The organism is Cronobacter sp. 153480017-3, from assembly GCF_053627815.1.
Map to the genome: position 1 here is coordinate 169,120 of NZ_JBSEYN010000007.1, position 56,821 is coordinate 225,940.

Annotated in this window: 51 protein-coding genes, 1 other RNA gene and 2 CRISPR repeat arrays (1 of these 54 cut by a window edge); of the genes, 37 read left to right on the top strand and 15 right to left on the bottom strand. The window is 57.8% G+C overall.

Annotated features, from left to right (window positions below; genetic code table 11):
* A protein-coding gene (locus tag ACUW6V_RS16330) for an Hsp70 family protein (protein WP_105605204.1) crosses the window boundary here: on the top strand, positions 1–775 show its end. Its footprint begins 926 nt before the window's first position; only the last 775 of its 1,701 coding nucleotides appear in the window; its start codon lies beyond the left edge, outside the window; its stop codon occupies positions 773–775.
* A complete protein-coding gene (locus ACUW6V_RS16335; RefSeq protein WP_012125492.1) occupies positions 775–2,115 on the top strand; it encodes a J domain-containing protein in 1,341 nt (446 codons plus the stop codon). The genes ACUW6V_RS16330 and ACUW6V_RS16335 overlap by 1 nt, the downstream gene beginning before the upstream one ends.
* Here the strand turns inward: ACUW6V_RS16335 and ampG are convergent.
* The gene (gene ampG, locus ACUW6V_RS16340) at positions 2,104–3,588 is read right to left on the bottom strand and encodes a muropeptide MFS transporter AmpG (protein WP_454038623.1); all 1,485 of its coding nucleotides are present in this window, start codon (positions 3,586–3,588) and stop codon (positions 2,104–2,106) included. The genes ACUW6V_RS16335 and ampG overlap by 12 nt on opposite strands.
* 54 nt (positions 3,589–3,642) lie before the next feature.
* A complete protein-coding gene (locus tag ACUW6V_RS16345) occupies positions 3,643–4,221 on the bottom strand; it encodes a lipoprotein (protein WP_004387734.1) in 579 nt (192 codons plus the stop codon).
* 298 nt (positions 4,222–4,519) lie between these two features.
* On the opposite strand from ACUW6V_RS16345, the gene bolA reads away from it, so the two are divergent.
* From bolA to ACUW6V_RS16395, 10 genes are all read left to right on the top strand, one after another.
* Positions 4,520–4,837 carry a transcriptional regulator BolA gene (gene bolA, locus ACUW6V_RS16350; protein WP_004387733.1) on the top strand — a complete coding sequence of 106 codons (318 nt, stop codon included), beginning with the start codon at positions 4,520–4,522 and terminating at the stop codon, positions 4,835–4,837.
* A gap of 350 nt (positions 4,838–5,187) precedes the next feature.
* Positions 5,188–6,486: a trigger factor gene (tig, locus tag ACUW6V_RS16355; protein ID WP_004387731.1), complete on the top strand. Its 1,299-nt coding sequence runs from the start codon at positions 5,188–5,190 to the stop codon at positions 6,484–6,486.
* A gap of 300 nt (positions 6,487–6,786) precedes the next feature.
* Positions 6,787–7,410 (top strand): ATP-dependent Clp endopeptidase proteolytic subunit ClpP, encoded by a 624-nt coding sequence (gene clpP, locus ACUW6V_RS16360; protein WP_004387730.1) that lies wholly within the window; start codon positions 6,787–6,789, stop codon positions 7,408–7,410.
* Between the two features lie 123 nt (positions 7,411–7,533).
* Positions 7,534–8,808, top strand: coding sequence for an ATP-dependent protease ATP-binding subunit ClpX (clpX, locus tag ACUW6V_RS16365; protein WP_004387729.1), 1,275 nt, complete (start codon positions 7,534–7,536; stop codon positions 8,806–8,808).
* 186 nt (positions 8,809–8,994) lie between these two features.
* The gene (gene lon / locus ACUW6V_RS16370; RefSeq protein ID WP_004387728.1) at positions 8,995–11,349 is read left to right on the top strand and encodes an endopeptidase La; all 2,355 of its coding nucleotides are present in this window, start codon (positions 8,995–8,997) and stop codon (positions 11,347–11,349) included.
* A gap of 209 nt (positions 11,350–11,558) precedes the next feature.
* A complete protein-coding gene (hupB, locus tag ACUW6V_RS16375; RefSeq protein ID WP_004387727.1) occupies positions 11,559–11,831 on the top strand; it encodes a nucleoid-associated protein HU-beta in 273 nt (90 codons plus the stop codon).
* A 215-nt stretch (positions 11,832–12,046) separates the two neighbouring features.
* Positions 12,047–13,924, top strand: coding sequence for a peptidylprolyl isomerase (gene ppiD, locus ACUW6V_RS16380; protein WP_105623054.1), 1,878 nt, complete (start codon positions 12,047–12,049; stop codon positions 13,922–13,924).
* 146 nt (positions 13,925–14,070) lie between these two features.
* Positions 14,071–14,439, top strand: coding sequence for a helix-hairpin-helix domain-containing protein (locus ACUW6V_RS16385; protein ID WP_105623053.1), 369 nt, complete (start codon positions 14,071–14,073; stop codon positions 14,437–14,439).
* A gap of 123 nt (positions 14,440–14,562) precedes the next feature.
* Positions 14,563–14,961, top strand: a complete 399-nt coding sequence (locus ACUW6V_RS16390; protein WP_105578901.1) for a YbgC/FadM family acyl-CoA thioesterase — start codon at positions 14,563–14,565, stop codon at positions 14,959–14,961.
* A 213-nt stretch (positions 14,962–15,174) separates the two neighbouring features.
* Positions 15,175–16,240: direct repeats of the CRISPR family, unit length 29 nt; unit sequence CTGTTCCCCGCGCGAGCGGGGATAAACCG.
* A gap of 173 nt (positions 16,241–16,413) precedes the next feature.
* A complete protein-coding gene (locus ACUW6V_RS16395) occupies positions 16,414–17,250 on the top strand; it encodes an MBL fold metallo-hydrolase (protein WP_454038624.1) in 837 nt (278 codons plus the stop codon).
* Here ACUW6V_RS16395 and queC read toward each other — a convergent pair.
* Both queC and ACUW6V_RS16405 read right to left on the bottom strand, forming a co-directional pair.
* The gene (queC, locus tag ACUW6V_RS16400; protein ID WP_012125485.1) at positions 17,243–17,938 is read right to left on the bottom strand and encodes a 7-cyano-7-deazaguanine synthase QueC; all 696 of its coding nucleotides are present in this window, start codon (positions 17,936–17,938) and stop codon (positions 17,243–17,245) included. The genes ACUW6V_RS16395 and queC overlap by 8 nt on opposite strands.
* Positions 17,939–17,967: 29 nt before the next feature.
* On the bottom strand, positions 17,968–19,698 hold the full coding sequence (locus ACUW6V_RS16405; protein ID WP_105623051.1) for an SgrR family transcriptional regulator: 1,731 nt from the start codon (positions 19,696–19,698) through the stop codon (positions 17,968–17,970).
* A 91-nt stretch (positions 19,699–19,789) separates the two neighbouring features.
* Between ACUW6V_RS16405 and cof the strand changes: the two genes are divergently transcribed.
* The gene (cof, locus tag ACUW6V_RS16410; protein ID WP_104673903.1) at positions 19,790–20,608 is read left to right on the top strand and encodes an HMP-PP phosphatase; all 819 of its coding nucleotides are present in this window, start codon (positions 19,790–19,792) and stop codon (positions 20,606–20,608) included.
* Positions 20,609–20,647: 39 nt separating this feature from the next.
* Here the strand turns inward: cof and ACUW6V_RS16415 are convergent, their stop codons facing one another.
* The 3 genes from ACUW6V_RS16415 to ACUW6V_RS16425 all read right to left on the bottom strand — a co-directional run bounded on the left by ACUW6V_RS16415 (position 20,648) and on the right by ACUW6V_RS16425 (position 25,207).
* On the bottom strand, positions 20,648–23,317 hold the full coding sequence (locus tag ACUW6V_RS16415) for a hypothetical protein (protein ID WP_454038625.1): 2,670 nt from the start codon (positions 23,315–23,317) through the stop codon (positions 20,648–20,650).
* A gap of 11 nt (positions 23,318–23,328) precedes the next feature.
* The gene (locus ACUW6V_RS16420; protein ID WP_007865247.1) at positions 23,329–23,766 is read right to left on the bottom strand and encodes a hypothetical protein; all 438 of its coding nucleotides are present in this window, start codon (positions 23,764–23,766) and stop codon (positions 23,329–23,331) included.
* Between the two features lie 394 nt (positions 23,767–24,160).
* Complete coding sequence (locus ACUW6V_RS16425; RefSeq protein WP_097640862.1) at positions 24,161–25,207, bottom strand: PLP-dependent cysteine synthase family protein; 1,047 nt, start codon at positions 25,205–25,207, stop codon at positions 24,161–24,163.
* 115 nt (positions 25,208–25,322) lie between these two features.
* Here ACUW6V_RS16425 and ACUW6V_RS16430 point away from each other — a divergent pair, with 115 nt between their 5' ends.
* From ACUW6V_RS16430 to amtB, 5 genes are all read left to right on the top strand, one after another.
* Positions 25,323–25,784 carry an Lrp/AsnC family transcriptional regulator gene (locus ACUW6V_RS16430; protein WP_004387554.1) on the top strand — a complete coding sequence of 154 codons (462 nt, stop codon included), beginning with the start codon at positions 25,323–25,325 and terminating at the stop codon, positions 25,782–25,784.
* Between the two features lie 57 nt (positions 25,785–25,841).
* The gene (locus tag ACUW6V_RS16435; RefSeq protein WP_454038626.1) at positions 25,842–27,617 is read left to right on the top strand and encodes a SmdA family multidrug ABC transporter permease/ATP-binding protein; all 1,776 of its coding nucleotides are present in this window, start codon (positions 25,842–25,844) and stop codon (positions 27,615–27,617) included.
* Positions 27,610–29,388: a SmdB family multidrug efflux ABC transporter permease/ATP-binding protein gene (locus ACUW6V_RS16440; protein ID WP_004387553.1), complete on the top strand. Its 1,779-nt coding sequence runs from the start codon at positions 27,610–27,612 to the stop codon at positions 29,386–29,388. Before ACUW6V_RS16435 ends, ACUW6V_RS16440 begins: the two co-directional genes overlap by 8 nt.
* Before the next feature lie 231 nt (positions 29,389–29,619).
* Positions 29,620–29,958 (top strand): P-II family nitrogen regulator, encoded by a 339-nt coding sequence (glnK, locus tag ACUW6V_RS16445; RefSeq protein ID WP_004387552.1) that lies wholly within the window; start codon positions 29,620–29,622, stop codon positions 29,956–29,958.
* 31 nt (positions 29,959–29,989) lie between these two features.
* Entirely contained in the window at positions 29,990–31,276 is a 1,287-nt protein-coding gene (gene amtB / locus ACUW6V_RS16450; RefSeq protein WP_004387551.1) for an ammonium transporter AmtB, read from the top strand.
* Positions 31,277–31,545: 269 nt separating this feature from the next.
* Here the strand turns inward: amtB and tesB are convergent, their stop codons facing one another.
* Positions 31,546–32,406 carry an acyl-CoA thioesterase II gene (tesB, locus tag ACUW6V_RS16455; RefSeq protein ID WP_088275683.1) on the bottom strand — a complete coding sequence of 287 codons (861 nt, stop codon included), beginning with the start codon at positions 32,404–32,406 and terminating at the stop codon, positions 31,546–31,548.
* Positions 32,407–32,631: 225 nt separating this feature from the next.
* On the opposite strand from tesB, the gene ACUW6V_RS16460 reads away from it, so the two are divergent.
* A complete protein-coding gene (locus tag ACUW6V_RS16460) occupies positions 32,632–33,204 on the top strand; it encodes a YbaY family lipoprotein (protein ID WP_041460590.1) in 573 nt (190 codons plus the stop codon).
* A gap of 31 nt (positions 33,205–33,235) precedes the next feature.
* On the opposite strand, the gene ACUW6V_RS16465 is transcribed toward ACUW6V_RS16460, so the two are convergent.
* Positions 33,236–33,547 carry an MGMT family protein gene (locus ACUW6V_RS16465; protein WP_012125473.1) on the bottom strand — a complete coding sequence of 104 codons (312 nt, stop codon included), beginning with the start codon at positions 33,545–33,547 and terminating at the stop codon, positions 33,236–33,238.
* A 205-nt stretch (positions 33,548–33,752) separates the two neighbouring features.
* Here ACUW6V_RS16465 and cas3 point away from each other — a divergent pair, with 205 nt between their 5' ends.
* The 13 genes from cas3 (at position 33,753) to ACUW6V_RS16530 (ending at position 45,974) form a co-directional block, all read left to right on the top strand.
* A complete protein-coding gene (gene cas3 / locus ACUW6V_RS16470; RefSeq protein ID WP_454038627.1) occupies positions 33,753–36,386 on the top strand; it encodes a CRISPR-associated helicase Cas3' in 2,634 nt (877 codons plus the stop codon).
* A 352-nt stretch (positions 36,387–36,738) separates the two neighbouring features.
* Positions 36,739–38,307: a type I-E CRISPR-associated protein Cse1/CasA gene (gene casA, locus ACUW6V_RS16475; RefSeq protein ID WP_454038628.1), complete on the top strand. Its 1,569-nt coding sequence runs from the start codon at positions 36,739–36,741 to the stop codon at positions 38,305–38,307.
* Positions 38,308–38,913, top strand: coding sequence for a type I-E CRISPR-associated protein Cse2/CasB (gene casB, locus ACUW6V_RS16480; RefSeq protein WP_097648892.1), 606 nt, complete (start codon positions 38,308–38,310; stop codon positions 38,911–38,913).
* Positions 38,914–38,924: 11 nt separating this feature from the next.
* Entirely contained in the window at positions 38,925–39,998 is a 1,074-nt protein-coding gene (gene cas7e / locus ACUW6V_RS16485; RefSeq protein ID WP_454038629.1) for a type I-E CRISPR-associated protein Cas7/Cse4/CasC, read from the top strand.
* Positions 39,999–40,007: 9 nt separating this feature from the next.
* Positions 40,008–40,760: a type I-E CRISPR-associated protein Cas5/CasD gene (gene cas5e / locus ACUW6V_RS16490; protein ID WP_454038630.1), complete on the top strand. Its 753-nt coding sequence runs from the start codon at positions 40,008–40,010 to the stop codon at positions 40,758–40,760.
* On the top strand, positions 40,742–41,392 hold the full coding sequence (gene cas6e / locus ACUW6V_RS16495; protein ID WP_012125467.1) for a type I-E CRISPR-associated protein Cas6/Cse3/CasE: 651 nt from the start codon (positions 40,742–40,744) through the stop codon (positions 41,390–41,392). The genes cas5e and cas6e overlap by 19 nt, the downstream gene beginning before the upstream one ends.
* Positions 41,389–42,306, top strand: a complete 918-nt coding sequence (gene cas1e, locus ACUW6V_RS16500) for a type I-E CRISPR-associated endonuclease Cas1e (RefSeq protein WP_007865291.1) — start codon at positions 41,389–41,391, stop codon at positions 42,304–42,306. Before cas6e ends, cas1e begins: the two co-directional genes overlap by 4 nt.
* Positions 42,306–42,599 carry a type I-E CRISPR-associated endoribonuclease Cas2e gene (gene cas2e, locus ACUW6V_RS16505; RefSeq protein ID WP_012125466.1) on the top strand — a complete coding sequence of 98 codons (294 nt, stop codon included), beginning with the start codon at positions 42,306–42,308 and terminating at the stop codon, positions 42,597–42,599. The genes cas1e and cas2e overlap by 1 nt, the downstream gene beginning before the upstream one ends.
* A 96-nt stretch (positions 42,600–42,695) precedes the next feature.
* Positions 42,696–43,945: a CRISPR direct-repeat array (repeat unit 29 nt; unit sequence GTGTTCCCCGCGCGAGCGGGGATAAACCG).
* Positions 43,946–44,050: 105 nt separating this feature from the next.
* Positions 44,051–44,509: a DUF3828 domain-containing protein gene (locus tag ACUW6V_RS16510; RefSeq protein ID WP_012125465.1), complete on the top strand. Its 459-nt coding sequence runs from the start codon at positions 44,051–44,053 to the stop codon at positions 44,507–44,509.
* A gap of 227 nt (positions 44,510–44,736) precedes the next feature.
* An RNA gene (ffs, locus tag ACUW6V_RS16515) (signal recognition particle sRNA small type) lies at positions 44,737–44,833 on the top strand.
* Positions 44,834–45,132: 299 nt separating this feature from the next.
* Entirely contained in the window at positions 45,133–45,384 is a 252-nt protein-coding gene (locus ACUW6V_RS16520) for a DUF6364 family protein (protein WP_004386923.1), read from the top strand.
* Positions 45,381–45,602 carry a hypothetical protein gene (locus ACUW6V_RS16525; protein WP_007781449.1) on the top strand — a complete coding sequence of 74 codons (222 nt, stop codon included), beginning with the start codon at positions 45,381–45,383 and terminating at the stop codon, positions 45,600–45,602. The genes ACUW6V_RS16520 and ACUW6V_RS16525 overlap by 4 nt, the downstream gene beginning before the upstream one ends.
* Before the next feature lie 243 nt (positions 45,603–45,845).
* Entirely contained in the window at positions 45,846–45,974 is a 129-nt protein-coding gene (locus ACUW6V_RS16530; RefSeq protein ID WP_007865308.1) for a hypothetical protein, read from the top strand.
* A 3-nt stretch (positions 45,975–45,977) separates the two neighbouring features.
* Here the strand turns inward: ACUW6V_RS16530 and yczR are convergent, their stop codons facing one another.
* Positions 45,978–47,399 carry a MocR-like transcription factor YczR gene (gene yczR / locus ACUW6V_RS16535; protein ID WP_454038631.1) on the bottom strand — a complete coding sequence of 474 codons (1,422 nt, stop codon included), beginning with the start codon at positions 47,397–47,399 and terminating at the stop codon, positions 45,978–45,980.
* An 86-nt stretch (positions 47,400–47,485) separates the two neighbouring features.
* Between yczR and yczE the strand changes: the two genes are divergently transcribed.
* The gene (gene yczE / locus ACUW6V_RS16540; RefSeq protein WP_069681540.1) at positions 47,486–48,103 is read left to right on the top strand and encodes a membrane protein YczE; all 618 of its coding nucleotides are present in this window, start codon (positions 47,486–47,488) and stop codon (positions 48,101–48,103) included.
* Positions 48,104–48,159: 56 nt separating this feature from the next.
* Entirely contained in the window at positions 48,160–48,987 is an 828-nt protein-coding gene (locus tag ACUW6V_RS16545; RefSeq protein WP_454038632.1) for a GNAT family N-acetyltransferase, read from the top strand.
* Here ACUW6V_RS16545 and ACUW6V_RS16550 read toward each other — a convergent pair.
* From ACUW6V_RS16550 to ACUW6V_RS16570, 5 genes are all read right to left on the bottom strand, one after another.
* Positions 48,980–50,536, bottom strand: a complete 1,557-nt coding sequence (locus tag ACUW6V_RS16550; RefSeq protein ID WP_088275625.1) for an EAL domain-containing protein — start codon at positions 50,534–50,536, stop codon at positions 48,980–48,982. The two genes, ACUW6V_RS16545 and ACUW6V_RS16550, sit on opposite strands and share 8 nt — an antisense overlap.
* A gap of 164 nt (positions 50,537–50,700) precedes the next feature.
* Entirely contained in the window at positions 50,701–51,360 is a 660-nt protein-coding gene (locus tag ACUW6V_RS16555) for a methionine ABC transporter permease (protein WP_012125458.1), read from the bottom strand.
* Positions 51,357–52,148, bottom strand: a complete 792-nt coding sequence (locus ACUW6V_RS16560) for a methionine ABC transporter ATP-binding protein (protein ID WP_104672069.1) — start codon at positions 52,146–52,148, stop codon at positions 51,357–51,359. Before ACUW6V_RS16560 ends, ACUW6V_RS16555 begins: the two co-directional genes overlap by 4 nt.
* Positions 52,145–52,948: a MetQ/NlpA family ABC transporter substrate-binding protein gene (locus ACUW6V_RS16565; protein ID WP_097582265.1), complete on the bottom strand. Its 804-nt coding sequence runs from the start codon at positions 52,946–52,948 to the stop codon at positions 52,145–52,147. Before ACUW6V_RS16565 ends, ACUW6V_RS16560 begins: the two co-directional genes overlap by 4 nt.
* Positions 52,949–52,969: 21 nt before the next feature.
* Positions 52,970–54,007 carry an isopenicillin N synthase family dioxygenase gene (locus ACUW6V_RS16570; RefSeq protein ID WP_104672068.1) on the bottom strand — a complete coding sequence of 346 codons (1,038 nt, stop codon included), beginning with the start codon at positions 54,005–54,007 and terminating at the stop codon, positions 52,970–52,972.
* A gap of 356 nt (positions 54,008–54,363) precedes the next feature.
* Between ACUW6V_RS16570 and ACUW6V_RS16575 the strand changes: the two genes are divergently transcribed.
* From ACUW6V_RS16575 to ykgO, 3 genes are all read left to right on the top strand, one after another.
* A complete protein-coding gene (locus ACUW6V_RS16575; RefSeq protein ID WP_014729414.1) occupies positions 54,364–56,265 on the top strand; it encodes a methyl-accepting chemotaxis protein in 1,902 nt (633 codons plus the stop codon).
* A 138-nt stretch (positions 56,266–56,403) separates the two neighbouring features.
* Positions 56,404–56,664, top strand: coding sequence for a type B 50S ribosomal protein L31 (locus tag ACUW6V_RS16580; protein WP_004386912.1), 261 nt, complete (start codon positions 56,404–56,406; stop codon positions 56,662–56,664).
* Positions 56,665–56,667: 3 nt separating this feature from the next.
* Positions 56,668–56,808 carry a type B 50S ribosomal protein L36 gene (gene ykgO, locus ACUW6V_RS16585; protein WP_004386911.1) on the top strand — a complete coding sequence of 47 codons (141 nt, stop codon included), beginning with the start codon at positions 56,668–56,670 and terminating at the stop codon, positions 56,806–56,808.
* Positions 56,809–56,821: the final 13 nt, after the last annotated feature.

Consider the following 56,821-nt stretch of genomic DNA (forward strand, 5'->3'; position numbering starts at 1 on the left):
CATGCCGGTGGTGCGCCAGCTGGCCGCGCGTATGTTTGGCCGCTTCCCGCGCGCCGAACTCAACCCGGATGAAGTCGTCGCGCTCGGCGCGGGCATCCAGGCCGGGCTTGCCAGCCTTGACGCCGCGCTCGATGACATCGTGCTTACCGACGTCATGCCATACTCTCTTGGTATCGAAACGGCGCGCCGCAACGGCGAACGCTATGACAGCGGGTATTTTCTCCCCATTATTGAGCGCAACAGCTTTGTGCCGGTCAGCATGTTCCGCTCGATTTCCACTGTTTACGATAACCAGCGCCAGCTTGAGATCGCCGTGTTTCAGGGCGAAGCGCGCCGCGTCGCGGAAAATATTCTGCTCGATAAATTCACGCTTGATATTCCCCCGCGCCCGGCGGGCGAGGTAACGGTGGACGTGCGCTTTACCTATACCCTCGACGGCATTCTGGAAGTGGAGTGCAAAGTGGACGGCCAGGAGAGCGCGGCGTCGCTGGTGATTGAACGCGCCCCTGGCAGCCTTAGCCCGGAAGAGATCAAACAGCGTCTGGCACAGCTCGACGCCCTGAAAATTCACCCGCGTGACCGCACGGAGAACCGGCAACTGCTGGCGCAGGCGAGCCTGCGTTATGAGCAAACGCTCGGCGAAAGACGCCATCTTATCGATCACTACAGCGCGCAATTCGAGCAGGCGCTGGAGAGCCAGGATCTGCGTGAGATCGCGCTCGCGCGCCAGGCGCTGGAGCAGATCCTCGCGCAATTTGACGACGGATTACGCTAATGGACGCCTGGACGCTTCTTGGCCTTGAGCCAACAAAAGATAAAGGCGCGCTGCGCCGCGCGTGGGCAAAAATCGTTAAGCAACACCGCCCGGATCAGGATCCGCAAAAGTATCAGCAGTTACGCGAAGCCTATGAGGCGGCGCAGCGCTATCAGGAGTATGACGAGGAAGAAGAGGATGAAGAGGGTGATGATGAAGGCGTCATTACCTACCGCTTTACGCCGCAGACTTTGTTGACGCCGCAGGACGAGCCTCTGCCGCAGGCTGAAACCGTGACGCTGGCTGACTGGGATGCACAAACGCTTAACGAGCAGGCGCAGGCGCTCGCCACCTCGATTGTGGCTGACGAGATGGCGGGCTGTCAGCAATTAGAGACGTTTCTCGCAACCGGGCTGCCGGATGCGCTGGCGGCACGCCGTTATTTCAGCGAGCGGCTTGCCGATGCGCTCTCACAGGAGGAGTGGCTGACGCGCGGCATGCTGGAGCATGTGGGCAGAATTATGGGCTGGGAGCTGGATCACTACCGCAGCACGGCGCTGCCTGACGTGCTGGTTTGGGCGCTTGAAGCGCGTATCGCCACGACGGAAGAAGAGTACCGGATGGTCGTGGAGCGCGGCCAGCATCAGGCGAACTGGCTGTCGAAAGCCCGCTGGCGGTTGATCAGCGAACCGCAGGCGCCGCTGCCCTGGTGGGGGCGTTTCTGGCCCGGTTTTCTGGATGAGGCACGCCAGCGCGCGCGCGCGATGTGCAGCGAGCATCCGGGGATGTGGCAGCGTCTGAATCCGGTCATGATTGAGCTTTTATCTGCGCCTGGCTGGGCGCTGCCACTCTATACCTTTATGGCTGTGCTCTTCTGGGGCAGCGTGCTGGGTTTCCTTGCGATCGACCCGCAGGTGACGGCGGTGGATGTCGGTATCGTCGGCGCGATAGTGGTGGTTTACCTGTTTGGCATACCTTATCTCTGGAACCGCTATCCGGAAGGCAGTCGTCAGCGGATCGGCATTCGTGTCGGGTACGTGCTGTTATCCGTCGCGCTACTTGCCCATCCGGTGGGAGAGCTTGCGCGATATACCGTCGGGTTTTACCACAAAAACCATGAAATCACGCCGCTGCTCTATGTGGTCGTCATTATCGTGGCGGTGCTGGTGGTGTGTTTAAGGCCGCGAATGCGGGTCTGGTGGCGCTGGCCCATTGATATTATCTCCGGGCCGTTGGGGTTTCCTGTAAACCTTATCAGTCAGCTTCCGTGGATAATCAACCTGTTGTTGATTCCGTTCGGCAGCAAAGTCTATAGCGCGATAATAAGCAACATGATTACCTTACTACGCTTAGGGCTGTGAACGCGCAGAGCCCTTGCGCAGCGCCAGGTAATCCAGCAGGCAGCCGAGCACGATACCGGCAAGCGCCAGCGCTATGCCCGCTTCAAGCAGCGTGACGCCGAAGGTCAACGCGCTCAGACCGAGCGCGTGACTGATGATAATCAGCAGCCAGACGCCTGCCAGCACGCAGCCGAGCAGCAGCAGACGCAACGCAAACCGGTAGCCAGCCGGGTAGGCCTGGCGGCGCAAAAACTTGCCAGTATCGCCCATATATTCCAGCGTTCCCTTGCACAACTGTAAAAGCAGAAGGCCCGGCACGGCCGCCGCGACCGAGAAAAGATAAAACGTCGGCCAGCCGTAGGCTTCCACAAACCAGCCCGCGACCGGGCCGACATAGACGCGGCCCACGGCCGAGAGCGCAGAGAGCAGGGCGAACTGTGTGGCGGAGAACGACTTATTACAGAGCGTCATCAGCAGCGCGACGAACGCCGCGGTGCCCATGCCGCCGCACAGGTTTTCAAAAAAGACCGCACCGGCCATGCTCAGCAGATGTTTATCCGTCACCGACAGCAGCCAGTAACCCGCGTTTGAAACCGCCTGCAAAATCCCGAAAATCATCAACGCGCGAAACAGTGAGAGCCGCTGCATCAGCGCACCGCCGAAAAGCGCGCCAATGATAGTGGCGAGCAGCCCCAGCGTCTTGTTCACCATCCCCACCTGACCGGCGTCAAAGCCGACGCCGCGAATTAAAAAGGTGGTGGTGAGGCTCATGGCGAACGCGTCGCCAAGTTTATAAAGCACAATCAGCAGCAGAATAAGCCAGGCGTTATTGCGCCCGAAGAAATCGCGCAGAGGCGCGACCACCGCCTGCTCCAGCGTGCGTGGGGCGGGGATCGCCTCGTCCGGTTCGGGCGCAAGCCAGGTGGCGATAATGCAGGGGATCAGCAGCGCGGCCATCAGCCAGTACGTGGCCTGCCAGCCAAGCCAGCGGTCCGCTATCCAGAGTGCAAGACCGCCGGAGACAAGCATCGCCAGCCGGTAGCCCAGCACACTAATCGCAGCGCCCGTTCCACGTTCGTCCGCGGGCAGCACGTCCGTTTTCCAGGCATCAAACACGATATCCTGCGATGCCGAGCAGAACGCAATCAGCACCGCCAGCGCCGCCATCCAGCGCAGATGCGTTGAGGGCTCTAAAAAGCCCATCGCGGCGATGGCGATCAGTAATAACAGCTGTGTGATAAACAGCCAGCCGCGGCGTCTGCCGAGAAACGGCGGCGTATAGCGGTCCATCACCGGCGACCAGAGAAATTTAAAGACGTAAGCCTGACCGACGAGGGAGAAAAAGCCGATGGTTTTGAGATCGATATTCTCGACCGTCATCCAGGCCTGGAGCGTGCCGGAGGTGAGCGCCAGCGGGAGTCCAGAAGCGAAGCCGAGGATCAGTAAAATGGCGGATTTCGGCTGCTGGAAAAGACGTAAGTAAGAACTGTGCATGGGCGGCCGTAAAAAAAGCGGCCCGGCGAACCGGGCCTTTAACAACAAGGATGATTAACGCGCGTTCTGTTTGATGAACTCGTGAATGCTGGTGTCCTGCGCCATATCGGCGATGGTGTCGCTCAGCACGGAGTTAACGGCGTCGGCGATGTTTTTGTTGCTCGCCTGGAAAGCGCCTTCAACAGAATAGCTGGCGCGGTAGTTTTTGGTCATCTTATTGCCGGTCTTCGCGGTGGCGATGATAGAGATATCCGCTTTGGTGGCGATGTTGTAGCGCACGTTACCCTGCGAGACGTCAGCATAGAGCTGGTTGACGATAATTTGCAGATCCACCGCGCCGCTTGGGCCAATCATATAACCGCGGGAGGTCATCTGTTTTTCCAGCACTTCCTGGAGCAGGAAACGCAGATCGCGAGAGGCGGTCAGCGTTACCAGCTGGTTGTCGCGGGTGACTTTCGCGAGCGCCTGATCCTGACGCTGGTCAGCGCCGTTGATGCTGACGGTCACGCCCATCAGGCTCGGGTCTTGCTGCGGCAGGGTGATTTTCGGGGAGACTTCAATCGTCGTCGGCGGTGTGGCACATCCGGCCAGCATAAAGAGGGCGACGAGCGGGAAGAGTACTTTTTTTAACATGTTCAGGCTCTCAACGGTCCATGGGCAATAAAGAAGAAAATTCCCGCCATCATAGCATCGCCATGCGCGAGGGGAAGAGGCCAGTCGACTGAAAATAACGCAATGTCTTTTTTATGACCGTCGCCTGGCTTCGCACCGTAACAGATTCCCGTAAAACGGCGCGACCGGGCGCACAGCCTGCCATAAAGCGAAGCGGCTGCAAAAGTTAAAATTGTGTTGTTTTTTGACAATGGAAACGGTAAAAGCGGCTAACCTTTAAAGTGATGGCTGCCATCGCAGCGTGGTCGAGGAGAGTTTTATGATGATACGCGAGCAGATCGAAGAAAAACTGAAAGCAGCGTTTGAGCCTGTCTTTCTGGATGTAGTGGATGAAAGCTATCGTCATAACGTACCGGCAGGCTCTGAAAGCCATTTTAAAGTCGTGCTGGTCAGCGATCGCTTTGTAGGCGAGCGTTTTCTGAATCGTCACCGCCTCATCTACGGCATCCTTAGCGAAGAGCTGGCCTCGACGGTGCATGCGCTGGCGCTGCATACTTACACGCTTAAAGAGTGGGAAGGGCTACAGGATACGGTCCTGCCTTCTCCGGCCTGTCGGGGAGCCGGCACGCTGGCCTGATCAATCACAGTTGCAACGTCGGGAGCTTTTCCAGTATGTTGCGCCAGCGGTAAGAAAACGAAACGGCCTGCGTGGCCGTTTTTGTTTTGCCTGAATTTTGCACGGTATGTGCATTTTTCAGTCGTAATTTTGCCGGGAAGTGTGAAAAGTGCCGCAATGCCTCGGCTGGCTTTTCTCGACTCCCCAAGGGGATGCCGCTATAATGCTGCGTCTTATTTTTCGGAATGTCTTCGGGACGATTCTGGCGACAGGGATAGTGTTTCTGCTAAAGAAGACGTCCCGGTTCTGCGAAGCGAATACCATAGGGCTTCCAGAGTTGACCGAGCACTGTGATTTTTTGAGGTAACAAGATGCAAGTTTCAGTTGAAACCACTCAGGGCCTTGGGCGCCGTGTAACGATTACTATCGCTGCTGACAGCATCGAGAACGCTGTAAAAAGCGAGCTGGTCAACGTGGCAAAGAAAGTGCGTATCGACGGCTTTCGCAAAGGCAAAGTACCGATGAATGTTGTTGCTCAGCGTTATGGCGCTTCCGTGCGTCAGGATGTGCTGGGCGATCTGATGAGCCGTCACTTCGTTGACGCCATCATCAAAGAAAAAATCAATCCGGCTGGCGCGCCGAACTACGTTCCGGGCGAATACAAACTGGGCGAAGACTTCACCTACGCGGTAGAGTTCGAAGTGTACCCGGAAGTTGAGCTGAAAGGCTTGGAATCTATCGAAGTGGAAAAACCGGTTGTTGAAGTGACCGACGCTGACGTAGACACCATGCTGGACACCCTGCGCAAGCAGCAGGCGACCTGGAAAGACAAAGACGGCGCTGCTGATGCAGAAGACCGTGTGACCATCGACTTCACCGGTTCTGTAGACGGCGAAGAGTTCGAAGGCGGCAAAGCGACCGACTTCGTACTGGCGATGGGCCAGGGCCGCATGATCCCGGGCTTTGAAGAAGGCATTAAAGGCCACAAAGCGGGCGAAGAGTTCACCATCGACGTGACCTTCCCGGAAGAGTACCACGCAGAAAACCTGAAAGGTAAAGCGGCGAAATTCGTCATCAATCTGAAGAAAGTTGAAGAGCGCGAACTGCCGGAACTGACCGAAGAGTTCATCAAACGTTTCGGCGTTGAAGATGGTTCTGTTGCTGGTCTGCGTGCTGAAGTGCGTAAAAACATGGAGCGCGAACTGAAAGGCGCCGTGCGTAACCGCATCAAGTCTCAGGCTATCGAAGGTCTGGTGAACGCGAATAACATCGACGTTCCGGCTGCGCTGATTGACGGCGAAATCGACGTGCTGCGCCGTCAGGCTGCACAGCGTTTCGGCGGTAACGAGAAACAGGCTCTGGAACTGCCGCGCGAACTGTTCGAAGAACAGGCTAAACGCCGCGTTGTTGTTGGCCTGCTGCTGGGCGAAGTGATTCGTACCCACGAGCTGAAAGCTGACGAAGATCGCGTGAAAGCGCTGATCGAAGAGATGGCTTCCGCTTACGAAGATCCGTCAGAAGTAATCGAGTTCTACAGCAAGAACAACGAGCTGATGGACAACATGCGCAACGTGGCGCTGGAAGAGCAGGCGGTTGAAGCGGTACTGGCGAAAGCCAAAGTGACCGAAAAACCGACCTCTTTCAACGAACTGATGAACCAGCAGGCGTAAGCCCTTTCATCGTTTCACGACGAGGCACATGGGGCCCGTCACCGCAGGGTGACGGGCTTTTTTGTCACTTTTCCTACCCAAAAATGGCGGGTCAGGCGTGTTTCGGTGTTAGCGTAACAGCAAAAGATTGTTATGCTTGAAACAGGGCATCATTATCCCCATTAATGAAACAGTAAAAAGTGAACGACTGGCTGATAATCCGTCCGTAAGGTGTTTACCGGCAGGAGCATAGTCATCCTGTACGGTCTCAAGTAGAATCAGTGCAGCAGGTTACTCAGAATATTTATCCAGGAGACGGATATGTCATACAGTGACGAACGTGATCAATTTGCACCCCATATGGCTCTGGTGCCGATGGTTGTTGAACAGACCTCGCGCGGCGAGCGTTCTTACGATATTTTCTCCCGTCTGCTCAAGGAACGTATCATTTTTCTGACCGGCCAGGTCGAAGACCAGATGGCCAACCTGATTGTCGCGCAGATGCTGTTTCTGGAAGCGGAAAACCCAGAGAAAGACATCTATCTTTACATTAACTCGCCGGGTGGGGTAATTACCGCCGGGATGTCTATCTACGACACCATGCAGTTTATTCAGCCGGACGTCAGCACCATTTGTATGGGCCAGGCGGCGTCAATGGGCGCATTCCTGCTGACCGCGGGCACGAAAGGGAAACGTTTCTGCCTGCCCAACTCGCGCGTAATGATCCACCAGCCGCTGGGCGGCTACCAGGGGCAGGCGACGGATATCGAAATCCACGCCCGCGAAATCCTGAAAGTGAAAGCACGCATGAACGAACTGATGGCGCAACATACGGGCCAGCCTCTTGAACAAATCGAGAGAGACACCGAGCGCGACCGTTTCCTCTCTGCAGGTGAAGCAGTAGAGTATGGTCTGGTTGACTCCATCATGACCCACCGTAACTGACGCCCGCCACGCGAGGGCCGCTATACTCATTAAGAGGTGGTCCTCGGTATCCTGGCGGCAGGCGCTGGTATTGGCATGGCGTTGTCGCGTGCGGCACTAAGAACAGAAAAGAGGTTTTGACTCATGACAGATAAGCGCAAAGACAGCTCAGGCAAACTGTTGTACTGCTCTTTTTGCGGCAAAAGCCAGCATGAAGTGCGCAAGCTGATTGCCGGGCCGTCCGTGTATATCTGCGACGAGTGTGTCGATCTGTGTAACGACATTATTCGCGAAGAGATTAAAGAAGTGGCTCCGCACCGTGAACGCAGCGCTCTGCCGACGCCACATGAAATTCGTAGCCATCTTGACGATTACGTTATCGGTCAGGAAAAGGCCAAAAAGGTGCTGGCGGTTGCGGTCTATAACCACTACAAACGTCTGCGCAACGGCGACACGTCTAACGGCGTTGAGCTTGGCAAAAGTAACATACTGCTGATCGGCCCGACCGGTAGCGGTAAAACGCTGCTCGCCGAAACGCTGGCGCGCCTGCTGGATGTGCCGTTCACCATGGCTGACGCCACCACGCTGACCGAAGCCGGTTACGTGGGCGAGGACGTGGAAAACATCATTCAGAAACTGCTCCAGAAGTGCGACTACGACGTGCAGAAAGCGCAGCGCGGCATCGTGTATATCGATGAGATTGATAAAATCTCCCGGAAATCCGATAACCCGTCTATCACGCGTGACGTTTCTGGCGAAGGCGTCCAGCAGGCGCTGCTGAAGCTTATCGAAGGCACCGTGGCTGCCGTACCGCCGCAGGGCGGTCGCAAGCATCCGCAGCAGGAGTTCTTGCAGGTGGATACCTCCAAGATTCTCTTTATCTGCGGCGGCGCGTTCGCGGGCCTCGATAAAGTTATCGCGAACCGCGTAGAAACCGGCTCCGGCATTGGTTTTGGCGCGACGGTCAAAGGCAAATCGCAGAAAGCGACCGAAGGCGAACTGCTCTCTCAGGTGGAGCCGGAAGATCTGATCAAGTTTGGTCTGATCCCGGAATTCATCGGTCGTCTGCCGGTGGTTGCCACCCTGAACGAGCTGAGCGAAGACGCCCTGATCCAGATCCTGAAAGAGCCGAAAAACGCCCTGACCAAGCAGTATCAGGCGCTGTTCAATCTGGAAGGCGTGGAGCTTGAGTTCCGCGACGAAGCGCTGGAAGCCATCGCGAAGAAAGCGATGTCCCGTAAAACCGGCGCGCGTGGCCTGCGCTCTATCGTAGAAGCGGCGCTGCTGGAGACCATGTACGATCTGCCGTCTATGGAAGAAGTGGAAAAAGTGGTCATCGACGAGTCGGTGATTGCCGGCCAGAGCGAGCCGCTGCTGATTTACGGCAAGCCGGAAGCCCAGCAGGCATCCGGCGAATAATTCGCCCGTTCCGACAATCAGTTAACAATAAATGGGGGAAATATTCCCCCATTTATTTTTCCTGCTTCCGTGCCGTTGAATGTCCGGGAAACATCCCCATATACTGATTTACTTAATTGGTGATGCCGTGAAGTGCGTTCACATGCGCCCCATCACCAGGCGGAAACTAAACTAAGAGAGAGCTCTATGAATCCTGAGCGTTCTGAACGCATTGAAATCCCCGTATTGCCATTGCGCGATGTGGTGGTTTATCCGCACATGGTTATCCCTTTGTTTGTGGGACGGGAAAAGTCTATTCGTTGTCTTGAAGCCGCCATGGATAATGACAAAAAAGTCATGCTGGTGGCGCAGAAAGAAGCCTCAACGGATGAGCCGGGCGTGAACGATCTGTTTACCGTCGGTACCGTGGCGTCTATTTTGCAAATGCTGAAACTGCCGGACGGCACCGTCAAAGTGCTGGTCGAAGGTTTGCAGCGCGCGCGTATTACCACGCTTTCCGACAACGGCGACCATTTCGCGGCGAAAGCGGAATACCTCGAATCGCCGGCTATTGACGAGCGCGAGCAGGAAGTGCTGGTGCGCACCGCGATCAGCCAGTTCGAAGGCTACATCAAGCTGAACAAAAAAATCCCGCCAGAAGTGCTGACGTCGCTTAACAGCATTGACGATCCGGCGCGTCTTGCGGATACCATCGCCGCGCATATGCCGCTGAAGCTTAGCGATAAGCAGTCGGTGCTGGAAATGTCCGACATCAACGAGCGTCTGGAATACCTGATGGCGATGATGGAATCGGAAATCGACCTGCTGCAGGTTGAGAAACGCATTCGTAATCGCGTCAAAAAACAGATGGAAAAAAGCCAGCGCGAGTACTATCTGAACGAGCAAATGAAAGCCATTCAGAAAGAGCTCGGCGAAATGGACGACGCGCCGGACGAAAACGAAGCGCTGAAGCGTAAAATCGACGCGGCCAAAATGCCGAAAGAGGCAAAAGAGAAAGCCGAAGCCGAGCTGCAGAAGCTGAAAATGATGTCGCCGATGTCCGCCGAAGCGACCGTGGTACGCGGTTATATCGACTGGATGGTGCAGGTGCCGTGGAACGCGCGCAGCAAAGTCAAAAAAGACCTGCGTCAGGCCCAGGAAATCCTCGATACCGACCACTACGGCCTTGAGCGCGTCAAAGACCGCATTCTGGAATACCTCGCGGTTCAGAGCCGTGTTAACAAAATCAAAGGGCCGATCCTCTGCCTGGTCGGGCCGCCGGGGGTAGGTAAAACCTCGCTCGGTCAGTCCATCGCTAAAGCGACCGGCCGTAAATATGTCCGTATGGCGCTCGGCGGCGTGCGTGACGAAGCGGAAATCCGCGGTCACCGCCGTACTTACATCGGCTCCATGCCGGGTAAGCTGATTCAGAAAATGGCCAAAGTGGGCGTGAAAAACCCGCTGTTCCTGCTCGATGAGATCGACAAAATGTCGTCTGACATGCGTGGCGATCCGGCTTCCGCCCTGCTGGAAGTGCTCGATCCGGAACAGAACGTGGCCTTTAACGATCACTACCTGGAAGTGGATTACGACTTAAGCGACGTCATGTTCGTCGCGACGTCTAACTCCATGAACATTCCAGCGCCGCTGCTGGATCGTATGGAAGTGATCCGTCTGTCCGGTTACACCGAAGATGAAAAACTCAACATCGCGAAGCGTCACCTGCTGCCGAAGCAGATCGAGCGTAACGCGCTGAAAGAGAATGAGATTAACGTCGATGACAGCGCTATTATCGGCATCATCCGTTACTACACTCGCGAAGCGGGCGTGCGTAGCCTTGAGCGTGAAATCTCTAAACTGTGCCGTAAAGCGGTAAAACAGCTGCTGCTGGATAAATCGCTCAAACGCATCGAAATCACCGGTGAAAACCTGAAAGATTTCCTGGGTGTGCAGCGCTTCGACTATGGCCGCGCCGACAGCGAAAACCGCGTAGGGCAGGTGACGGGGCTTGCGTGGACGGAAGTGGGCGGCGATCTGCTGACCATCGAAACTGCGTGCGTGCCGGGCAAAGGCAAACTGACTTACACCGGTTCACTGGGTGAAGTGATGCAGGAATCTATCCAGGCGGCGTTAACGGTCGTTCGCGCGCGCGCTGAGAAGCTTGGCATCAACAGCGACTTCTACGAAAAACGTGATATTCACGTTCACGTGCCGGAAGGTGCCACGCCGAAAGATGGCCCGAGCGCCGGTATCGCGATGTGCACCGCGCTGGTCTCCTGCCTGACCGGCAACCCGGTGCGCGCCGATGTGGCGATGACCGGTGAAATCACGCTGCGTGGTCAGGTGCTGCCGATTGGCGGCCTGAAAGAGAAACTGCTGGCGGCGCACCGTGGCGGCATCAAAACCGTGCTGATCCCGGATGAAAACAAACGCGACCTGGAAGAGATTCCGGAGAACGTGATTGCCGATCTGGATATCCACCCGGTTAAGCGCATCGAAGAAGTGCTGACGCTGGCGCTGCAAAACGCGCCGTACGGCATGCAGGTCGCCACCGCAAAATAGTGACCTGACGCAAGCGCGCTGAGAAAAACAGGGCTGGTAAGTGCTTTCGTACTTGCCAGCCTTTTTTTGTATAGCTAATTTAGATTGCCGGTCTGGGGTGCCATCAACAACTCCTGTTGTAAGGGCATGTGAGGACTGTTATAACTGCTGCGCGGTCGCACCCTGAAGGATCCCGGTGCGATATAAAATATAAAGAGAGGAAGAGAAGAGTGAATAAATCTCAACTGATAGACAAAATTGCCGCAGGTGCCGATATTTCTAAAGCAGCGGCTGGACGTGCGTTAGATGCTTTGATTGATTCCGTGACTGAATCTCTGCAGTCCGGGGATGAAGTCGCGCTGGTTGGCTTTGGTACTTTTTCCGTTCGTGAACGCGCTGCCCGCACTGGCCGCAACCCACAGACGGGCAAGGAAATCACCATCGCGGCTGCGAAAGTTCCGGGTTTCCGTGCCGGTAAAGCGCTGAAAGACGCGGTTAACTGATCCTGTGGCTGGCGTCAGCACAGCCAGAGGATAAAAAAACAAGGCGCATCATAAGATGTGCCTTTTTTCTTTCTGGATGAGTAATCTGCGGATATGGGCTGACAACCGCCCCGGTTTCTTGTCACAATACGCCTTTGCGCGCAGCGGCCCAGCGGATGTCGCCATGTTTCTGTGCGAGTTCTACCTGTCATTCTACAGCGGAGTGTTGTTACACCATGATGGACAATTTACGCGCGGCGGCAAATCACGTCGTGCTCAAGATCATTCTGGGTTTGATTATCCTGTCATTCGTACTGACTGGCGTGAGTAACTACCTGATTGGCGGTAACAGCAACTATGCCGCGAAAGTTAACGACCAGGAAATCAGTCGGGCCCAGCTTGAAAACGCGGTCAACATCGAGCGCAACAACCTTGAGAGAAGACTGGGCGACCGTTTCTCTGAGCTCGCGTCCAATGAACAATATATGGCCGAGCTGCGCCAGCGCGCGCTGCAGGGGCTGATTGACGAAGCGCTGATTGATCAATACGCGCGTTCGCTGCATCTCAACATCAGCGATGAGCAGGTGCGCCAGTCGATTTTCAAAAACCCGGCGTTCCAGAGCGACGGTAAATTCGATAACGCGCGCTACAACGCTATTATCACCAGCATGGGCATGAGCGCCGATCAGTACGCGCAGGCGCTGCGTAATCAGCTCACGACTGACCAACTGGTCAGCGCCGTGATGGGCAGCGACTTCATTCTGCCGGGCGAAAGCGATCAATTTGCTGCGCTCTTTGCCCAGCAGCGCCAGGTTCGCACGGCGACCATCGCGGTCGATGCGCTGGCCCAGAAGCAGCAGGTTTCCGAACAGGAAATCAAAGACTACTACCAGCAGCACACCAATAATTTCCAGTCGCCTGAGCAGTTCCGCGTAAGCTATATCAAGCTTGACGCCGCAGCCCTCGCTGAGAACGCCAGCGAAGATGAAATCCAGGCGTACTACGACAAACATCAGGATGAATTTGGTCAGCCGCAGCGCAACCGCTACAGCCTGATCCAGACCAAAACCGAGGATGAAGCGAAAGCCATTCTCGCGCAGCTCAAACAGGGCGCGGATTTCGCAACGCTCGCCAAAGAGAAATCGGTTGATGTCATCACTGCCCGCAACGGCGGCGACATGGGCTGGCTGGAGCCGGGCACCACGCCGGATGAGTTCAAAAATGCCGGTCTGAAAGAGAAAGGCCAGCTTTCTGACGTTATCAAATCCTCCGTGGGCTTCCTGATTGTACGTCTTGACGACATCACGCCAGCCACCGTGAAGCCGCTTTCTGAAGTGCATAACGACATCAGTGCGAAAGTGAAGCAGGAGAAAGCGCTGGACGCCTTCTTCGCACTGCAGCGTAAAGTGAGCGATGCAGCGAACAATGATAACGAATCGCTGGCCAGCGCCGAGAAAGCCGCAGGCGTGAAAGCGGTGGAAACCGGCTGGTTCAGCCGTGATGCAGTGCCTGCCGAGATTAACTTTAAGCCGGTGGCCGACGCCGTGTTTGGCGGCAATCTGCTCGGCGAGAACGGCACGCCGGGCAGTAATTCAGACATCATCACCGTTGATGGCGATCGTGCGTTCGTGCTGCGTATTACCGATCACAAACCGCAGGCGGAAAAACCGCTGGCAGAGGTGAAAGATCAGGTGACGGCGCTGGTGAAACACCAGAAGGCGCTGAAAGCGGCAAATGAAGAAGCGCAAAATCTGCTGAGTGCGCTGAAAGCGGGCAAAGGTGACGAGGCGCTGAAAGCGGCAGGCATTGCTTTCAGCCCGGTGAAAACCTTTGAGCGCACCACGCAGGATACGCTGACGCAGCCGGTGTTCGCTCTGCCGCTGCCAGCCAAAGATAAACCGAGCTACGGCATCGGCAACGACATGCAGGGCAACGTGGTTCTGCTGGCGCTCGATGAAGTGCGTAGCGGCACCATGCCGGATGCTCAGAAGAAAGCGATGGCGCAGCGTCTGACTCAGAACAATGCGGAAATTGCCTTCGACGCGCTGCTGAAAGGCCTGCGTAAAGACGCCAAAATCAAACTTGGCGACGCGGGCGCACCGCCGCAGCAATAACGAGACGTCTCGCACCATTTCTGCAACTCACTGCAAATACCAAAGGCCGCTTTCGCGGCCTTTTCCATTTCTGAAATCTGACATTTGAGCCTGTTTTTCTCTCCGCTTAAGGTGGCGAGGCTGTTAACAAACAAGGAGAACACAGCATGAAACGTGGAATCAAAGCCTTATGTCTCGCCGTCGCGCTGGCTGGCGGCACTTTTTGCACCGCAGCTATCGCGGCACCATCAGCAGGAAAAGCCCAGGCGGAGCCGGTAAAAGAAAAAACCGCCGCCACTACGCCACAGGCGAAGCCGGAAACCATGGCGGATGCGCCAGAAGAAACCGTTAGCATTAACACCGCGACGGCGGATGAACTGGCACAGGCGATGAACGGCGTGGGTAAAAAGAAAGCGCAGTCTATCGTCAGCTATCGCGAAGAGTATGGTCCGTTTAAGTCTATCGAGGATTTAAAACAGGTGCCTGGTATGGGGAATTCGCTCGTCGAACGTAATCTTTCCCGGATCCGCCTCTAATCGTTAGTCATCCACGCTTGCAGAGTTGAAAAACTTTGCCAGACTAAAGAGGTCATACCAGTGGTGTGACCTCTGTTTTTATATCACTCTGTATCCCTTACAAAAAGAAAAGGTTCAAGCGCTATGCAGACTCAAATCAAAGTGCGCGGGTATCACATGGATGTTTATCAGCACGTGAACAATGCGCGTTATCTGGAATTTCTTGAAGAAGCCCGCTGGGATGGGCTGGAAAACGACGAAAGCTTCAAATGGATGATGGCGAACAACATCGCGTTTATCGTCGCCAACATCAATATCAACTACCGTCGGCCCGCCGTGCTTGGCGATCTGTTGACGGTAACGAGCCAGGTGAATCAGCTTAACGGTAAAAGCGGGGTCTTAAGCCAGGTCATTACGCTTGAGCCGGAAGGCGAAGTGGTCGCCGATGCGCTGATCACTTTCGTATGTATCGATCTGAAAACGCAGAAAGCCTTACCGATTGAGGGCGAGTTGCGTGAAAAACTGGAAAAAATCACAGGGTAAATTCTGCAAAAGTGGCGCGTGTGCTGGCAATCATGGATTTATCACCGCACAGGGTGAACAATCCGGTAGATGTTAACAGCCCACAAGCGTCGCGAAAAAACGCCTTCAAAATCAACAGGGCAGCCGTTCTTTAACAAGATGGGTTGTTGTAAAAATGTTGGTAGGATGTGGAAGGCGAAAAAATGCCATTCAGTACAAAGGGTTACTTTTAGTCTGTTCCCCGCGCGAGCGGGGATAAACCGTTTTCGAAGATGGCATTATCCAGGTGGGTAGCCTGTTCCCCGCGCGAGCGGGGATAAACCGAGCGCAATCAACAGGCCAATTTCCGTTCGCGTCTGTTCCCCGCGCGAGCGGGGATAAACCGCTAACTGCTCAGGACGCGCTAAACGCTATCCACTGTTCCCCGCGCGAGCGGGGATAAACCGTGAGCAATATCGCTCATAACCAAGACAGGAGACTGTTCCCCGCGCGAGCGGGGATAAACCGTAATACCGCCGATTCGATCCACTCCGGCTTCCCTGTTCCCCGCGCGAGCGGGGATAAACCGTAGACCCTCGCACGGTTCGTCATTATCTCTCACTGTTCCCCGCGCGAGCGGGGATAAACCGAGCATCTTTTAAAGAGGTCTTTATGGGCCACACTGTTCCCCGCGCGAGCGGGGATAAACCGATTTGGTTCGGCCTGAACGATATACCGGTGAGCTGTTCCCCGCGCGAGCGGGGATAAACCGGCGACGCGCTGTTAACGCGCTGCCGGAACATGCTGTTCCCCGCGCGAGCGGGGATAAACCGTGTTTCCTGAATATACGCCGTTACCGCCACGCCTGTTCCCCGCGCGAGCGGGGATAAACCGTCCTTGCGTGGTAGCCTGACCATCCGGCAGCGCCGTTCCCCGCGCGAGCGGGGATAAACCGCGTCGGTGGCGGGGGTTTCATTCAGTACGCGGCCGTTCCCCGCGCGAGCGGGGATAAACCGCGCGACTATACGAACATCATTGACCGTCTCACCTGTTCCCCGCGCGAGCGGGGATAAGCCGTTCTGATGGCCGTCATGATTGAGGGCAGCGCCCTGTTCCCCGCGCGAGCGGGGATAAACCGAGAAGGACACGCACCTGCAGAGCGAGCTGGGCCTGTTCCCCGCGCGAGCGGGGATAAACCGATTATTGGCTGGCGTTCTGACGTGTCAGAGAACTGTTCCCCGCACGAGCGGGGATAAACCGCTGGTGGTGTTGCCGCTATTTATCTGGACACCCTGTTCCCCGCGCGAGCGGGGACAAACCGAACGCTGACCTGGCGAACACGCTGCAAAATCTCCGTTTCCCACCAGCCGTAATAAACCGCCCAGGCTCTTCGCGTCTGTCACTCGCCGCCCCCTTTCCCGCCACATTCTTCAGTAACGTTTATACTTCAAAGCCCTTGTTAAATTTTGAACACTGCGCAACGAAGGAGAGGCTATGCGAGTACACCATCTCAACTGCGGTTGTATGTGTCCTTTGGGCGGTGCGCTGTACGATGGCTTCAGTAAAGGGCTGCACGCGCACCTCATCTGCCACTGCCTGCTGATTGAAACCGACCATCACGGGCTGGTGCTGGTGGATACCGGCTTTGGCTGTGACGATATGCGCCATCCGCGCCGCCGTTTACCACTCTTTTTCCGGGCGCTGAATAATATCCAGTACCGGGAATCATTAACGGCGCTGCACAATATTAAAGCGCTCGGCTTTAAGCCGGAGGACGTCCGACACATTGTGCTGACGCATCTGGATTTCGATCATGCCGGCGGGCTGAGCGATTTCCCGCAGGCGCAGGTGCATCTGATGCAGCGTGAAATGACGGCTGCAGAAGGGCGCGGCACGTGGCTTGACAGCGCGCGCTATCGTCCGGGGCAATGGGGAAATCGTTCCGGCTGGCATGGCTATCATCCACATGGCGAGGCGTGGTTTGGTTTCAGCGCGGTGCGCGCGCTCGATGGTTTGCCGCCGGATATCCTGTTAATCCCGCTGCCGGGGCATACGGAAGGGCACGCAGGTGTGGCGATTGATACGCCGCAGGGCTGGTTACTGCACGGCGGCGATGCGTGGTTCTATCGCGATGAAATGGCGGCAGACCCACACTGTACGCCGGGCCTGCGCTTTTATCAGTGGATGATGCAAAAAGATAAAGCCGCGAGGCTTGCGAACCAGAAGCGCCTTCGGCTTCTGGCCGCTGACGCCAGCGCGGGCGTGACCCTGTTTTGCAGCCACGACGCCCGCGAGTTTGAACGGTTAAGCGGGAAAAACCTGGCTATTTAAGCCCGGTTTTCTGTTTCATGGCGGCCATAATGGCAGGCTTATCGGCCTCATACTGGCTAAGGCCGTTGGCGCGCAGGTGGCAGGCCGCGCATTCGCCGCAGCCATCACCCTGAATGCCGTTATAGCAGGTAAGGGTCTGGTGGCGGATGACATCAAGCTTGCCCCAGTAATCGGCGAGCGCCCAGGTTTCGGCTTTGTTAAGCCACATCAGCGGCGTTTCAAAACGCACGTCGCGCGCCATGCCGAGCGCAACGGCATGATTCAGCGCTTTGACAAATTCATCGCGGCAATCCGGATAGCCGGAAAAATCGGTCTCGCACACGCCGGTAATCACCGCCTCCGCCTGCACCTGATACGCGTAAATCGAGGCCAGCGTCAGGAAGAGAATATTGCGGCCAGGCACAAAAGTGCTCGGCAGGCCTTCGGCGTCAGGATCGTAATCCGGCACCGGGATGCTGTCGCGCGTCAGGCTGCTGACCGCGAGTTCGTTAAGCAGCGTCACATCCAGCACTTTATGCGCCCGCGCGCCCAGCGATGCGGCAAGGGCGCTGGCGACATCAATCTCCGCACGATGGCGCTGGCCGTAATCGAACGTGACGCAATGCACTTCATCATATTGATGTAACGCCTGAATCAGGCAGGTGGTGGAGTCCTGGCCTCCGCTGAAGACCACAACGGCACGTTTCATAAAGCCCCTGTCATTGAGTAGCAAAACCGTTATGGTAGCGCCGCACCGTCGCGTCCACCAGCTTCTTGCGGCGGCGGCAGCCACGCGCGGCTAAAATCAAACCAGCCGAGCGCGTTCAGTTCGATGCCGTTCACGCCCGGCGGCGCGCTTATCTGGTAACGATAATTAAAGAGCGGAGTGATAACGGCGTCGTGCATCAGCGTCTGCCATACTTCGCGCAGCGCCGCGTGACGGCTCTGTTCATCAGGGTGGCTTTGCACCGCGTCAAGAGTGGCTTCCAGATGCGCCCGCTGTGGGCCTGTTAACAGATGCCGCCAGAGCGGATCGCAGCGCAGCCACTGCTCCAGCGTATATTCCGGCGCTTCGCCAATCAGCCTGTCACCCATGACGATATCCGCCTGCGCCAGTTGCGTACAGCCGTCCCAGTTTTTCGCGTTATGAAAATGCAGCGTGAGCGTGCATCCACGCTGTGCCAGCTCATGCTGAAGCTGGCGTGCCATTACCGGCAATTCCACCGGCAGATGATAGACCAGCGTCAGCGAGGGCGGCAGCGGTGGCGGAGGCTCGTCGGGCCATTGCGGCAGATGCCAGCCCGGTAGCAGTTCACTGCTTGGCGTAATCAGATGCTCATCAAGCGGCAGGGAATCTATCATGCCACTGCGGTGAACCCGTTGCATCAGCCAGCGCGCCTGCGCGTGTGAGAGCCGTCCGTTTTGCCGGATGCCGAGATAACAGAACCCGAGGCTGATGCTGTTGCTGACGGGGCGCAGATGTACGAGTTCTTCCTGCTGCCCGATGGCTATCTGCACCGGATGACGGCAACTGGTGCCGAGCGCGCTGTCGAAGAGTCCGGGCGTTATCCAGTATTCAACCGCGTTCAGCAACGGATGCCCGAGATGACAGCGATCGTGGCTTTCAATGCGCACCAGCTCAGGCGTAAACGTGGCGAGCCGGAATGGCCCGCTGCCGATCGTTGTGTCATCCGGATGCGCCAGATAACAGCCGTGACTGGCAAGACGCCACGCGAGCCAGTGATCCGGGCGCGTGAGTTCAAAACGCAGGCAGTGCTTATGCTCCACCGTAATCTCTCTGACACTCGCGAAAAGCTGGCGCAGCGTCTCCAGCTCAAGCAGTTGTTGCAGCCGCTGGCGGAGTTGCCAGGCGTCTACCGGCTCGTGATTGTGCCAGTGCAGGGTAGGGCGCAGATAAAACCACCAGCTGAGCCCGTCCGGCGAAACGCGCCAGTGGTGCGCCATATCGCCTTCCGGGCGCGCGGTGTCGGGGTTAAAGCGCGTCAGGCCGCTGAAAATCTGGCGGGCGAGATGCTGCTCGGCGCGGCCGGGCAAAAAGCCGGGCTTGAGCGGCTCCAGCGGGCGATAGTAGGGAATGCGCAGCGTCGGCGTGTCGTTATGCCACTGGCCGCCCAGAAACGGATGCAGTAACTGGCGCAGTTGCCCGGACGCCAGCTGTGCGAGCGCCAGCGCATTATGCGTCTGCCCCTGGCTTAACACCGTTTCCATCATGCCGGCGCGCACGGTGTGCGGCGATACCAGAAAGATCAGCTCGCCCCGCTTGCCGCGGCCCGACTGCGCGCGCCAGCGCAGCCAGCCGTGCTGTTCAAGCTGGCGAAGCAGCGTGCGTATGTGGCGTTCACTGCAAAAACAACGCGCGGCGAGCTCGCTGATAGTCACGGCCTGCGGCGCGCCCTCGGAAGGCTGCCACAAACGCTGAAATTGATTAAGCCGATTCAGAAGGCGCATATAAACCCGGAACGATTTTTCCTAACTCTTCACTATTAGTTCCGTATATGCCAGGCAATACTGCAAGTCAACCGACAGAGGGAGACGAACCATGGCGCGACTGGCTGCTTTTGATATGGATGGCACGCTGCTGATGCCTGACCATCAGCTTGGTGAAGCCACACAGATGGCGCTGCACCGTTTGCATCAGCGCGGCGTGACGCTGGCGTTTGCAACCGGTCGCCATTTGCTGGAAATGCGACAGATGCTGCAAAAAATCGCGCTGGAGGCGTTCCTCATTACCGGCAACGGTACGCGTATTCATGCGCCGTCGGGCGAGCTACTGTTCGCTGAAGATTTATCGCCGCAGGTAGCGGAAGCCGTGCTGCATGGCCACTGGGATACATCAGCCAGTCTGCACGTGTTTAACGACAGCGGCTGGCTGACGGATAACGACGATCCGGCGCTGCTGGACGCGCACGCCTGGAGCGGGTTTCGCTATCAGCTCACCGATCTGAAGCGGCTTCCCGCCCATCAGGTGACGAAAATCTGCTTTGTTGCCGATCACGACGCGCTGTGTGAGCTGCGCGTTAAGCTTTCTCAGGCGCTTGGTTCGCAGGCACATATTTGTTTTTCCGCGCTCGACTGTCTGGAGGTGCTGCCGCCGGGATGTAATAAAGGCGCGGCGCTGCAGGCGTTGAGCCAGCATCTGGGTATTACGATGGCGGATTGTATGGCGTTCGGTGACGCCATGAACGACCGCGAAATGTTATCGCTGGCAGGGAAGGGGCTGATTATGGGCAACGCGATGCCGCAGCTTCTGGCAGAGCTCCCGCATCTGCCAGTGATCGGGCACTGCAGCAGACAGGCGGTCGCCCACTATTTGACGCATTGGCTGGACAATCCACACCTTGATTATTCCCCCGAATGATGAGGCATTCCAGCAAGCCGGGGTAAACCCCGGCTTTTTTTATTTCCCACCGCTGATAGTGACCGTCAGCTTCATCAGTGAATAGTTGAAGAGATCCGGCGGCATGGTATCCGGGTTATAGAGATCGCCTGCGAAGCAGTAAACCTCCATCACACCGCCCCGTTTACCGAGCTCCAGCGCCTGCTGGAAGATATACGGCAGGTTTTCGTCATAGGTGACCGGCACATTGGCGTTATTGTTGATCACGCGGCCTTCATACGTTGCCTCTTTAAACGTGACGTTAACGGTCTCGCCCGGCGCGATGGCTTTTTTGCCAGCCTTCGCCTGCACAAAGAACAGCGATTTATTACGCTTGAGCAGTTTTTTCTTCGCGGTGGCTTTTTCAAGCTGATCAATACCCGCCTGATACTTTTTCTCTTCGCGGCTGGAAAGCTCTTTCAGCATCGACTCATGCAGCGACAGCAGCGTTTTTGGCTCGACCGCGACGTTTTGCGCCAGGCCGTCTTTAATGCCTGCCAGCAGGATGGGGAGATTGGTTTTAATGCCAAGATCAGCCATCTGATCCATGCTCTTTTGCACCAGCCTTGAGAACATCACGCCGTTCGCATAGGACTGCTTATTGGCTTTATCCTTAAGCGCCGCGGCGTTGACTTCCGGTTCCGCTTTCGTCGCCGCCACTGTTTGCACCTGCGTTGCCGCGTCGGCTTTCAGTTTTTCTGCCTGCGCCAGCAGCTCCGCTTTTTCTTTCTCGGCCTGCGCTTTTTGCGCCGTGTTTTCCGCACTCAGGCTGGCCAGTTTGGCGTTAAGTTCTTCATTCACGCGTTTAAGCGTATCCAGCTCAGCCTGTGTTTTTTGCTGGCTGGTGGCGGAGGCGGTAGTCAGCGCTTTGGTCGACTGTGCCTCTTCTTTCAGCGCGAGCAGCGCTTTATCCGACTGCTGTAAACGGTTCTCTTTTTCTGCCAGCGACTGCTTCAGCGTAGCGATATCTGCCTGGGCGGCAGCAAGCTGCTGAGTGAGCGCTTCTTTTGCCGCGCCAATCTGCGCGGCCTGCTGTTGCTGACTCTGCAGCGCCTGCGCTTTTTCGCTCTGGCTGCCTTTCAGGCTGGCAAGCTCTGAGGCAAGGGCCGCGACTTTTTCCTGCGAGGTGGCGGCAAGCGTTGTCGAGGCGTTGAGTTTTTCCGTAAGAGCGGCGATCTGCGCCTTAAGCGCGGCTTCTGCCGCCTGATTTTTCTCAAGCAACGCGGTCTGCTCCGCCTGCGCTTTTTGCAGTTTCGCTTTCTCTTCTTTGCTAAGCGAGCTGTTCTTCATCAGCAGGCTGTTCTGCTCGGTGAGCGAGGCTTTCTCTTCCTCAAGCTGCGCGAGCTGTTTGTTCAGTGCACCGATGCTCTTCTCATTTTGCGCCGTCAGCGCCGCTTTCTCTTTTTCCAGTTGCGCCAGCTGTTTTTGCAAATCGCTCTGGCTCTTCTCGTGCTCGCTGCTTGTCTTCTGGAGCGCGGCGAGTTCGGCACTGCGTTTATCAAGCTCCGCCTGCAGCACCTGCGCTTTTTTATTAGCGGTGTCGATTCCCTGCGCACTTTGCGCCGTCAGCGCCGCTTTTTCTTGTTCAAGCTGCGTGAGTTGCTTTTGCAGCGAGGTCTGGCTCTTCTCGCGCTCGCTGCCTGTCTTCTGGAGCGCGGCGAGTTCGGCACTGCGTTTATCAAGCTCCGCCTGCAGCGCCTGCACTTCTTTATTTGCGGCGTCGATGCTCTGCGCACTTTTCGCCGTCAGCACCGCTTTCTCGCGCTCCAGTTGTGCAAGCTGTTTTTCCAGCGCGCTCTGGCTCTTCTCGTGCTCGCTGCCTGCCTTCTGGAGCGCGGCGAGTTCGGCGGTGCGTTTATCAAGCTCTGCCTGCAGCGCCTGCGCTTTTTTATTAGCGGCATCGATGCTCTGCGCACTTTGCGCCGTCAGCGCCGTTTTCTCTTTTTCCAGCTGTGCAAGCTGTTTTTGCAGCGCACTTTCGCTCTGCGCGCGTTTATCGCCTGTATTTTTCAGCGCCACCAGTTCATCAGCGCGCTTATTCAGTTCATTGCGCAGTGCCTGCATGTCGCGGTTAAAACGCGCGGTGTCTTGCGTATTGCGCTCTGTGATGGCGGCTTTTTCTGTTTCAAGACGCGCAATCTGTTTTTGCAGTGCGCTTTCGCTCGCCGCCTGGCTGTTGCTTGATTTTTTGAGTTGCGCCAGTGCTTCGGTTTTGCTGGCAAGCGACGCCTGAAGCTCCGCGGTTTTCTGCTCCAGCGCTTCAATGCGCGCGGCCTGTTGCGTGCTGGTAGCACCTTGTTCGCGCTGCGCGTTTTGCAGGCTGCGGGAGAGGCGATCGTTCTCTTTCGCAAGCGCGCTATTGTCTTTCAGCAGTTGCGTGTTTTGCGCCTGAAGATCGCTGGGAGCGCTGAGGCTTTTCTTCTCTTGTTCCGCAGCTTTAAGCTGTTTTTTCAGGCGAGCGATCTCCTGCTGGAGATCGTTGATTTGCGCCCGGGAAGCGGATGGCGTTTGTTGACGATGGGTGGGGGCAGGGAAGTCTATCTGCTTCACTTCGATTTGCTGAATTGACGACAGAAAATCATTTCCCTGAACGGCAGCGCTATTTTGCGCAGCCCAGGACGACTGTCCGCTCAGTGCGAGCGCCAGTAAAACAGCGATCGCGCTTTTATGGCTTTTAATACTTCCCTTCATCCCATCACCTCTCATTTAGCAAGCCCTGCGCCTTTTTTCAGCTCGGCCAGAAGAGACTGAGAAATTGTATTGCAGGCGTCATTGACGCGGAATTGATACAGCGGAGTGATGGTTTCCACCATAATATTGGACAGATCGTTACTGATAGAGGCGTAATATTGTGTGGCTTTAATGCTGCGATATAGCGTGTCGATCTGCTCACGATATTTTTCACGATTAATATCTGAAAGGTGTTTAGTCTCCGCGAGGCAGCGTTCAAGACGCAGTTTGGTATCACTGCTGACGGGGGCTAACTGATTCATGGATTCAACCGGCGTCGGGGCAGGCTGTGCGGGGACGACAGGCGTCTGCGACACATTGCTTTTTACCGGGGCGCTTTTAGGGGCGGTGGTACAGGCGCTTAAAGACATCATCATCGCAGCGATATAAAGGATTTTTTTGTCCAACATATTATCTCTTATGTGTCTGATTACAGAATGCCAGCAATCCCTGCGCAATCTGGCCGGGATGATCCGAAATATGTCCAGTAATAGACTGGCTAACCACAAACAGCGCGCTGCATTAGGCCAGTATACCGGGAGAAAGAAAGGTGATTTTATACAGAGTTTATCAAGATAGATTTTAATAAATTCTTAAAAGTGATTCTTCGCTATTTCAAAAGTATGAAAATAAATAATTACGATGGAGTTGTATTGTTTTATTTTATCAATAAATTATATGCATAGATTTCAGGAATGTTTTTATTTTATATTTTTGGAATAAACAGGGCGTGACATAAATTTAAAAGCATGATGCATATAAAAAGCGGCGAAGGTTCGCCGCTTTGATCTTCACCTTTCCATCTTAACCCACGAGTTCCTGAATGGCTGCGCGCCAGGGCGTGATATCGCCAATCGAGGCCGCCACCCATTCCGGGTTGTGATAAGTTTCCAGATACCGCTCGCCGCTGTCACACAGCAGCGTAACGATAGCGCCGCTGCGGCCTTCTTCACGCATCCGCGCGGCCAGCTGCAGCGCGCCCCACATGTTGGTGCCGGTGGAAGCACCCACTTTGCGGCCCAGCAGTTCGCTAAGCCATTGCATCGCCGCCACGCTCGCGGCATCCGGCACCTGCAACATTTCATCGATAACATCAGGAATAAAAGAGGGCTCAACGCGCGGACGGCCAATCCCTTCAATGCGGCTGCCGACATTGCTTTTCAGCTCGCTGTCGCGCTGCTGCCAGTAATCGTAAAACACCGAGTTCTCAGGGTCGACCACCATCAAGCGCGTGGCGTGCCCCTGATAACGCAGATAGCGGCCAATGGTGGCCGATGTACCGCCGGTACCGGCGCTCATCACGATGTAATCAGGAACCGGGTGCGGCTCGCCTGCCATCTGCCGGAAAATACTGTCGGCGATATTGTTGTTGCCGCGCCAGTCGGTCGCGCGCTCGGCGTAGGTAAACTGATCCATATAACGGCCACGCAGCTCGCGGGCGAGCACCTCGGAGGCCTCGTAAATTTCACAGGCGCTCTGCACGAAGTGGCAGCGGCCGCCGTAAAACTCAATCTGTTCCACTTTGCGCCGTGCGGTACAGGCGGGCATTACGGCGATAAACGGCAGGCCCAGCATGCGGGCAAACCAGGCTTCGGAAACCGCGGTTGAGCCGGAAGAGGCCTCGATAATCGGCGTGCCTTCGCGGATCCAGCCGTTGCTCAGGCCGTATAAAAACAGCGAGCGCGCCAGACGGTGCTTCAGGCTGCCGGTAGGGTGCGTGCTTTCATCTTTCAGATAGAACCAGATGCCCGGAAAAGCGGGCAGGGTAAAGCGGATCAAATGGGTATCCGCGGATCGCCGGGCGTCGGCGTGGATCTCATTAATGGCGTGGTGAACCCAGGTGCTGGACATGATACGTTCCGGTTTATCAATTTGTGCCCAGCGTAAAGCATCTTTCAGGAAAATAAGTTGCCATTTAGCCTGCCTGTTGCTGATATGAGAGAAAAATTTTCTACAGGAATCGGGAATGTTAGATAAAATTGATTGCAGACTGCTGGCGCTGCTTCAGGAGGACGCGACGCTCTCTTTGCAGGCGCTCGCCGATGCCGTTAATCTGACGACGACGCCCTGCTGGAAGCGGCTCCGGCGGCTTGAAGATGACGGCTATATTATTAAGCGCGTCGCGCTGCTCGACCCGGAAAAACTCGGCCTCGGCCTCACCGCTTTTATGCTGATCAAAACGCAGCATCACAGCAGCGACTGGTACAGTCAGTTTGTCGCGGTGGTGGAGGAGATGCCGGAAGTGCTCGGTTTCTGGCGCATGGCGGGCGAATACGACTACCTTATGCGGGTACAGGTGGCCGATATGAAAAGCTATGATGACTTTTATAAACGTCTGGTCAACCGGGTACCGGGGCTGTCAGATGTCACGTCGAGCTTCGCCATGGAGCAGATAAAATACACCACGGCCCTGCCGCTTAAGCGCTGAACCGTCTGGCTTGCCACGACGCCCGCGCTTTATCATCAGACCAATCAGGAATTTCGCGTGCGATTATTTGCTCAGTTAAGCTGGTATTTTAGCCGGGAGTGGCGTCGCTACCTCGGCGCGGTTGCCCTGCTTATTGTTATCGCCATTCTGCAACTGGTGCCGCCAAAAGTGGTGGGCTACGTTGTCGATGGCGTCACTCAACACCACTACACCACGCGCCAGGTGCTGCTGTGGGTGGGCCTGCTGGTGGTGATTGCGATAGTGGTTTATCTGCTGCGCTACGTCTGGCGTGTGTTGCTTTTTGGCGCGTCCTATCAGCTTGCCGTTGAACTGCGGCGCGATTTTTACCGCCAGCTCAGCCGCCAGCATCCGGAATTCTATCTGCGCCATCGCACCGGTGATTTGATGGCGCGCGCCACTAACGATGTTGACCGCGTGGTCTTCGCCGCCGGCGAGGGCGTGCTGACGCTGGTCGATTCACTGGTGATGGGCTGCGCGGTGCTGATCATCATGTGTACGCAGATCAGCTGGCAGCTCACGTTACTGGCGCTGTTGCCGATGCCGGTGATGGCGATTGTCATCAAGCGCTACGGCGATCAGCTACACCACCGTTTCAAGGCCGCGCAGGCGGCGTTCTCATCGCTGAACGACAGAACGCAGGAGAGCCTGACCAGCATCCGCATGATTAAAGCGTTCGGCCTGGAAGACAGACAGTCGGCGCTGTTTTCTGAAGACGCGCGCGATACCGGCGTGAAAAACCTGCGTGTGGCGCGCGTGGACGCCCGTTTCGACCCGACGATTTATATCGCGATTGGCATGGCGAACCTGCTGGCCATCGGCGGCGGCAGCTGGATGGTGATGAACGGCACGCTGACGCTCGGCCAGCTCACCAGCTTTACGATGTATCTGGGCCTGATGATCTGGCCAATGCTGGCGCTGGCATGGATGTTTAACATTGTCGAGCGCGGCAGCGCGGCGTACAGCCGCATTCGCGCGCTGCTGGCGGAGGCGCCGGTAGTGAAAGATGGCCAGGCGTCGCTGCCCGCCGGGCGCGGTGTGCTGAACGTGGCTATCCGCGAATTCCGCTATCCACATGCCGCGCGCGATACGCTGCGTAACGTGCAGTTCACGCTGAAACCCGGCCAGATGCTGGGGCTGTGCGGCCCGACCGGCGCCGGGAAAACCAGCGTGCTGTCGCTTATCCAGCGCCATTTCGATCTCGACGCAGGGGAGATTACGTTCCATGACGTCTCGCTTGACCGCGTGCATCTGGATGACTGGCGTGGACGGCTTGCGGTCGTCAACCAGACGCCGTTCTTATTCTCCGATACGGTCGCCAGCAATATCGCGCTTGGCAAGCCGGACGCCACGCAGGAAGAGATAGAACAGGCGGCGAAACTCGCCTGCGTGCATGACGATATTCTGCGTCTGCCGCAGGGGTATGACACCCAGGTCGGCGAGCGCGGCGTGATGCTCTCCGGCGGGCAGAAGCAGCGCATCTCTATTGCCCGCGCGCTGCTGCTGGAGGCCGAAATTCTGGTGCTGGATGACGCGCTCTCCGCCGTTGACGGGCGTACTGAACACCAGATTCTGCATAACCTGCGCCAGTGGGGCGAAAACCGTACTGTCATCATCAGCGCGCACCGGCTGTCGGCGCTGACCGAAGCCAGCGAAATTCTGGTGCTGCAACACGGCCAGGTGGCGCAGCGCGGGCGTCATGAGGCGCTTGCGGCACAGCCCGGCTGGTACCGGGATATGTATCGCTATCAGCAGCTCGAAGCGGCGCTGGACGACGCGCCGGAAGAGCACGATGAGGAGGCGCTGAATGCGTAATACCGTAAAAAGCTGGCCGACGCTGAAACGTCTGCTGGCGTATGGCTCGCCGTGGCGTAAACCGCTCGGCGGCGCGGTGCTGATGCTGTGGGTGGCTGCCGCCGCGGAAGTGACCGGCCCCGCGCTCATCAGCTATTTCATCGACAACCTGGTCGCGAAAAACCAGCTGCCGCTGGGGCTGGTGGCCGGGCTGGCGTTCGCCTACGTGCTGCTGCAAATTCTCGCCGCCGGGCTGCATTACTGGCAGGCGCTGCTGTTTAACCAGGCGGCGGTGGGCGTGGTGCAACAGTTGCGTACTGATGTAATGGATGCCGCGCTGCGCCAGCCGCTCAGCGCGTTCGACACGCAGCCGGTGGGGCAGCTGATTTCGCGCGTCACTAACGATACCGAGGTGATCCGCGATCTCTATGTCACGGTCGTGGCGACGGTGTTGCGCAGCGCCGCGCTTATCGGCGCGATGCTGGTGGCGATGTTCAGCCTCGACTGGCGCATGGCGCTGGTGGCCATCACTATCTTCCCGGCGGTGCTTATCGTCATGATGATTTATCAGCGCTACAGCACGCCGATTGTACGCCGGGTGCGAACTTATCTGGCGGACATCAACGACGGCTTTAATGAAGTCATCAGCGGTATGAATGTCATCCAGCAGTTTCGCCAGCAGACGCGCTTTGGCGAGCGCATGAACGCCGCCAGCCATTCGCACTATCTGGCGCGAATGCAGACGCTACGCCTGGATGGCTTTCTGCTGCGTCCGTTGCTGAGCCTCTTTTCCGCGCTGGTGCTGTGCGGCCTGCTGATGCTGTTCGGCTTCACCGCCATCGGGACGATTCAGGTGGGGGTTCTCTATGCGTTTATCAGCTATCTGGGCCGTCTTAACGAGCCGCTGATTGAGCTCACCACTCAGCAGTCGATTTTGCAGCAGGCGCTGGTGGCGGGCGAACGTGTGTTCGAGTTGATGGACAGGCCGCGCCAGGATTACGGCCACGACGAGCGCCCGCTCACGAGCGGGGCGATTGAGGTGGATAACGTCTCTTTCGCCTATCGCGACGATCAGTTCGTGCTGAAAGACATTTCGCTCTCGGTGCCGTCCCGTCACTTCGTGGCGCTGGTCGGTCATACCGGCAGCGGCAAAAGTACGCTCGCGAGCCTGCTGATGGGGTATTACCCGCTCAGCAGTGGCGAAATCCGCCTTGATGGCCGACCGCTCGCCTCGCTCAGCCACGGCGTGCTGCGTAAAGGCGTGGCGATGGTACAGCAGGATCCTGTCGTGCTGGCCGATTCGTTCTTCGCGAACGTCACGCTCGGGCGTGATATCGACGAAGCGCGCGTCTGGGAGGTGCTGGAAACGGTACAACTGGCCGAGCTGGCGCGCGGCATGAGCGAGGGCATTCATACCCGCCTTGGCGAGCAGGGCAATAATCTCTCCGTCGGGCAGAAACAGTTGCTGGCGCTGGCGCGCGTGCTGGTGGACGCGCCGCAAATCCTTATCCTTGATGAGGCGACGGCGAATATTGATTCCGGCACCGAGCAGGCGATTCAGCACGCGCTGGCCGCTATCCGGCCGCACACAACGCTGGTGGTTATCGCGCATCGCCTCTCAACGATCGTGGAAGCCGACACCATTCTGGTGCTGCATCGCGGGCAGGCGGTAGAGCGGGGCAGCCATCAGGCGCTGCTTGAGGCGCGCGGACGCTACTGGCAGATGTATCAGCTCCAGCTTGCGGGTGAAGAGCTACAGGCCGCCGCGAAAGAGGAGCCGCTCAGCGCCTGATGCACCAAAATCAGGCGTTCTGCTAACACGCATCGTTAGTGGTGCAAAAATGTAACGCACCGTGCACTCGCATGGTGCGTTTTTCTTTTCTGCCTTCCGTTTCATTCAATTAATCCTGCTTTCCTGCCGCAGTTTTTGCCGCCGCCGCGCGCTTTTCTATTCCTGGCACGCCGCTTGCTTTACCTGTTTATCGTCGCTGCCGCATTACCCATTTCTGACTGGAGGGGATCTATGAAGCTGGTTACCGTGGTAATCAAACCGTTCAAACTGGAAGACGTGCGTGAAGCACTCTCCACCATTGGCATTCAGGGGCTTACCGTCACCGAAGTGAAAGGGTTCGGGCGCCAGAAAGGCCATGCCGAGCTTTACCGCGGCGCCGAATACAGCGTGAACTTCCTGCCGAAAGTAAAAATCGACGTGGCAATCGCCGACGATCAGCTGGATGAAGTGATCGAGGTGGTCAGCAAGGCCGCGTGGACCGGAAAAATTGGCGACGGCAAAATTTTTGTCGCCGAACTGCAACGCGTGATTCGTATTCGTACCGGCGAAGCCGACGAAGCGGCTCTCTGATTTCTGGCCAACCGTTACAGGAATGCACAAAATGAAACACACAGCTTTCAAATCGGGTTTCGGCCTGCTTGCTCTTCTGCCAGGTATTGCCCTGGCGGCGCCCGCGGTGGCGGACAAAGCCGATAACGCTTTTATGATGATCTGCACCGCGCTGGTGCTCTTTATGACCATCCCGGGGCTTGCGCTGTTTTACGGCGGTCTTATCCGCGCGAAAAACGTGCTCTCGATGCTGACGCAGGTGTCTGTCGCGTTCGCGCTGGTCTGCGTCCTTTGGGTGGTCTATGGCTACTCGCTGGCGTTCGGCAGCGGCGGCAGCTTCTTTGGCAACGTCGACTGGCTGCTGCTGAAGGGCATTAAAATTACCGACCTGATGGGCACCTTCTATCAGTATATTCACGTCGCGTTCCAGGGCTCTTTCGCCTGTATCACCGTGGGGCTTATCGTCGGCGCGCTGGCGGAACGCATCCGCTTCTCGGCCGTGCTGATCTTCGTGGCGGTGTGGCTCACCTTCTCCTATGTGCCGATTGCGCATATGGTCTGGGGCGGCGGCCTGCTGGCCTCTGACGGCGCGCTGGATTTCGCGGGCGGCACCGTGGTGCACATTAACGCGGCGGTAGCGGGTCTGGTGGGTGCGTATCTGGTTGGCAAGCGCGTTGGCTTCGGCAAAGAAGCGTTTAAACCGCATAACCTGCCGATGGTCTTTACCGGCACTGCAATCCTTTATTTCGGCTGGTTCGGCTTTAACGCCGGCTCCGCCAGCGCCGCCAACGAAATCGCAGGTCTGGCGTTTGTGAACACGGTTGTTGCAACGGCGGCGGCCATTCTTGCGTGGGTGTTTGGTGAATGGGCGCTGCGCGGTAAGCCGTCGCTGCTGGGCGCATGTTCCGGCGCCATTGCCGGTCTGGTGGGCGTGACGCCTGCGTGCGGCTACATCGGCGTGGGCGGCTCGCTTATCGTGGGTATCGCGGCAGGTCTGGCGGGCTTGTGGGGCGTCACGCTGCTGAAACGCTGGCTGCGCGTTGACGACCCGTGCGACGTATTCGGCGTGCATGGCGTCTGTGGGATTGTGGGTTGCATCCTGACCGGTATTTTTGCCTCAACATCGCTTGGCGGTGTGGGTTACGCCGCGGGCGTGACGATGGGTCATCAGGTGCTGGTGCAGCTTGAGAGCATCGCCATTACCGTTGTCTGGTCCGCTGTGGTCGCGTTTATCGCCTATAAAGCGGCGGATTTGACCGTGGGCCTGCGTGTCTCCGAAGAGCAGGAGCGCGAAGGGCTGGATGTCAACAGCCACGGCGAGAACGCCTACAACGCTTGATAGCGGCGTTATCTCCGGAGCAAAAAACCTCCCGCATGCGGGAGGTTTTTTATGGGGGCGAGTGGCAAGGTGGGTGCGCTTCGCTTACCCACCCTACAAAAGACGATCACATAGACTGTATTAAACGTAGGACGGGTAAGCCACGCGCACCCGCCATGAAAGGGGCTATGAATGTAAAGGTGGGTGCGCTTTGCTTACCCACCCTACAAAAGACGCTCACATAGACTGTATTAAACGTAGGGCGGGTCACCCGCCGGGTCGCAAAAAAATTATCCGCGCTTTCTCATCACGCCTTCCTGCACGGTCGAGGCGACCAGCACGCCGTCCTGCGTATAAAACTCACCGCGCACAAAACCGCGGGCGCTGGAGGCGGACGTACTCTCCACGCTGTAAAGCAGCCACTGGTTCATATCGAACGGGCGGTGGAACCACATCGAATGATCGATGGTCGCCACCTGCATCCCCGGCTCCAGGAAGCCAACGCCGTGCGGTTGCAGCGCCACCACCAGGAAATTGAAATCCGATGCGTAACCGAGCAGCGACTGATGCACGCGCACGTCGTCCGGCATCTGCCCGTTGGCGCGCATCCACACCTGACGCTCCGGTTTCGCCGTGTGGCCTTTTAACGGGTTGTGAAACTCTACCGGGCGGATCTCCAGCGGCTTATCGCACAGAAATTTGTCCTTCACCTGCGGCGGCAGAAGGTGCGCCAGCGAGCGGGCAATCTCCGTTTCCGATTTCAGCCCGTCAGGCGCGGGCGCAGGCGGCATGGGTTTCTGATGCTCGAAGCCGCTTTCCGGCGCCTGGAACGACGCGGTCATATAAAAAATCGGTTTACCGTTCTGGATAGCCGCCACGCGCCGGGCGCTGAAGCTATTGCCGTCGCGCAGCACTTCCACGTCATAAACAATGGGTTTCTGGCTGTCACCGGGGCGCAGAAAATAGCTGTGGAATGAATGCACCAGACGCTCTTCCGGCACCGTTGCTTTGGCGGCGTACAGCGCCTGGCCGACGACCTGGCCGCCGAACACCTGCCGTAATCCGAGATCTTCGCTTTGGCCGCGAAAGAGCCCTTCTTCAATTTTTTCCAGATTTAATAACGCGAGTAAGTTGCTCAGCGCCTGACTCATAAAGGGTCCTCTACATACCGGGAAATGCACAGCCGTGCGAATGAATATATCCCGATTATAACGCAGAACGGCAACTGGTCAGAGGGGTTAAATAATCTTAATAGCGCCCCGTTTCCATGCGAAAATTAGTGATATGTGCCACACTTAGCACGACAAACATGTTGTAACAGCTCACGCTGGTGAGTGCCTGGCGCTTACTGGTGGAATGAAAATAAGGAGAACGCCATGAAACTCGTGCACATGTTAAGTGGTTTAGCCGTTGCCGTTGCTCTGGCCGGTTGCGCGCAGGATAAAAGTGCTGATATTGCTGTTCCAGCCCCGAACCCGAATACTTCCGGCGTCGCGACCAAGCCGGTGATTAAGCAGCCGAACGTTTCCGGTACCGTCTGGATCCGCCAGAAAGTGGCTCTGCCGTCGGACGCCGTGCTGACCGTGACCCTTTCTGACGCCACCCAGGCGAACGCGCCGTCGAAAGTGCTGGCGCAGAAAGTGGTGCGTACCGAAGGTAAACAGGCACCGTTCAGCTTCGTACTGCCGTTTAACCCGTCCGACATTCAGCCGAACGCCCGCGTTCTGCTGAGTGCGGCGATCACGGTTAAAGATAAGCTGGTGTTTATCACCGACCGCGTCCAGCCTGCGGTGAACGAAGGTGGCACCAAAATCGACCTGACGCTGGTGCCGGTGCAGCAGACCGCGGTGCCGGTACAGTCTGGTGGCGGTGCGGTGACAAGCGTGCCGTCAACCTCGCCGACGCAGGTCACGCCGTCCTCCGCCGTTCCGGCCCCGACGACGTACTAAACCCGCACAAGCGCCTCTTCGGAGGCGCTTTTCAGTAGCGCCACCCGTAGCGCGCCAGATCGATCTCTCCTTTCCCTGAGACCTGCACCCCCTCCGCGAGCAACGCCTGCCGCTGGCGCTGTAAATCCGGCCCGGTCAGCGAAATTTCCCCGTGACGATTCACCACCCGATGCCACGGCAGCGTGCTGCCTTCCGGCAGACGCTTTAGCACGCCGCCTACCTGACGCGCCGCCCGCGGCGAGCCCGCCAGCCGCGCCACCTCGCCATAGGTCGTGACGCAGCCTTCCGGGATGGCGGCGACAATCTGGTAAACGCGCTGTGGAAAGGTGTCGTGGTGGTTCATAGAGGCTCCTTGATTTCAGGCGTTAAGCATAAGAAAGAGCGGGCGAAGGGCGCAACTGGGAGGCGTTTTTTATCAGTCATTTCAATGTAAATTCTTTATATATCAGTTAATTGTATATTTTCAGGGAAAAGGAAATACGCTTGCGCTCACGGTACGATTCCGGCGTGCGCCGCAGAATAGGCGGAATTTTGCAAAGGACTGATTTATGAGCGGATATTTATACTGGGGTAAGTCACGAAAGGGCGAAAACCATCGGGGCGATGAATACCACCTGCTGCAATGGCATTCCCTTGATGTAGCTGCATGCGGATACGTGATGGTGATGGAAAACTACTTTAACGCCGCATCTCTCTTTGCGACGCTCGGGATAGACGATCGCGAAACGGCGGCCACGTTTTTCGCCTGGCTGCTCTGCTGGCATGATATTGGCAAATTTGCGCGTCTGTTTCAGCAACAATACCGCTGCGACGCGCTGGCGTGCGGCCAGCGCGATGTTAACGACAGCCGCCATCACCATACCGTCACCGGCACGTGGCTGTGGCAAAACCATCTTGGTGATTGCGTGGCGCAGGGCATGACAGGCCCGCTGTCGGCGCGTGAGCGTAAACGCGTGCTGGACCGCTGGATGCCTGCGGTGCTCGGCCATCACGGCAAGCCCGTCTCCTGTGAAAACTGCCATAACGATTTCCTGCCGGAAGATATCGCTGCCGCCAGAGCGTTTGCGGGCGCGGTGAATGCACTCTTCCCGGCGGTTGCGCTGCCGACGCAGTGGAAAGACGATAGCTGGCGGGAGGCGTTCCCGGAGAAAAGCTGGCTGGTCTCCGCGCTCACGGTACTGGCGGACTGGACAGGCTCCGCGAATCTGTACTTCCCCTGGGTGGCGCAGGCGATGCCGTTTGAAGATTACTGGGCGCGCGCTGTTGCACAGGCGCAACGGGCGCTGCGCCTGTTGCCGCCAGCAAGCGACGTCGCGCCCTTTACCGGCATCGAAACGCTTTTTCCTTTTATCACCAGGCCTACGCCGCTTCAGCAAAACGCGCTGGAGATGGATATTCACGCGAAAGGCCCGCATCTCATCATTCTTGAAGATGTCACCGGGGCCGGAAAAACGGAGGCGGCGCTGGTGCTGGCGCATCGCCTGATGGCGGCGGGGCAGGCGCGCGGGCTCTATATCGGCCTGCCGACGATGGCGACGGCGAACGCCATGTATGCGCGGATGTCGCAGGCCTGGCTGCGGCTGTATCGTGAAGGCAGTCATCCGAGCCTCGTGTTGGCGCACAGCGCGCGCAAACTCTCTGCGGGATTTAACGCCTCCATCTGGGCACATGAATTACTGCCGAACGACTCCGGCGATGAGGCCGCCGCGTATGAAGGCTGTGCCGCCTGGTTTGCGCAGTCGCCTAAAAAGGCACTGCTCGCTGAAACCGGCGTCGGCACGCTCGACCAGGCGATGATGGCGGTCATGGCGTTTAAGCACCAGAATCTGCGCCTGCTGGGCCTGAACGACAAAGTGCTTATTGCCGATGAAATCCACTCTTACGATGCGTATATGTCGCATGTGGTGGAAAAGCTTGTCGAGACGCGTGCCCGCTACGGCAACGCCACGATTTTGCTTTCCGCCACGCTTTCGCAGGCCCAGCGCGACCGCCTAATCGCCGCTTTTTATAAAGGGCTTAATACCACGCGTGAATCGCCGCGCCTCGGGCCTGACGACTACCCGTGGATAACGCATCTCCACGCGCAGGGCATTGACGGGCAGCGCGTCGCCACGCGTGCGCAGGTGCAGCGGCGCGTCGGCATCGGCTGGATGGAAGATGACGCCGCGTGCTTTGATAAGATCGAGACGGTAGCGCGCGAGGGCGGCTGTATCGGCTGGATACGAAATTCAGTCGACGATGCGGTGAACAGCTACCGGGAATTAATTCGCCGGGGGAATATCCCGGAAGAGAATATTATTTTATTTCATAGCCGTTTCGCGTTTATCGACCGTAATGATAAGGAACAAAAAACGCTGGAATGGTTCGGAAAACAAAATACGATTAATCGAAGCGGTAAGGTGATTATATCTACTCAAGTAATAGAACAATCCATCGATATCGATCTGGATTATTTAATTAGCGATCTCGCGCCGGTCGATTTATTAATTCAGCGCGCCGGACGTTTGCAGCGGCATAGTCGTGATAAACAGGGGCAGCTTAAATTAACCGGCGCAGATGAACGCCCCGCGCCACGTCTGGATATTCTGGCGCCGCGTTGGGAGGCGCAGCCGGATGAGAAATGGCTGACCTCCGCCATGCGCAATACCAGTTACGTTTATCCGGCGCATTCGCGGCTCTGGCTGACCCAGCGGATATTGCGCGAGCAGGGTGAAATAAAGATGCCGGAAGCGGCGCGCCTGTTAATTGAAGCCGTATATGGCGAAGACGTTGAGGTGCCGGAAGGCATGAAACGTTCTGAAGAGAAGGCGCTGGCCGACTATTACTGCCAGCGCGCCATTGCGAGTAAGTATGAAATTTCCCTCGACGTTGGCTACAGCGTTGAGAGCGCGGAGCTATGGGGGCCGGACGTCTCGACCCGTATTGGAGATATGACCATAAGCGTATCGCTCGCACGGGAGACATCGCAAGGCATAACGCCCTACGCGCAGGGCGATAACGCCTGGGAGATGAGCGCGCTGCGCGTGCGCAAAAGCTGGTGGGACAAGCACCGCGGCGAGTTCACGCTGCTTTGCGGCGAGGCGCTCTCTCAGTGGTGCAGCGAGCAGCGTAAACCAGAGGCGGTAGTGATTCTGTTGCCGGGCGGCTATTCAGCCAAAGAGGGGCTTATCGGCGAGGCGTAGCTTAGTCAATTCCAGGGCACTTGCCCTGGGATTTTATCCCCGCAAAAGCGGGGAACGGTTAAACACCAGGAGAAAAAATACACCGGTTTATCCCGGTTAATATCGACGGGAACGAAATAAGGGTAATAGATAAGAAATAAAATAAAAGGTGTAATTTTTCTTTTGATGTTTTTTTAGCGCTATGTCACTTTTTATTTGAATCTTCAGGCGTATTTTTCAATGAGTTCGATCGAGGTGATTGAATTATTTTTGATATGAATTAATTATTTTAATTAATTTCTGCCATCCATTATTTAAACCTTTAAAGGACGCATGCCTGCGGGATATCTGTCAGGCAAGGGAGGGATATGTTTTGAGTTCATTAATCACCACAAAATGGCTCCCCGTTATTTACCGCGACGGCACCCGTGGGAAAATCGCGCCGCTGGATCTGGCCGATGAAAACATTCTGGACCTGATTTTGCCGCGTCCGGATTTTCAGGGCGCGGCCTGGCAGTTTCTGCTCGGTCTGCTGCAAACGGCGCTGGCCCCGAAAGACGCCGAAAGCTGGGAGGATATCTGGGAAGACGGCTTAACGGCGGAGGCTATCCGCAACGCCCTGGCGCCGCTGGAGAAACTCTTTGAATTTGGCCCGGATACACCCTCGTTTATGCAGGATTTCGAGCCGCTCGACGGTGAAAGCGTCGCGCTAGCGCTGCTGCTGCCGGAAACGCCTGGGGCCCAGACACTAAAGCTCAATAAAGATCATTTTATTAAGCGCGGCACCACTGAAAAATTCTGCCCGCACTGCGCCGCGCTGGCGTTCTTTTCGTTGCAGCTAAATGCGCCATCAGGTGGGAAGGGTTACCGCACCGGGCTGCGCGGCGGCGGTCCAATGACCACGCTGCTGGAACTGCATCGCTATCAGGGCGAGCGCCCGGCGCTGTGGCGCAGGCTGTGGCTTAACGTATTGCCGCAGCGCGAGGGGCGTCTCCCGCGCCCGGCCAGCTACGACGCCCGCGTCTTCCCGTGGCTCGCGCCGACCCGCACCAGTGAAAAAGCGAGCGATATCATTACGCCAGAGCAGGCCGATGCGCTGCAGGCGTACTGGGGCATGCCGCGGCGCATTCGCGTGGATTTCTCCACTACACAGCCGGGCACCTGCGATCTCTGCGGCGAGCCGGGCGACGCGCTGCTGACGTCCATGACCGTCAAAAACTACGGCGTCAACTATGTGGGCTGGATGCACCCTTTAACCCCTCACCGCATCCCTAAAAAAGAGGGCGGGGAGATGTTCTCCGTGAAAGGGCAGCCGGGCGGCCTGCTGTGGCGCGACTGGCTGGGGCTGATGATGGAAAGCGAAAGCGACAACAACCGGGAGCAACCCGCCCGTATTGTCAAAATCCGCCAGCAAAAACCGCTGCCCGGCGCGGAAACCGGGCTCTGGTGCTTTGGCTACGACTTCGAGAAAATGAAGGCCCGCTGCTGGTATGAGCATCATCTGCCTTTCCTGCAACTTCCTGAATCGCAACAGCCGTTTATCCGCCAGACCCTGAGCGACGCCGCGCGGGTCGCCAACCTGATGCTCAGTAAATTACGCAGCGCGCTGAAAGAGGCGTGGTTCGGCGAAGGCGCGGCCGTGCGCGGCGATTTCGACTATATCGACGTTGATTTCTGGCAGCAGACGCAATCGCGGTTTCTGGAGCTGGTAGAAGCGGTCAAAGCCGATACCTCCGGCGACAACCGCGCGCTGCTCAGCGCCTGGAATAGCGACATCTGGCGGTATACGCGCCGCTATTTTGACGACCACGCGCTGACCAACCCGCAGGAGCGCACGGAATTCGCAGACATCATGAAAGCCCGCAAAAAGTTTTTCACGCAGGCGAAGGCGAAGCCTGCCGCGAAAGGCGCGCGGGCGAAAAAAACGCAGGAGGCAAACTAAGTGAGCATCTTATCGCAGGCGCACCGTGAGTCTTTACTCAAATGGCATGCGCTACTCAATGAACAGCAGGGGCGGCGGTTGCGCGCCAGCCTGCGTCGCAGCCATACGCTGAACGAGGTGCGGCTCAGCGAGGGGTTTAACTCACTCGCGGCGCGCGTGCCAACGCTGTGGAACGTGGCGGGGCGCGAATGGCGCTTCTGCGCGCTCGGCATCGTCGCGGCGCTGGCCGCCCACATCAAAACGGTGGATACGCGCGCCTCTTTTGCCGAACAGCTCGGCCACAAAGAGGGCAACCATGCGGTGATGTCCGAACTGCGCTTCCGGCGGCTCAGCCAGGCGCGCACGCAGGAGGAGCTGTTCCGCCAGCTACGCCGCGCGGTGCAGTTGCTGCGAGGTGTGGTCAACCTGCCAGATTTGGCGGAGGGCGTTTTCCGCTGGTGTGCGGAAGAAGACGAACGCGAGCGACACGCCGCGCGCAGGCGTGCCCCGACCGATTACATCCGCGTGCGCTGGGCGCTGGACTATTACATGGCGGGCAACCCTTCCGACGCCCCGGACGCAGAAAACACCAATTTACCGGCCGACACGGCCACCACTCAGGAATAAGGAACATTCACATGACAACGTTTATTCAGCTGCATCTGTTAACCGCTTACCCGGCTGCTAACCTGAACCGCGACGACACCGGCGCGCCGAAAACCGTCACCATCGGCGGCGCGTCGCGCCTGCGTGTCTCCTCGCAAAGCCTCAAGCGCGCCTGGCGCACCTCGGAACTCTTTGAGGCGGCGTTCGGTGGACATATCGGCACCCGCACTGCGCGCATCGGCCGCGAGGCGGCGGAGATCATGCTGGCGGGCGGCGTCGCGCAGGCCAAAGCGATTGACTGGAGCGGCGCTATAGCAAACTACTTCGGCAAAGTAAAAAGCGAAAAAGATAAGAAAAAGCTGGAGAAAGATCCGCTGATCAACACCGAAACTGAAGAGTTGGTTCATATTAGCCCGACGGAAAGAGAAGCCGTGCATGCGCTGGCTCGCACGCTCGCGGTGGAGAAACGCGCACCGACGGTGGATGAACTGAATTTCCTGCGCAAAGACGCGATGGCGGTGGATATCGCGCTGTTTGGCCGCATGCTCGCCAGAAAGCCGGAGCATAATATCGAAGCCGCCTGTCAGGTCGCTCACGCGTTCGGCGTCGGTGAAACCCTGATGGAAGACGATTTCTTCACGGCGGTGGACGATCTGCGCCAGGCCGCGGCGGAAGACGCCGGTGCCGGACATATTGGCGAGCTGGGTTTCGGCTCGGCGCTTTTTTACACCTATCTGTGCATCGACCGCGATCGCCTGCTGGAAAACCTCAACGGCGACGAACAGCTTATGGCGAAAACGCTGCGGGCGCTGGGCGAATGTACGCTGAAAATCTCCCCCACCGGCAAGCAGAATAGTTTCGCCTCCCGCGCGTACGCCAGCTGGGCGCTCGCCGAGAAAAGCACGGAGCAGCCGCGCTCGCTGGCCGCCGCGTTCTGGGAGCCTGTGACCGGTCACGATCAGCTTGACGAGGCGGTGCACCGTATCATCACACTTCGCAACAACATGAATAACGTCTACGGTGGCGGCGCGACGCCGTGCGCGGTGCTCTATGGCGATAAAGGGGAAGGTTCCGTCGCGCAACTGCTGGATTTTATCAGCGCATAAGGAGCGACGATGAACCGCTATCTTATTTTTCAGCTTCAGGGGCCGATGGCCTCCTGGGGAGAGATTGCCGTCGGCGAGGTGCGCCATACGCGCGCGCTGCCGGGGCGCTCGGCGCTGCTCGGGCTGCTTGCCGCCGCGCTCGGCATCCGGCGTGACGACGAGGCGGCGTTAAACGCGCTGAATCAGCATTATCAGTTTATCGTCTGCGCCGGAAAATCAAGCGCCTGGGCGCGTGACTACCACACGGTGCAGGTGCCACGCGAAGCCCGTAAAGTGCGCTATTTCACCCGTAAAGATGAACTGCGCGACGCGCAGATGCTCGAAACGACGCTTTCGCGCCGCGATTATTACGCCGATGGCTACTGGCTCGTCGCCGTCGCGGCGACGCCCGGCGCGCCTTATACGCTTGAGGCCTTACAGACGGCACTGCGCGCGCCGGTTTTTCCGTTATACCTCGGACGTAAAAGCCATCCGCTCGGGCTGCCGCTCTGGCCGCATCTGTGCGAAGGCGAGGCCGCCTCGCTGCTGCGCGAAGCACAGGCGCGCTACGGCGCGGCATTAAGCAAGCTTAACCCGGCGCTGAGCGCGCTCGCGCAGTTTCATCCGCACCTCTGGTGGGAGGGCGAGCACGACGGCCTCACGGCGGATGAAATTCAGATCTGGCGTGACCAGCCGCTCAGCCGCCGACGCTGGGATTTCGACATCCGGACGGTGCAGCAAGGACGACTGACGCAGGAGGCGACATGTATCTCTCAAAAATAACGCTCCCCACCGCCAGGCTCACGCCGGAGCGGCTGATGGAGATGATGGCGCGCGGCGAATATGTCATGCACCAGTGGTTGTGGGAGCTGTTTCCGGGCGTGGCGCAGCGGCAGTACCTCTACCGGCGCGAGACGCTGCAAAACGGTTTCTGCTTTTATCTGCTTTCAGCAAGCGCGCCCGAGCGCACGCACCCGCTATTTGAGATTCAGACGCGCCCGTTCGCGCCAGCGCCTGATGAAGGCACCGCGCTGCGTTTTTCGCTGCGGGCTAATCCGGTCGTCACCCGCAACGGTAAAAGGCACGACGTGCTGATGAACGCGAAACGCGAATGGCAGCTTAATCAGAAGCAGGGCGCGCTCTGGACGATGCAGGAGCAGGCGGCGCTGGCGTGGCTCGACGCGCAGGGCGAGAAAGGCGGCTTTCGTCTCTCGCAGGCGTGCGTGGCGGCATACCGTCAACAGCAGGTCGTGAAGAAACGCGGCGAGTTGATCCAGTTCAGCACGGTCGATTATGAAGGCGCGCTTATCGTGACCGATCCGGCGCGGTTTATCGCCCGGCTTCACGAAGGCATTGGCAAATGTCGCGCTTTCGGCTGCGGACTGATGCTTATCAAGCCGGGCGACGGGGTATGAGCTTTGTTCCCCTCAACCCGATTCCGCTTAACGATCGCACCTCGATGATTTTCCTCCAGTACGGTCATCTCGACGTACTGGATGGCGCGTTCGTGCTGGTGGATAAAACCGGCGTGCGCACGCATGTGCCGGTGGGGGCTATCGCCTGCATTATGCTGGAGCCGGGCACGCGGGTGTCTCATGCCGCGATCAGGCTGGCTTCGCAGGTCGGTACGCTGCTGGTATGGGTGGGCGAAGCGGGCGTGCGTCTTTATGCTTCCGGCCAGCCGGGCGGCGCGCGGGCTGACAAGCTGCTGTACCAGGCGAAGCTCGCGCTCGACGAGACGCTGCGCCTGAAGGTGGTACGCAAAATGTATGAGCTGCGTTTTGGCGAGCCGCCGCCAGCGCGCCGATCGGTCGAACAGCTGCGCGGGATCGAAGGCGCGCGCGTGCGCCAGACCTACGCACTGCTGGCGAAACGCTACGGCGTGAAGTGGAACGGGCGCAGATACGATCCGAAAGACTGGGAAAAGGGCGATGTAGTGAACCAGTGCATCAGCGCGGCGACTTCCTGTTTATACGGCATCAGCGAGGCGGCGATACTGGCGGCGGGTTACGCGCCCGCCATCGGTTTTATCCACAGCGGCAAGCCGCTTTCGTTTGTTTACGACATCGCGGACATCATTAAATTTGACGCCGTGGTGCCGAAAGCATTCGAGATAGCGGCCCGTCACCCGGAACAGCCGGATCGCGACGTGCGTCTGGCGTGCCGGGATATTTTTCGTAGCGAAAAGCTGACCGGCAAGCTTATCCCGCTGATTGAAACCGTGCTCGCCGCCGGTGAAATCGAACCGCCGCAGCCCGCGGCGGACATGCTGCCGCCCGCGATACCGCAAGCCGATTCGCTGGCGGAAGCCGGTTTCAGGAGCCGCTGATGAGCATGCTGGTCGTCGTGACGGAAAACGTCCCGCCCCGGCTTCGCGGACGGCTCGCCATCTGGCTGCTGGAGCTGCGCGCCGGGGTTTACGTGGGCGACGTATCGCGTCGGGTGCGTGAGATGATCAGGCATCAGATAAATGAGTTAGCGGAGGAGGGCAATGTGGTGATAGCCTGGGCCACCAATAATGAATCCGGCTTCGATTTCCAGACGTTCGGCGTTAACCGTCGTATCCCGGTGGATTTAGACGGCCTGCGCCTTGTCTCGTTTTTACCGCTTGAAAATCAGTAGGTTATTCGCTCTTTAACAATGCGAGATTGTGAACCAAACGTTGGTAGGATGTTGTTGCACGAAAAAGTGTAATAGATACAAGTATATAGTTTTAGAGTGTTCCCCGCGCGAGCGGGGATAAACCGGTTGATTATCCGGCCGCAGTATTCAACCGGGCGTGTTCCCCGCGCGAGCGGGGATAAACCGATATTCAGGCTGGCGGCACTTCTTCTCCGACAGTGTTCCCCGCGCGAGCGGGGATAAACCGCAAACGTAAAGCATGTAGCGCGTCGTGGTCGTGTGTTCCCCGCGCGAGCGGGGATAAACCGCTACCTGTCCGGTTTTAAGCAGCCTGGTCGATGTGTTCCCCGCGCGAGCGGGGATAAACCGCTCATCAAACGGCGTCACAAAAGTAAAGATCGGTGTTCCCCGCGCGAGCGGGGATAAACCGTCGAACTGCCCCGCCCGGCTTGCACTTACGCAGTGTTCCCCGCGCGAGCGGGGATAAACCGGGCGTCACGCCAGTTACCAAACTGCTGGTACAGTGTTCCCCGCGCGAGCGGGGATAAACCGACCCGTTCGCAGGCAGGATTTGTAACCGCTAAGAGTTCCCCGCGCGAGCGGGGATAAACCGTTAAGAATGCGCAACCTTTATAAAATAATTGCGAGTTCCCCGCGCGAACGGGGATAAACCGATCACTTTCGCTTTACACGTGGTGACGATCCGGAGTTCCCCGCGCGAGCGGGGATAAACCGCGGTGCCTGAGCAACTCGATCGCAATATTATCGTGTTCCCCGCGCGAGCGGGGATAAACCGTTTATTTCGCGCCAGGTAGCGTGTGTGAACTCGTGTTCCCCGCGCGAGCGGGGATAAACCGTATGGCGCTGGCGGTTCCCGGTGCAAACGCCTGTGTTCCCCGCGTGAGCGGGGATAAACCGACTACGGGTCGGACGTTGTCGTTACTTACCCCGTGTTCCCCGCGTGAGCGGGGATAAACCGAAGGGTGGCGAACGTGCGTGAAGGGATTTCGAGTGTTTCCCGCGCGAGGGGGGATAAACCGGTTCTTTAACGCTCTGGTGACGCTTACCGTATGTGTTCCCCGCGCGAGCGGGGATAAACCGACGGCGACGCTTGTCAGCCCGCCCGAAGGCGTGTGTTCCCCGCGCGAGCGGAGATAAACCGCGACGTTTTTACCTACACCGTGCAAATACTGGCGTGTTCCCCGCGCGAGCGGGGATAAACCGCCGCCTGCGTCCTGACCGGCCTGTAGGCTTTTGTGTTCCCCGTACGAGCCGGGATAAACCGCGGTGATGCACCTCGCCGCGATAGATGATCAAGTGTTCCCGGCGCGAGCGGGGATAAACCGACGTAACCGGTTTTCGACACGGTGATCGGGGAGTATTCCCCGCGCGCGAATAACTCCTGACCGCCGGGCTCACCCAGCCTTTAAACTTTACAGGCATTATTGAACATGAATAAAACCATTTGCACCTTACTTATTACTGCCGCGTTGTGTAGTACTACCGCTGTTGCCAGTGATGAAACGCTTGAACAAAAACCGCAGCAGGCCGCACTTAATTTTAATCGCTGGTATATAAGCGGCTTTCAGAATACTCATCAGGATCTTCTTGATAGCAAGCAGATTAGACATTACGTGACAAAAACAACGCTGGAGAAATTGCGGCGAGCCAGACCGAATGAAAATGAATTTTATGATGCGGACTTTTTCATCAAGGCTCAGGACATTCTGCCGGACTGGACTTCTCATATCGTCATTACGGATGTCGAGTATGACCCGGTTTGTACGCAGGTGTATGTGTCGTTTGGTCAAAACCCGGCACATGGGGTGATCGATTGTATGGTGAAGGAAGCGGGAATATGGAAGGTTCAGTCCGTTGCACGCGTGCCAGTGGCAAAAGGGAAACCCTGAAAAGGAAATCGAGTCGTTGAGTAGAGTCCTTGCGCCCGGTGGGTGCGCTTCGCTTACCCACCCTACATATAAACTGGCGCGCCAGCGCTTATCCGACACACAAACTTTTCCCGCGCCTGCTCGCGATTGCGCAATAAACCGGCATACGGCGCGCGTTGGGTTGCAATCGCCGGGGGCAACAGACATAATGCGCCCTGCGCGTTTAACGACGCTCTCAATGGGGGCCCTGTTGGTTCTCCCGCAACGCTACTCTGTTTACCAGGTCAGGTCCGGAAGGAAGCAGCCAAGGCAGATGACGTGTGTGCCGGGATGTAGCTGGCAGGGCCCCCACCCATTTCAGGCCTCCACCGCGATAACCTACTTCTACTGTGCTGCTTTTAAGCATCCGCTTCTGCGTTTTCCCGTTCTTCCCACAGCTATTTATTTCCGCGTTGCAAACCGCTTTATTTTATTCTGTCGTTTAAATTTAATTATATTGTCATATATTTGTCATCTTATTGTCATAATCGCTGAACCGATATCTCATTTTTAAAACGTCTTTTTATAAGTAAGAGCTTAACGCTGGATCTTAATAATCAATTAAGGTATTAAATAGCTCTCATCTGAAAGGAAAGGAATTTTCTATGACTGCTGCGGTGCTTAATGTAAAAATAGATACCGATCTCAAAGAAAAGCTTCGTCAGTATGCTGAGCAGCACGGTGAAACGCTCAGCGCCGCCACAGAAAAGCTGTTGCAAAAGGCGCTGGTGCTGGGCGAGGAAGACGACGTGGTGAACAGCGAAGAGATCGACAGCCAGCACACTGAAGAAGATGTATCCCCACTTTCTGTAAAAGAAATCAAAGCGCTACGTAAACTGCTGAAGAAAAGAAAATGAAAGACGCGTCTTTATCCACTACGGCTGCAACCTACCGGGAAGCCTGTGAGCTGTTGCGTTCAGGCTATGTCAAACACGTCCGTCTGGGCTGGGATGTCGGCAGCGATGAGTTTTTTCGCATTGCGTCCGACTGGTGCGATGCAGGTGCAAAAATAAAAAAAGAGGGCGATGCGTTTGTCATTTCCCTGAAAGGTTTTCCGGTTCCCCGCCAGCATTAATTCCCTCCTGCTACACGCGTCATGAATATATCATCTGCGTGACACGGCGCTGTTACAAAGCGCCGTCATTATCCTCGCATAATAAAATGATACGCCTCACCATCTCAAATTATGTGCAGTCATGGATGACCGTTTTTTTATGGCGGGCCGGAAGGCTCGTCGTCTGTTTTTCTCGCCATTATTAAAACTCGATGCTTCTTTGTAACTTTTGCTTCAGGTTCACCTTAATGACAGAGGTGTACAATGATACCTAAGTTATTGCTCGTGGCAGGCCATATCGCCAGCGTGGTTATCTCTCTCTGGTGCGCATATGTGGTAGCGATTGTCGGTGTCTTTTTGCTGCGCATCACCTGGCCTGTTCTGAATATGTAATGTTCACACCAGCCCACGGGCAGTCGGCGCGCGCGTCTCCATAAGCTGATGCCAGAGCGGCTGTAACCGGGAAAATGCCTCTTCCAGGCGTTCGGTCTCAAGCGTAAACGGCATTCGCAGAAAGCGCTCAAAGGCTCCCTCGACGCCAAACCGGTTGCCCGCGCCAAGATGAATCCCGAGCCCTTCGGCGCTGGCCGCGAAACGTGTCGCCAGCGGGCGCGGCAGCTCCACCCAGAACGATAACCCCCCTTGCGGCAAGCTCGTGCGCCACTGCGGAAAATAGCGCTGCATGGCGTCCAGACACGCATCGCGGCGCGCTTTTAACGCCGTGCGTCGCGGCGGCAGAAAATGCGGGGCATCCTCAATCAGCGTGGCGACGGCGAGCTGTTCCAGCAGCGGCGAGCCGAGATCGAGCGTATCGCGCATCTGGATCAGCGATGCGATTGTGCGTGTGCTGGCGCGTATCCAGCCAAGCCGCAGCCCACCCCAGAAACTCTTGCCTGCCGAGCCGAGCGTAATGACCGTATCCTGGGCGTCAAACGCGGCGAGCGGCGGCGGCGGAGCCTCTTCATACCAGAGATCCACCATCGTTTCGTCGACGACCAGCGTTGTGCGGCTGGCGGTGGCCGCGGCGGCGATGCGTTCACGGGTGGCGGCGTCCATGCAGTAGCCGGTAGGGTTGTGGTAATCGGGAATGAGATACGCAAGGCGCGGCGACGTCTGGGCGAACGTGGCCGCCAGCCCGTCCGGATCCCAGCCCTGGCTTGCCAGCGCCACCGATACCGGACGGCATGATGCGCCACGAATGGCGGCGATGGCGAGCGGATAGGTTGGGTTATCGATAACCACCCGGTCGCCGGGGCCGGTCAACAGCCGCAGGACAAGCGCAAAACCGCTCACCGCGCCGTTGACGAGCATCACCTGATCGGGGCTGGTGGGCAGACCGCGCGCGCTATAGCGGGCGGCGAGGTTTTCACGCAGGCGCAGCAGCCCCTGCGGATCGTAGCCCGTATGGCCGAGATAATCCGGCAGTTGCGCCACGGCGCGCTGGCAAGCCGCTAACACCTCCGGGCCTGCGCTCAGCGCTGCGGTAGAGAGATCGAGCGCGCCGCCGCTGCCGGTGAGCGTTGGCACCGAGGCGCTGGCGGGCAGGGCGATTTCCGAACCTGCGCCGTGGCGGCTTATCAGAAAACCTTCATCGCGCAGTAGCCCCAGCGCGCTGGCTATGGTCGTGCGGCTGACGCCCAGCGCGCCGGCCAGTTCACGCTCGCCCGGCAGACGGCTCGCGAGCGGCAGGCGGCCATCCAGAATGATCAGGCGCAGCGCCTGCGCCAGCTGACGATAAACCGGCAGGCGGGAATGCGCCTGCTGCCAGTGGCCGAGCAGGCGCAACAGCGAGGCTGTGCCGGTACGACGATGATTCATAAGCAGTCCACTTTGTTGAAACTGGACCTTAATCTTACGTCCACTGGCCTTAAAGTAATAGCCAGATGACGAATGAGGGAAAAAATATGTGGCGTCGTTTGGTGCAGTTGTATGTCGGGCTTTCGCTGTATGGCGTATCGACCGCAATGTTCGTCCGGGCCGATCTCGGTACCGATCCGTGGAACGTGTTTCACGTGGGGCTGGCGCGGCTGCTGTCGCTGAATCTCGGTGCGGTGATTATCGGCGTCGGCGCGCTGGTGTTGCTGTTGTGGGTGCCGCTGCGCCAGAAGCCGGGCCTTGGCACTATCAGTAATGTCATTATGATCGGGCTTGCGGCAGACGCGGCGCTGGCCGTGCTGCCTGCGCCGTCGTCGCTGACGCTGCGTGGCGGGCTGCTCGTTGCCGCCGTGGTGCTGAATGCGCTGGCAACCGGCATGTATATCGGCGCGGGCTTTGGCGCAGGGCCGCGCGATGGCCTGATGACTGGCATTCACGCCCGTACCGGCTGGTCGGTGCGAAGTATTCGTACTGCGATTGAAATCACCGTCCTGCTGGCGGGCTGGGCCATGGGCGGCACGCCCGGAATTGGCACCGTGGTGTATGCGCTCGCCATCGGGCCGCTTATTCAGCTCTGCCTGCCGTGGTTTCTGGTGCGGCGCGTAAAGCCTGCCGCACCGGCCGTGGCAGCCGCTGAAAAAGGATAGGTCATCTTTTTGCCGCGCTGCGTTATGCTGGGTGTTTTCGCCGATGAGGAATGGTCATGTCGAACCCTGCAGCCTTACACGCGCGGCCAGCGCTGCACTGGAGCAGCGAAGCGCTGGCCTCAATACTGTGCCGCTGTTTTGATGGCTATCTGGTGCCGTTTCAACTGGATGGCGCCGCGTTTGCGTACCGTTTCGGCGCAGAGAATGTTTGCCTGAACGCGAGCCGCGTCTGGCTTGCGGGTGAAACTGTCGTCGCGCTGGCGCTCATCGCCCGGCGCGGCTGGCGCAGCCGTCTCGCGGCGTTCGCCATTCATCCTGACTGGCGCGGTAAAGGCGTGGGGAAAACGCTGATGATGCAGTTGCTGGATGAAGCCCACGAGCGCGGCGAAAAAAGCATGACGCTTGAGGTGATTGTCGGTAACGACGCCGGTCAGGCGCTGTATGAGCGAGTGGGGTTTACCTGCGAGAAAACGCTGGTGGGTTTTCAGGCCCACAGCCCGGCGGCGTTTGTGAATACGCAGGCGCTACTGCCCTGCGATCCGCATGACATCGCACAGCGTATGGCAGTGCAGGCGGAAGACCTGCCGTGGCTGATGGCACCGGAAACGGCGCAGGCGCTGCCGGGCACGGGGTTTTCGCTGGATGATAAGGCGTTTGCCATTATTGCGACCGGTTTTGCTCAGCCGCAACTGCGCGCGTTGTGGGTTGCGCCGCAGGCGCGGCGTGAAGGGCGCGCCCGGCAGTTACTGTCGCTATTGCATGAGCGCTTTGCGGGTTTAATGACGCCCGTGGCGGTTGATCAGCGCCTGGTGCCGCTCTTTGAACAGAGCGGTTTTCGCATTCAGCCGGTGCGCCAGTATGAGATGCGGCATCGGCTTAACTGACGCCGTGCCGCCCGCACCAGGCGATAAACTCCCCGGCGGGCAGCGCCTTGCTGTAGAGCCAGCCCTGCGCGTACTGCACGCCGTGTTCCCGCAACCACAGCGCCTGGCTTTGATTTTCCACGCCTTCGGCCACCATCTCCAGCTTCAGCGTTTTCGCCATTTCAATAATGTGCGGCGTGACGGTTTTGTACTCCAGCGCATCGACAAACGATTTATCGATTTTCAGGATATCGACATCCAGATCTTCGAGATAACTCAGGCTGGAGTAGCCGGTGCCAAAGTCATCAATATAAATTTTGTGGCCCGCCGCGCGCAGGCGCGCGATGATTGGCCCGCTTAGCGCCGGGTCGGCGAAGCCGCGTTCGGTTATCTCCAGCGCGAGCTGATGCGGTGCGACGCCGTGTTGTGCCAGCGCCTGGCTGAACATATCGACAAACTGCGGATCGTGCAGATCGAACGCGGAAATATTGATGGAGATATGCTGTTGCGGATGCGTGCGCAGCCAGTCGCCAAGATCGTCCAGCACGTTATGGACAATGCGGCGCGTCAGCGGGCCGATAAGCCCGGTCTGCTCGGCAAGCGGGATAAAAATATCCGGCGTTAACATGCTGCCGTCAGGCTGCGGCCAGCGGATGAGCGCTTCAGCGCCGGTGGGCTGGCCATTGGACAGACGAATGATCGGCTGATAGTGCATCACCAGTTCATTATTGGCGATACCGTCCTGCAGGCGATAGCGCGGCGACTGCAAACGCCGCAACAGGCGCAGCAGCCAGAACGCTAATGCGAGGCTGATAAGGATACCCGCCGGGAGCCAGATAAGCTGGAGTTTACGGATTTCTGCCGTCTGCGGTGCCTGAGAGGCCCACGCCACCACGGCAATCCCGGAGCGCGGCTCGCGGTGAATCAGATAGATATTGCCCTGATACTCAATTTTCTGGGCACCGCTTTTACGCGCCATGTTCCAGACCGTTTTATCAAACGGGCCGCTACTCGCCAGCACGCGGTTGCGCGGCAGCCCGATGATGGCGGTGTTAATCGGCCAGGCGCTGAACGGAATTAAATCGATAAACGAGCTGGGATCGATAAGCACCATATGTGGCCCGTGAGCAACCATTACCATGGGTATCGACAATCCCACATCGTTTTGCGTGCTGAACCAGATCTGGTAATTTTCATCGTTAACCCATGTCGGCGTCGGCAGCGGTTTTGACGTGCTGCGCCCGACCAGCGAGGAGCAGACCGGCGTCATATCTTTTAAGTAAACCACTTCCTGAACATGGCGGAACACAAACGACGTGCGCCGCATCGCCTGTAAATGCGCCTCACTGCACGGCTCGCCGGTAAAGCTGTTGATTTTGGCGAGTGCGGCTTTCGCCTGCTGCATGATGTCATTGGTACGGATAAGCGTGCGTTCGGTATAGGCGTCCAGCTCCACGACAAAATGCTGTTCGGCCTGATGACGGGCGAGCCAGAAACTAAACGCGACAGGCAGCAAAACGCTGAGTAACAGCACGCCTGTTACTATTTTTATCCGTCTTGTGATGGTCACGATTGCTGCCTGCCCTGAAGAAGAAATGAGTGCCGGAGTACTTCTAGCGTAGTGGGGGATAATGGCTTTTGCGACGGCACGGCGCATTGATTTTGCGTAGGGTTAGGGCAAAAAAAGTGTGTAAAGCGGGCGCAGCAATGACGGCTGCGCCGCAAGTGTGGATTTTAGCGCCGGTGTGCGAGACGCCGCACCAGCCGGTCGCCGAGCGTCTGTACGCCCTGAACGAGCGCCACCAGAATCAGCACCGTGGCGGCCATCACTTCATTATTAAAACGCTGATAACCGTAGCGAATGGCGAGATCGCCAAGCCCGCCGCCGCCGATAACACCGGCCATAGAGGAAAAGCCTATCAGCATCACCACGGTAAGTGTCACGCCAGAAAGCAGCGCGGGCAGGGCCTCCGGCAGCAGCGCTTTGCTTATTACATGCCAGGCGTTACCGCCCATAGCAATAATCGCCTCGGCGCGCCCGCGGTCCACTTCATCCAGCGCGTTTTCCACCACGCGCGCAAAGAACGGAAATGCGCCGATGGTAATCGGCACGACGGCAGCGGTGCTGCCAAGCGTTGTGCCGATAATAAGACGCGTCAGCGGGATTAACGCAATCAGCAGCACGATAAACGGCAGCGAACGCCCGACGTTAATCACGCTGCCCAGCACGCTGTTGAGCTGCGGCTGTGGCAGCACGCCGTCGCGGCGAGTGATAAACAGCACCACGCCGACCGGCAGGCCGATAAGCACCGTAAAGAGCGCCGCCAGGCCAACCATATAGAGCGTCTCCAGCGTGCCCTGCGCCAGCAGCGGCCAGAGATCTTCAAAACTCATGCCACTTCGCACCATATTCTCTCCTCCACGCCATGACGGCGTAAAAACGCCTGCCAGGCGGCGTTGTCGCGCACCAGCGTCTGACGCAGCACCGACCAGGGCGCGGTGAGTAAATCCGCGAGTCTCCCGCTCTCCACCAGACGCCCGTTCTCCAGCAGCGCCGCGTGGTCGCAGATGGCTTTAACCACCTCAAGCTCATGCGTAATCAGCACGATGGTCAGCCCGAGCTGGCGATTGATATCGGCAAGCAGCGCAAGAATGGAGGCGGTGGTCTCCGGGTCGAGCGCGCTGGTGGCTTCATCGCACAGCAGCACGTCCGGGCGCGCGGCGAGCGCGCGGGCAATGCCGACGCGCTGTTTCTGCCCGCCGGAAAGGCGCGAAGGAAACGCGTCGGCTTTATCGGCAAGCCCGACTAACGCGAGCAGTTCCGCCACCCGTTCGCGCCGCGCCGCGCGCGGCACGCCCGCGATCTCCAGCGGTACTGCCACGTTATCCGCCACCGTGCGCGCATGGAGCAGATTAAAGTGCTGAAACACCATCGCGGTGCGCTGCCGGTGCTGGCGCAGCGCGCGGTCGTCGAGGCGGGTAATATCCACGCCGTTCATCAGGATGCGGCCCGACGTTGGCTGCTCCAGCAGGTTAAGACAGCGCAGCAGCGTGCTTTTGCCCGCGCCGCTGCGCCCCAGAATGCCGTACACGGCACCCTGTGGAATGGCGAGCGAGACGTCGTCCAGCGCCGGCTGGCCCTCTCCGGCGTAAGTTTTGCTCAGCCCGTCAAGCGTTATCATGACTGCGGCGCCGCGACCGGGATCACCGAGCCGTTGTAATGCTGGCGAATAAATTCCGCGACCTGCGGCGACTGTAAATCTTTCGCCAGCGCTTTGATGCGCGGATCGCCTGCCAGCGCGGGCGTGGTCACCAGCAGGTTGGCGTACGGGTTATGATCGGCGCGCTCCAGCCCCAGCGCGTCTTTGGCGGGCGTCAGGCCCGCTTCCAGCGCGTAGTTGCCGTTGATCACCGCCAGATCCACATCGTCAAGCGAGCGCGGGATCTGCGGCGATTCAATTTCGAGGATCTTCAGTTTTTTCGGGTTATCGCGGATATCCTTCGGCGTGGCGAGGCTGCTCGCCGGATCGTTAAAGCCCGCCTTGAGTGTAATCAGCCCCTGGTTTTGCAGCAGGAACAGCGCGCGGCTCAGGTTGGTGACGTTATTGGGCACCGCCACGGTTGCGCCCTCCGGCACGGCTTTGAAATCCTTATATTTACGCGAATAGATGCCGAGCGGCTCAACATGCACCGTGGCGGCGACCGCAAAGGTTTTACCAAGCGCCTTTTCCTGATCCTTCAGGTAGGGCAGGTGCTGAAAATAGTTGGCGTCCACGTCGCCGTTCGCCAGCAGCTCGTTGGCGTTGACGCCGCTGGTGAGCTCCACGACATTCAGGTCGAGTTTCGGATCGAGCTTTTTAATGTAGTTAAGAATTTCGGCGTGCGGCACCGGATCGGCGGCGACACGCAGCGGCTCGGCGGCCTGTAAGCCTGCGGAAATCAGCAGCGCCAGCCCGGCCAGCGTCATAGTGGCTTTTTTCATTTTGCTTTCCTTAGTAAGGGATCAGGCGATCAGTTCGTGGCTTTCGCGCAGCACGTCACGGTAGTAGCGCTCGGCGACATCAGGGTGCGAGCGCAGGCGGCCTTTTAAATAGTTCCAGCCGACATCGCGCAAAAGCGGGTTGCGCGGATCGCTCTGCGGGCCATGCGCCTCGCGCGCCAGCTTCGGCGGCAGCGGATAGACCGGCACCACGCCGTCGAGCCGCGCGCCGAGGAAAAAGGCGATGGAAAGGCGTTCGTTATCCGCAGGCGGCGAGACGACGCGATGCACCGTGGCGCGCAGATAGCCGTTGGTGGCAAGCTCCAGCAGTTCGCCGATGTTCACCACAAAGCTGCCCGGCAGCGGGGCGGCGTCAATCCACTCGTCAGGCGCCACTTCCACCTGTAAGCCTTTTTGCTGGTCCTGTAACAAAAAGCTTAAGAACCCGGAATCTTTATGCGCGCCGACGCCCTGGTCGCTGCCGGTGCGCTGCTGGCCGGGGTAGCGGATGAGCTTGATATGCTCGTTGGGTTGCTCGCCGTAGAGCGTGTCAAAGGCGTCGGGTGAGAGTTGCAGGGCTTCGGCGAACGCGCGCAGCAGCCGCAGCGCCATCTGCGCCATATCGCGCTGAAAGCGCAGCAGCGTTGGCCTGAGCGACGGCTGCGCGGCAGGCCAGAGGTTCGGCCCCTGCAAGCGACGCCACGAGGGCGCATTCGCTGAAAGCGCGAGCGCCGGGCGTTCGGCACCGATATCAAACTGCTCGCGCCAGTCCGGCTTGCCGCGCGTCAGTTCCGCCGCCGCGCGGTTATAGCCGCGAAAATGCGGAGAGTGAATCATTGCCACCTGCGCTTTTTCTTCTTCGGGCAGGGCAAAAAACTGGCGCGCCTCGCGCTGGACATCCTCCAGCAGACGGGTGTCGACGCCGTGGTTAACCACATAGAAAAAACCGATATCGCGCGCGGCGTAGCGCAGATGATCGAGAAACGCGGCGCGATCGGCCGGGCCTGCGTTGAGTCTCGCGAGATCGAGAATTGGCAGGGTAGAGGGTAATGCTGTGCTCATGGGGCGCTCCGTTAGCAAAAGAAAATCACAGTCGGTTATCTGCAAACAGACAGGCACAACAACAGCGCTGGCGCATGGGAGTCTCCTTCATTTGTTGCCATACCGCCACACTGCCCGAAAGACGCCCGCGCGCCCAATATCGTTCTTTTCTGATTTATAACGTCATGGGGTAAAAAGGATTTCTGGCTGACGCATAAGTAATTACTTCAAAATGTTTCCATGAAAAATGGATTTGTTTTATCCGTCAATGAGTTAATTTTTTGTTAATTTTCTAACATGCATTCTGCCTTCAAGTTTAGCGCTGCGCTGCCGTTGTCCTGAATGAAGAACCCTCTGATCCTTCCAGGTGAACAATAATGCTAAAAACAACGCAGGCCAGATTTATCTTTTTACTCTGTCTCTTTCTTGCTGCCCTGAGCGGCATTACCGCTCTGGTGATCCACTTTTTCGTCACGCCGGAAATTAAACGCACCGAGACGCGGATTATCCGTTATGAAGTGGATAACGTGGCGTTCAGCATCGTTGAGCAGATGAACCGCGTGCAGGCGCAGATGCGCAGCGTGACGCAGAGCGTCGCGGCGATGCAGAGCGATGAAATCGACCGGCTGTTACCGGCGCTGGTGGACCAGTACCAGGATGTGAATGTATTTGGCGGCGGCGTCTGGCCGCTGCCGGAAAAACGCGAGGCGGGGCGTAATAAATTCAGCACCTTCTTTGCGCGTAACGCCAGCAATCAGCTCGAAGTGAATACCTACTGGAACTCCGACGCGGCACCAAATTACTACGAACAGGTCTGGTATAAAGCGGGTCTGAATTCGCCTGCCAGCCACTGCGCCTGGGCAAACGCGTATCAGGATGACGCGAGCCCGCAGCCGCGCACCAACTGCGCGATGGTCATTACCAAAGATGGCCAGCCGTGGGGAGTTGCGACCATCGACGTGACGCTGGGCTTCTTTAATCAGCTCGCGAAACAGATGAACGACGCCATCTCCGGGCGCGTGCTGATTGTGGAAGCGGACGGCAAAATTGTCGGCGACGCCGCTCAGGTCGGTAAAACCGCGAGCCTGAAGAAACTGGCAGACCTCGGCGACGATCCGATGGCGCAGACGGTGCAGAAAGCGCTTTCCACTTTCCGTCCCGGCGAGAAAACCGAGCAGGAGTATGATCAGGACGGCGATTCGCATACCGTGATGCTGCAATCCATTAAAGGCAGCCCGTGGATTATCGCAGTCGATCTGCCGACCGCGCTGTTAACCGCGCAGACCGATACGATCCTCGCGCGCCTGAGCATGGTGCAGATCCCGATGCTGCTTCTGCTGCTGGGCGTACTGGTGCTGTTTATCCGCTCAATGATGGGCAAACTCGCCGATCTTAACCGCAATATCAGCCGGCTCTCCGCAGGTGGGGCAGATCTGACGCAGCGCCTGGAGCCCACCAGCAGCCCGGAATTTAACGCGATTATCAACAGCTTCAACGGCGTGATTGATTACCTGCAAACTATGCTGCGCCAGGTGAGTGATAGCGCCCGCGCGCTGTCGTCGGCGTCGCAGCAGATCTCAGGCGGCAACCAGGATCTCTCGGCGCGCACGGAAGATCAGGCAAGCTCGATTGAAGAGACGGCGGCGTCAATGGAACAGCTCACCAGCACCGTGCGCCAGAACGCCGATAACGCCGCACATGCCAACGAGCTGGCGCACCAGGCGTCGCAGGTGGCGGAGCGGGGCGGTAATGTGGTGCGCGAAGTGGTCAGCACCATGAGCGCTATCCAGAGTTCGTCCGGCAAAGTGGTGGATATTATCGCGGTGATCGACAGCATCGCCTTCCAGACTAACATCCTGGCGCTGAACGCGGCGGTGGAAGCGGCGCGTGCGGGTGAGCAGGGCCGCGGCTTCGCGGTGGTTGCCTCGGAAGTACGCAGCTTGGCGCAGCGCTCCGCGCAGTCGGCTCGCGAAATCAAACAGCTGATTGAAAACTCCGCCAGCAACGTTGAAGTTGGTACGAAGCTTGTGAATGAAGCGGGCGCAACGATGGATGAACTGCTGAGCGGCGTGCGCAACGTCACCACGCTGATGGGCGAAATCATGTCCTCCAGCCGCGAGCAGAGCGCGGGTATCTCGCAGGTAAACCTGGCGATTAACCAGCTCGACAGCGCGACGCAGCAGAACGCGGCGCTGGTGCAGGAAGTCTCGGCGGCATCGCACTCGATGACCGAACAGACGCAGCAGCTTGACCGCGTAGTGGCCGGTTTCCGCCTGTAAGTTTTTACTCACTTCTGAAAAGCCGACGCCTGATGCGTCGGCTTTTTCTTTTCAGTCGCCCCGTGATAGCGCCGCTTGCAATTTCAGCGGCGTCGTTTTACGATATTGTTATGTTATAACATTTAAAAGGGGCGAATGATGAAAGCTGATATCCATCCGCATTACCGTACCGTGGTGTTTCACGACACCAGCGCCAATGAATATTTCAAAGTTGGTTCGACCATTAAAACCGAGCGCGAAATTGAACTTGATGGCGAAACCTATCCGTATGTGACCATCGACGTGTCGTCGGCGTCGCATCCGTATTACACCGGGCGCCAGAAGACCATTACCACCGAGGGCAGCGCCGCGCGCTTCCAGCAGCGTTTTGGTCGCTTCTTTAACGATAAAAAGGCGTAAATCATGCAGGTGCTGAATTCACTGAGGAGCGCGAAGGCACGTCATCCTGACTGTCAGATAGTGCGACGCAAAGGACGGTTGTATGTGATTTGCAAAACGAATCCGCGGTTTAAAGCGGTACAGGGAAGGAAGAAAAGAAAATAAGCATCGCCCTCGC

Bases quoted from the DNA above. Each gene is read 5' to 3' on its own strand.
- ACUW6V_RS16395 (WP_454038624.1), top strand. From the start codon at position 16,414: ATGCGAGTACACCATCTCAACTGCGGTTGTATGTGTCCTTTGGGCGGT.
- ACUW6V_RS16420 (WP_007865247.1), bottom strand. From the start codon at position 23,766: ATGTTGGACAAAAAAATCCTTTATATCGCTGCGATGATGATGTCTTTA.
- cof (WP_104673903.1), top strand. From the start codon at position 19,790: ATGGCGCGACTGGCTGCTTTTGATATGGATGGCACGCTGCTGATGCCT.
- ACUW6V_RS16430 (WP_004387554.1), top strand. From the start codon at position 25,323: ATGTTAGATAAAATTGATTGCAGACTGCTGGCGCTGCTTCAGGAGGAC.
- ACUW6V_RS16520 (WP_004386923.1), top strand. From the start codon at position 45,133: ATGACTGCTGCGGTGCTTAATGTAAAAATAGATACCGATCTCAAAGAA.
- ykgO (WP_004386911.1), top strand. From the start codon at position 56,668: ATGCAGGTGCTGAATTCACTGAGGAGCGCGAAGGCACGTCATCCTGAC.
- ACUW6V_RS16510 (WP_012125465.1), top strand. From the start codon at position 44,051: ATGAATAAAACCATTTGCACCTTACTTATTACTGCCGCGTTGTGTAGT.
- cas6e (WP_012125467.1), top strand. From the start codon at position 40,742: ATGTATCTCTCAAAAATAACGCTCCCCACCGCCAGGCTCACGCCGGAG.
- tig (WP_004387731.1), top strand. From the start codon at position 5,188: ATGCAAGTTTCAGTTGAAACCACTCAGGGCCTTGGGCGCCGTGTAACG.
- ACUW6V_RS16560 (WP_104672069.1), bottom strand. From the start codon at position 52,148: ATGATAACGCTTGACGGGCTGAGCAAAACTTACGCCGGAGAGGGCCAG.
- ACUW6V_RS16525 (WP_007781449.1), top strand. From the start codon at position 45,381: ATGAAAGACGCGTCTTTATCCACTACGGCTGCAACCTACCGGGAAGCC.
- ACUW6V_RS16465 (WP_012125473.1), bottom strand. From the start codon at position 33,547: ATGAACCACCACGACACCTTTCCACAGCGCGTTTACCAGATTGTCGCC.
- ACUW6V_RS16555 (WP_012125458.1), bottom strand. From the start codon at position 51,360: ATGAGTTTTGAAGATCTCTGGCCGCTGCTGGCGCAGGGCACGCTGGAG.
- ACUW6V_RS16575 (WP_014729414.1), top strand. From the start codon at position 54,364: ATGCTAAAAACAACGCAGGCCAGATTTATCTTTTTACTCTGTCTCTTT.
- clpP (WP_004387730.1), top strand. From the start codon at position 6,787: ATGTCATACAGTGACGAACGTGATCAATTTGCACCCCATATGGCTCTG.
- cas5e (WP_454038630.1), top strand. From the start codon at position 40,008: ATGAACCGCTATCTTATTTTTCAGCTTCAGGGGCCGATGGCCTCCTGG.
- ACUW6V_RS16530 (WP_007865308.1), top strand. From the start codon at position 45,846: ATGATACCTAAGTTATTGCTCGTGGCAGGCCATATCGCCAGCGTGGTT.
- queC (WP_012125485.1), bottom strand. From the start codon at position 17,938: ATGAAACGTGCCGTTGTGGTCTTCAGCGGAGGCCAGGACTCCACCACC.
- ACUW6V_RS16440 (WP_004387553.1), top strand. From the start codon at position 27,610: ATGCGTAATACCGTAAAAAGCTGGCCGACGCTGAAACGTCTGCTGGCG.
- ACUW6V_RS16570 (WP_104672068.1), bottom strand. From the start codon at position 54,007: ATGAGCACAGCATTACCCTCTACCCTGCCAATTCTCGATCTCGCGAGA.
- ACUW6V_RS16425 (WP_097640862.1), bottom strand. From the start codon at position 25,207: ATGTCCAGCACCTGGGTTCACCACGCCATTAATGAGATCCACGCCGAC.
- cas3 (WP_454038627.1), top strand. From the start codon at position 33,753: ATGAGCGGATATTTATACTGGGGTAAGTCACGAAAGGGCGAAAACCAT.
- yczR (WP_454038631.1), bottom strand. From the start codon at position 47,399: ATGAATCATCGTCGTACCGGCACAGCCTCGCTGTTGCGCCTGCTCGGC.
- yczE (WP_069681540.1), top strand. From the start codon at position 47,486: ATGTGGCGTCGTTTGGTGCAGTTGTATGTCGGGCTTTCGCTGTATGGC.
- glnK (WP_004387552.1), top strand. From the start codon at position 29,620: ATGAAGCTGGTTACCGTGGTAATCAAACCGTTCAAACTGGAAGACGTG.
- ppiD (WP_105623054.1), top strand. From the start codon at position 12,047: ATGATGGACAATTTACGCGCGGCGGCAAATCACGTCGTGCTCAAGATC.
- ACUW6V_RS16565 (WP_097582265.1), bottom strand. From the start codon at position 52,948: ATGAAAAAAGCCACTATGACGCTGGCCGGGCTGGCGCTGCTGATTTCC.
- cas2e (WP_012125466.1), top strand. From the start codon at position 42,306: ATGAGCATGCTGGTCGTCGTGACGGAAAACGTCCCGCCCCGGCTTCGC.
- ACUW6V_RS16405 (WP_105623051.1), bottom strand. From the start codon at position 19,698: ATGCGCCTTCTGAATCGGCTTAATCAATTTCAGCGTTTGTGGCAGCCT.
- ACUW6V_RS16460 (WP_041460590.1), top strand. From the start codon at position 32,632: ATGAAACTCGTGCACATGTTAAGTGGTTTAGCCGTTGCCGTTGCTCTG.
- cas1e (WP_007865291.1), top strand. From the start codon at position 41,389: ATGAGCTTTGTTCCCCTCAACCCGATTCCGCTTAACGATCGCACCTCG.
- ACUW6V_RS16335 (WP_012125492.1), top strand. From the start codon at position 775: ATGGACGCCTGGACGCTTCTTGGCCTTGAGCCAACAAAAGATAAAGGC.
- ACUW6V_RS16580 (WP_004386912.1), top strand. From the start codon at position 56,404: ATGAAAGCTGATATCCATCCGCATTACCGTACCGTGGTGTTTCACGAC.
- clpX (WP_004387729.1), top strand. From the start codon at position 7,534: ATGACAGATAAGCGCAAAGACAGCTCAGGCAAACTGTTGTACTGCTCT.
- ACUW6V_RS16345 (WP_004387734.1), bottom strand. From the start codon at position 4,221: ATGTTAAAAAAAGTACTCTTCCCGCTCGTCGCCCTCTTTATGCTGGCC.
- lon (WP_004387728.1), top strand. From the start codon at position 8,995: ATGAATCCTGAGCGTTCTGAACGCATTGAAATCCCCGTATTGCCATTG.
- amtB (WP_004387551.1), top strand. From the start codon at position 29,990: ATGAAACACACAGCTTTCAAATCGGGTTTCGGCCTGCTTGCTCTTCTG.
- ampG (WP_454038623.1), bottom strand. From the start codon at position 3,588: ATGCACAGTTCTTACTTACGTCTTTTCCAGCAGCCGAAATCCGCCATT.
- ACUW6V_RS16390 (WP_105578901.1), top strand. From the start codon at position 14,563: ATGCAGACTCAAATCAAAGTGCGCGGGTATCACATGGATGTTTATCAG.
- tesB (WP_088275683.1), bottom strand. From the start codon at position 32,406: ATGAGTCAGGCGCTGAGCAACTTACTCGCGTTATTAAATCTGGAAAAA.
- bolA (WP_004387733.1), top strand. From the start codon at position 4,520: ATGATGATACGCGAGCAGATCGAAGAAAAACTGAAAGCAGCGTTTGAG.
- ACUW6V_RS16415 (WP_454038625.1), bottom strand. From the start codon at position 23,317: ATGAAGGGAAGTATTAAAAGCCATAAAAGCGCGATCGCTGTTTTACTG.
- ACUW6V_RS16545 (WP_454038632.1), top strand. From the start codon at position 48,160: ATGTCGAACCCTGCAGCCTTACACGCGCGGCCAGCGCTGCACTGGAGC.
- cas7e (WP_454038629.1), top strand. From the start codon at position 38,925: ATGACAACGTTTATTCAGCTGCATCTGTTAACCGCTTACCCGGCTGCT.
- ACUW6V_RS16385 (WP_105623053.1), top strand. From the start codon at position 14,071: ATGAAACGTGGAATCAAAGCCTTATGTCTCGCCGTCGCGCTGGCTGGC.